General features: G+C 65.1%; 53 protein-coding genes (2 of these 53 running past the window's edge). 26 read left to right on the top strand and 27 right to left on the bottom strand.

The window, feature by feature from the left end; all coding sequences use genetic code 11:
* The 3 genes in view from R4P57_RS24395 to R4P57_RS24385 are tightly spaced (at most 54 nt apart) and all read right to left on the bottom strand, a layout consistent with a single transcriptional unit that may run on beyond the window.
* Nucleotides 1-1,249, bottom strand: partial view of an NAD(P)/FAD-dependent oxidoreductase gene (locus R4P57_RS24395; protein ID WP_317805450.1) — the 5' portion only. The gene continues 281 nt to the left of window position 1, outside the view; only the first 1,249 of its 1,530 coding nucleotides appear in the window; it begins with the start codon at nt 1,247-1,249; its stop codon lies beyond the left edge, outside the window.
* Complete coding sequence (locus R4P57_RS24390) at nt 1,246-1,851, bottom strand: TetR/AcrR family transcriptional regulator (RefSeq protein ID WP_411742432.1); 606 nt, start codon at nt 1,849-1,851, stop codon at nt 1,246-1,248. The genes R4P57_RS24395 and R4P57_RS24390 overlap by 4 nt, the downstream gene beginning before the upstream one ends.
* A 54-nt stretch (nt 1,852-1,905) precedes the next feature.
* Nucleotides 1,906-3,267 carry a neutral zinc metallopeptidase gene (locus R4P57_RS24385; protein WP_317805448.1) on the bottom strand — a complete coding sequence of 454 codons (1,362 nt, stop codon included), beginning with the start codon at nt 3,265-3,267 and terminating at the stop codon, nt 1,906-1,908.
* Nucleotides 3,268-3,420: 153 nt separating this feature from the next.
* On the opposite strand from R4P57_RS24385, the gene R4P57_RS24380 reads away from it, so the two are divergent.
* On the top strand, nt 3,421-4,155 hold the full coding sequence (locus R4P57_RS24380; protein ID WP_317805447.1) for an LpqN/LpqT family lipoprotein: 735 nt from the start codon (nt 3,421-3,423) through the stop codon (nt 4,153-4,155).
* Nucleotides 4,156-4,218: 63 nt separating this feature from the next.
* On the top strand, nt 4,219-4,530 hold the full coding sequence (locus R4P57_RS24375) for a hypothetical protein (RefSeq protein ID WP_317805446.1): 312 nt from the start codon (nt 4,219-4,221) through the stop codon (nt 4,528-4,530).
* 44 nt (nt 4,531-4,574) lie between these two features.
* Here the strand turns inward: R4P57_RS24375 and R4P57_RS24370 are convergent, their stop codons facing one another.
* On the bottom strand, nt 4,575-5,747 hold the full coding sequence (locus R4P57_RS24370; RefSeq protein WP_317805445.1) for an epoxide hydrolase family protein: 1,173 nt from the start codon (nt 5,745-5,747) through the stop codon (nt 4,575-4,577).
* A 78-nt stretch (nt 5,748-5,825) separates the two neighbouring features.
* On the opposite strand from R4P57_RS24370, the gene R4P57_RS24365 reads away from it, so the two are divergent.
* Nucleotides 5,826-6,392 (top strand): CGNR zinc finger domain-containing protein, encoded by a 567-nt coding sequence (locus R4P57_RS24365; protein WP_317805444.1) that lies wholly within the window; start codon nt 5,826-5,828, stop codon nt 6,390-6,392.
* 54 nt (nt 6,393-6,446) lie between these two features.
* Entirely contained in the window at nt 6,447-7,349 is a 903-nt protein-coding gene (locus R4P57_RS24360; RefSeq protein WP_317805443.1) for a polysaccharide deacetylase family protein, read from the top strand.
* A 190-nt stretch (nt 7,350-7,539) separates the two neighbouring features.
* Here R4P57_RS24360 and R4P57_RS24355 read toward each other — a convergent pair whose 3' ends face one another.
* From R4P57_RS24355 to R4P57_RS24345, 3 genes are all read right to left on the bottom strand, one after another.
* Nucleotides 7,540-9,429: an HNH endonuclease signature motif containing protein gene (locus tag R4P57_RS24355; RefSeq protein WP_317805442.1), complete on the bottom strand. Its 1,890-nt coding sequence runs from the start codon at nt 9,427-9,429 to the stop codon at nt 7,540-7,542.
* A gap of 47 nt (nt 9,430-9,476) precedes the next feature.
* Entirely contained in the window at nt 9,477-9,881 is a 405-nt protein-coding gene (locus R4P57_RS24350) for a DUF6855 family protein (RefSeq protein ID WP_317805441.1), read from the bottom strand.
* A 122-nt stretch (nt 9,882-10,003) separates the two neighbouring features.
* Nucleotides 10,004-11,827 carry a multicopper oxidase family protein gene (locus R4P57_RS24345; protein ID WP_317805440.1) on the bottom strand — a complete coding sequence of 608 codons (1,824 nt, stop codon included), beginning with the start codon at nt 11,825-11,827 and terminating at the stop codon, nt 10,004-10,006.
* A gap of 116 nt (nt 11,828-11,943) precedes the next feature.
* On the opposite strand from R4P57_RS24345, the gene R4P57_RS24340 reads away from it, so the two are divergent.
* Nucleotides 11,944-13,014 carry a sn-glycerol-3-phosphate ABC transporter ATP-binding protein UgpC gene (locus R4P57_RS24340; protein WP_317805439.1) on the top strand — a complete coding sequence of 357 codons (1,071 nt, stop codon included), beginning with the start codon at nt 11,944-11,946 and terminating at the stop codon, nt 13,012-13,014.
* Nucleotides 13,015-13,070: 56 nt separating this feature from the next.
* On the opposite strand, the gene R4P57_RS24335 is transcribed toward R4P57_RS24340, so the two are convergent.
* A complete protein-coding gene (locus R4P57_RS24335) occupies nt 13,071-14,093 on the bottom strand; it encodes an aspartate-semialdehyde dehydrogenase (RefSeq protein ID WP_317805438.1) in 1,023 nt (340 codons plus the stop codon).
* A gap of 3 nt (nt 14,094-14,096) precedes the next feature.
* Entirely contained in the window at nt 14,097-15,362 is a 1,266-nt protein-coding gene (locus R4P57_RS24330) for an aspartate kinase (protein ID WP_032379997.1), read from the bottom strand.
* 149 nt (nt 15,363-15,511) lie between these two features.
* Between R4P57_RS24330 and R4P57_RS24325 the strand changes: the two genes are divergently transcribed.
* From R4P57_RS24325 to R4P57_RS24315, 3 genes are all read left to right on the top strand, one after another.
* Nucleotides 15,512-17,188, top strand: a complete 1,677-nt coding sequence (locus R4P57_RS24325) for an FUSC family protein (RefSeq protein WP_317805437.1) — start codon at nt 15,512-15,514, stop codon at nt 17,186-17,188.
* Nucleotides 17,189-17,339: 151 nt separating this feature from the next.
* A complete protein-coding gene (gene leuA / locus R4P57_RS24320) occupies nt 17,340-19,151 on the top strand; it encodes a 2-isopropylmalate synthase (protein ID WP_037187819.1) in 1,812 nt (603 codons plus the stop codon).
* Nucleotides 19,152-19,283: 132 nt separating this feature from the next.
* Nucleotides 19,284-19,661: an SHOCT domain-containing protein gene (locus tag R4P57_RS24315; RefSeq protein ID WP_317805436.1), complete on the top strand. Its 378-nt coding sequence runs from the start codon at nt 19,284-19,286 to the stop codon at nt 19,659-19,661.
* Here R4P57_RS24315 and R4P57_RS24310 read toward each other — a convergent pair.
* Nucleotides 19,630-20,541, bottom strand: a complete 912-nt coding sequence (locus R4P57_RS24310) for a LysR family transcriptional regulator (RefSeq protein ID WP_317805435.1) — start codon at nt 20,539-20,541, stop codon at nt 19,630-19,632. The two genes, R4P57_RS24315 and R4P57_RS24310, sit on opposite strands and share 32 nt — an antisense overlap.
* Nucleotides 20,542-20,613: 72 nt before the next feature.
* On the opposite strand from R4P57_RS24310, the gene R4P57_RS24305 reads away from it, so the two are divergent.
* The 3 genes from R4P57_RS24305 to R4P57_RS24295 all read left to right on the top strand — a co-directional run bounded on the left by R4P57_RS24305 (nt 20,614) and on the right by R4P57_RS24295 (nt 23,595).
* Nucleotides 20,614-21,510, top strand: coding sequence for an EamA family transporter (locus tag R4P57_RS24305; protein WP_317805434.1), 897 nt, complete (start codon nt 20,614-20,616; stop codon nt 21,508-21,510).
* Between the two features lie 119 nt (nt 21,511-21,629).
* A complete protein-coding gene (locus R4P57_RS24300; protein ID WP_317805433.1) occupies nt 21,630-22,892 on the top strand; it encodes a Mur ligase family protein in 1,263 nt (420 codons plus the stop codon).
* On the top strand, nt 22,885-23,595 hold the full coding sequence (locus R4P57_RS24295) for a glutamine amidotransferase (protein WP_317805432.1): 711 nt from the start codon (nt 22,885-22,887) through the stop codon (nt 23,593-23,595). Before R4P57_RS24300 ends, R4P57_RS24295 begins: the two co-directional genes overlap by 8 nt.
* Before the next feature lie 32 nt (nt 23,596-23,627).
* On the opposite strand, the gene R4P57_RS24290 is transcribed toward R4P57_RS24295, so the two are convergent.
* The 3 genes from R4P57_RS24290 to R4P57_RS24280 all read right to left on the bottom strand — a co-directional run bounded on the left by R4P57_RS24290 (nt 23,628) and on the right by R4P57_RS24280 (nt 25,718).
* Nucleotides 23,628-24,635 (bottom strand): hypothetical protein, encoded by a 1,008-nt coding sequence (locus tag R4P57_RS24290; protein ID WP_317805431.1) that lies wholly within the window; start codon nt 24,633-24,635, stop codon nt 23,628-23,630.
* A gap of 126 nt (nt 24,636-24,761) precedes the next feature.
* Nucleotides 24,762-25,370 (bottom strand): recombination mediator RecR, encoded by a 609-nt coding sequence (recR, locus tag R4P57_RS24285; RefSeq protein WP_032379989.1) that lies wholly within the window; start codon nt 25,368-25,370, stop codon nt 24,762-24,764.
* Between the two features lie 9 nt (nt 25,371-25,379).
* Complete coding sequence (locus R4P57_RS24280) at nt 25,380-25,718, bottom strand: YbaB/EbfC family nucleoid-associated protein (RefSeq protein WP_317805430.1); 339 nt, start codon at nt 25,716-25,718, stop codon at nt 25,380-25,382.
* Between the two features lie 124 nt (nt 25,719-25,842).
* On the opposite strand from R4P57_RS24280, the gene R4P57_RS24275 reads away from it, so the two are divergent.
* The gene (locus R4P57_RS24275) at nt 25,843-26,505 is read left to right on the top strand and encodes a hypothetical protein (protein WP_317805429.1); all 663 of its coding nucleotides are present in this window, start codon (nt 25,843-25,845) and stop codon (nt 26,503-26,505) included.
* Here R4P57_RS24275 and R4P57_RS24270 read toward each other — a convergent pair.
* Nucleotides 26,502-26,936: an SRPBCC family protein gene (locus tag R4P57_RS24270; protein WP_037188877.1), complete on the bottom strand. Its 435-nt coding sequence runs from the start codon at nt 26,934-26,936 to the stop codon at nt 26,502-26,504. The two genes, R4P57_RS24275 and R4P57_RS24270, sit on opposite strands and share 4 nt — an antisense overlap.
* 266 nt (nt 26,937-27,202) lie before the next feature.
* Here R4P57_RS24270 and R4P57_RS24265 point away from each other — a divergent pair, with 266 nt between their 5' ends.
* Nucleotides 27,203-28,639 (top strand): FAD-binding oxidoreductase, encoded by a 1,437-nt coding sequence (locus R4P57_RS24265; RefSeq protein WP_411742435.1) that lies wholly within the window; start codon nt 27,203-27,205, stop codon nt 28,637-28,639.
* A complete protein-coding gene (locus R4P57_RS24260) occupies nt 28,636-29,952 on the top strand; it encodes a class I SAM-dependent methyltransferase (RefSeq protein ID WP_317805427.1) in 1,317 nt (438 codons plus the stop codon). Before R4P57_RS24265 ends, R4P57_RS24260 begins: the two co-directional genes overlap by 4 nt.
* Nucleotides 29,953-30,006: 54 nt before the next feature.
* On the opposite strand, the gene R4P57_RS24255 is transcribed toward R4P57_RS24260, so the two are convergent.
* Together R4P57_RS24255 and R4P57_RS24250 are read right to left on the bottom strand one after the other, a co-directional pair.
* Nucleotides 30,007-30,789, bottom strand: coding sequence for an alpha/beta fold hydrolase (locus R4P57_RS24255; RefSeq protein ID WP_317805426.1), 783 nt, complete (start codon nt 30,787-30,789; stop codon nt 30,007-30,009).
* A gap of 29 nt (nt 30,790-30,818) precedes the next feature.
* Nucleotides 30,819-31,751, bottom strand: a complete 933-nt coding sequence (locus tag R4P57_RS24250; RefSeq protein WP_317805425.1) for an oxygenase MpaB family protein — start codon at nt 31,749-31,751, stop codon at nt 30,819-30,821.
* 23 nt (nt 31,752-31,774) lie between these two features.
* On the opposite strand from R4P57_RS24250, the gene R4P57_RS24245 reads away from it, so the two are divergent.
* Genes R4P57_RS24245 through R4P57_RS24235 form a run of 3 tightly spaced genes read left to right on the top strand, consistent with a single transcriptional unit; the run spans nt 31,775 to nt 35,051 of the window.
* On the top strand, nt 31,775-32,347 hold the full coding sequence (locus R4P57_RS24245) for a TetR/AcrR family transcriptional regulator (RefSeq protein WP_317805424.1): 573 nt from the start codon (nt 31,775-31,777) through the stop codon (nt 32,345-32,347).
* Nucleotides 32,348-32,375: 28 nt separating this feature from the next.
* Nucleotides 32,376-32,636: an acyl-CoA-binding protein gene (locus R4P57_RS24240; RefSeq protein WP_032379982.1), complete on the top strand. Its 261-nt coding sequence runs from the start codon at nt 32,376-32,378 to the stop codon at nt 32,634-32,636.
* Between the two features lie 48 nt (nt 32,637-32,684).
* The gene (locus tag R4P57_RS24235) at nt 32,685-35,051 is read left to right on the top strand and encodes an FdhF/YdeP family oxidoreductase (RefSeq protein WP_317805423.1); all 2,367 of its coding nucleotides are present in this window, start codon (nt 32,685-32,687) and stop codon (nt 35,049-35,051) included.
* Between the two features lie 30 nt (nt 35,052-35,081).
* On the opposite strand, the gene R4P57_RS24230 is transcribed toward R4P57_RS24235, so the two are convergent.
* Complete coding sequence (locus tag R4P57_RS24230) at nt 35,082-35,738, bottom strand: GntR family transcriptional regulator (protein ID WP_317805422.1); 657 nt, start codon at nt 35,736-35,738, stop codon at nt 35,082-35,084.
* Nucleotides 35,739-35,852: 114 nt separating this feature from the next.
* On the opposite strand from R4P57_RS24230, the gene R4P57_RS24225 reads away from it, so the two are divergent.
* Nucleotides 35,853-37,370, top strand: coding sequence for an aldehyde dehydrogenase family protein (locus R4P57_RS24225; RefSeq protein WP_411742434.1), 1,518 nt, complete (start codon nt 35,853-35,855; stop codon nt 37,368-37,370).
* A gap of 2 nt (nt 37,371-37,372) precedes the next feature.
* Nucleotides 37,373-38,293, top strand: coding sequence for an oxygenase MpaB family protein (locus R4P57_RS24220; protein ID WP_317805420.1), 921 nt, complete (start codon nt 37,373-37,375; stop codon nt 38,291-38,293).
* 77 nt (nt 38,294-38,370) lie between these two features.
* Here the strand turns inward: R4P57_RS24220 and R4P57_RS24215 are convergent, their stop codons facing one another.
* Nucleotides 38,371-39,558 carry a TetR/AcrR family transcriptional regulator gene (locus R4P57_RS24215; protein ID WP_317805419.1) on the bottom strand — a complete coding sequence of 396 codons (1,188 nt, stop codon included), beginning with the start codon at nt 39,556-39,558 and terminating at the stop codon, nt 38,371-38,373.
* A 189-nt stretch (nt 39,559-39,747) separates the two neighbouring features.
* Here R4P57_RS24215 and fadD5 point away from each other — a divergent pair, with 189 nt between their 5' ends.
* From fadD5 to R4P57_RS24190, 5 genes are all read left to right on the top strand, one after another.
* Nucleotides 39,748-41,304: a fatty-acid--CoA ligase FadD5 gene (gene fadD5, locus R4P57_RS24210; RefSeq protein WP_317805418.1), complete on the top strand. Its 1,557-nt coding sequence runs from the start codon at nt 39,748-39,750 to the stop codon at nt 41,302-41,304.
* Nucleotides 41,305-41,538: 234 nt separating this feature from the next.
* A complete protein-coding gene (gene mihF, locus R4P57_RS24205; protein WP_008712632.1) occupies nt 41,539-41,853 on the top strand; it encodes an integration host factor, actinobacterial type in 315 nt (104 codons plus the stop codon).
* Between the two features lie 47 nt (nt 41,854-41,900).
* A complete protein-coding gene (locus R4P57_RS24200; protein WP_317805417.1) occupies nt 41,901-42,383 on the top strand; it encodes a cation:proton antiporter regulatory subunit in 483 nt (160 codons plus the stop codon).
* A gap of 19 nt (nt 42,384-42,402) precedes the next feature.
* A complete protein-coding gene (locus R4P57_RS24195; protein WP_317805416.1) occupies nt 42,403-43,575 on the top strand; it encodes a cation:proton antiporter in 1,173 nt (390 codons plus the stop codon).
* A 13-nt stretch (nt 43,576-43,588) separates the two neighbouring features.
* A complete protein-coding gene (locus R4P57_RS24190) occupies nt 43,589-44,251 on the top strand; it encodes a GntR family transcriptional regulator (RefSeq protein WP_317805415.1) in 663 nt (220 codons plus the stop codon).
* A gap of 59 nt (nt 44,252-44,310) precedes the next feature.
* On the opposite strand, the gene R4P57_RS24185 is transcribed toward R4P57_RS24190, so the two are convergent.
* Together R4P57_RS24185 and R4P57_RS24180 are read right to left on the bottom strand one after the other, a co-directional pair.
* Nucleotides 44,311-46,446 carry a 3-hydroxyacyl-CoA dehydrogenase NAD-binding domain-containing protein gene (locus R4P57_RS24185; RefSeq protein WP_317805414.1) on the bottom strand — a complete coding sequence of 712 codons (2,136 nt, stop codon included), beginning with the start codon at nt 46,444-46,446 and terminating at the stop codon, nt 44,311-44,313.
* 9 nt (nt 46,447-46,455) lie between these two features.
* The gene (locus R4P57_RS24180) at nt 46,456-47,667 is read right to left on the bottom strand and encodes an acetyl-CoA C-acetyltransferase (RefSeq protein ID WP_317805413.1); all 1,212 of its coding nucleotides are present in this window, start codon (nt 47,665-47,667) and stop codon (nt 46,456-46,458) included.
* Nucleotides 47,668-47,812: 145 nt separating this feature from the next.
* Between R4P57_RS24180 and R4P57_RS24175 the strand changes: the two genes are divergently transcribed.
* Entirely contained in the window at nt 47,813-48,136 is a 324-nt protein-coding gene (locus tag R4P57_RS24175; RefSeq protein ID WP_317805412.1) for a hypothetical protein, read from the top strand.
* Between the two features lie 12 nt (nt 48,137-48,148).
* Here the strand turns inward: R4P57_RS24175 and R4P57_RS24170 are convergent, their stop codons facing one another.
* From R4P57_RS24170 to phoU, 5 genes are read right to left on the bottom strand one after another with little or no spacing between them, the layout of a single operon-like run.
* On the bottom strand, nt 48,149-50,527 hold the full coding sequence (locus tag R4P57_RS24170) for a DNA polymerase III subunit gamma and tau (RefSeq protein WP_317805411.1): 2,379 nt from the start codon (nt 50,525-50,527) through the stop codon (nt 48,149-48,151).
* A 44-nt stretch (nt 50,528-50,571) separates the two neighbouring features.
* The gene (locus R4P57_RS24165; RefSeq protein WP_317805410.1) at nt 50,572-52,965 is read right to left on the bottom strand and encodes a helicase-associated domain-containing protein; all 2,394 of its coding nucleotides are present in this window, start codon (nt 52,963-52,965) and stop codon (nt 50,572-50,574) included.
* Nucleotides 52,966-53,017: 52 nt separating this feature from the next.
* On the bottom strand, nt 53,018-53,593 hold the full coding sequence (locus R4P57_RS24160) for an HhH-GPD-type base excision DNA repair protein (RefSeq protein WP_317805409.1): 576 nt from the start codon (nt 53,591-53,593) through the stop codon (nt 53,018-53,020).
* Nucleotides 53,594-53,630: 37 nt separating this feature from the next.
* On the bottom strand, nt 53,631-54,434 hold the full coding sequence (locus tag R4P57_RS24155) for a transglutaminase family protein (protein ID WP_317805408.1): 804 nt from the start codon (nt 54,432-54,434) through the stop codon (nt 53,631-53,633).
* Between the two features lie 37 nt (nt 54,435-54,471).
* A complete protein-coding gene (gene phoU / locus R4P57_RS24150) occupies nt 54,472-55,125 on the bottom strand; it encodes a phosphate signaling complex protein PhoU (RefSeq protein WP_317805407.1) in 654 nt (217 codons plus the stop codon).
* Between the two features lie 105 nt (nt 55,126-55,230).
* Between phoU and R4P57_RS24145 the strand changes: the two genes are divergently transcribed.
* Nucleotides 55,231-55,560, top strand: coding sequence for a YnfA family protein (locus R4P57_RS24145; RefSeq protein ID WP_317805406.1), 330 nt, complete (start codon nt 55,231-55,233; stop codon nt 55,558-55,560).
* A gap of 25 nt (nt 55,561-55,585) precedes the next feature.
* Here R4P57_RS24145 and R4P57_RS24140 read toward each other — a convergent pair whose 3' ends face one another.
* Nucleotides 55,586-56,881, bottom strand: coding sequence for a lipase family protein (locus tag R4P57_RS24140; protein ID WP_317805405.1), 1,296 nt, complete (start codon nt 56,879-56,881; stop codon nt 55,586-55,588).
* 122 nt (nt 56,882-57,003) lie between these two features.
* Nucleotides 57,004-57,311, bottom strand: the final stretch of a protein-coding gene (locus tag R4P57_RS24135; protein ID WP_317805404.1) for a TetR/AcrR family transcriptional regulator. It continues 364 nt past the right edge of the window; the window shows 308 of its 672 coding nt (coding positions 365-672); its start codon lies off the right edge, out of view; it ends in the stop codon at nt 57,004-57,006.

The raw sequence follows: 57,311 nt of genomic DNA, 5'->3' as shown, positions 1-57,311 counted from the left end.
CCACGTAGTTGGCCTGCGACTCGAGCATGTAGACGATGGAACTGTGCCCGAGGTTGGTGTTGGGGCCGTACATCAGGAACAGGTTCGGGAAGCCGGCGACGGTGGTCCCGAGATGCGCCTGCGGGCTGCCGCCCCAGTGCTCCGCGAGCGTCCGACCGTCGTTGCCGCGCAGCAGATGCGACACCGGCGGTTCGGTGGGGGTGAACCCCGTCGCGAAGATGATCGTATCCACCTCGTGGTTGCGGCCCGAGGCGTCGACGACGCCGTTCTCGGTCACCGACGTCAGCCCCGACGTCACGAGATCGACATCCGACCGGTCGAGCGTCGGCAGCCAATCGTTGGACAGCAGAAGCCTTTTGCAGCCGGGTGCGTAGTCGGGAGTCAGCGCCGCACGCTTCACGGGGTTCTTGACCTGACGCTTCAGATTCGACTTCGCGAACACCTTCACCGCGGGCAGCATCCACGGGTTGTCCGCCAACACGGTCACGTAGGCCTCGCGGTAGCCGTAGATGACACCACGAACTGCGCGGTGCGCCAACGGGATTCGCTCGTACAGCGTGCGCTCGAGCCGGCCGATGGTGCGGTCGAGGCGGGGAATGACCCACGCGGGGGTGCGCTGGAAGACAGTGAGCCGTTCGGCGCGGTCGGCGATCTCGGGCACGAACTGCACCGCCGAGGCCCCGGTGCCGATGACGGCGACGCGCTCGCCGGTGAGGTCGTGCTCGTGATTCCAGGTGGCGGAGTGGAACACGGTGCCGGCGAACGTATCGATGCCGGGGACGTCCGGGATCTTCGGAGTGGACAGCGCCCCGGTGGCAGCGACCAACACCCGGGCGCTCGCCGACCCCTGCGACGTCTGCACCGACCACCGCTTGTTCACCTCGTCCCAGGTGGCGGACCGAAGTTCACAGTTCGTGACGATGCGATCCTTCAGGCCGAGACGATCCACCACCGAACGCAGGTAGTCGAACAGCTCCGGCTGACGCGCGAAGGTGTGACTCCACTTGGGACTCGGGGCGAACGAGAACGAGTACAGCGAGGTCGGCACGTCGCACGCACACCCCGGGTAGGTGTTGTCTCGCCACGTGCCACCCACGTCGGCCGCACGTTCGATGACGGTCACGTCGGCACTCGGGTCGGCGGCGAGGATCTTCGCCACCGCGGCCAGGCCTGCGAAACCGGCTCCGACCACCAGCACGTCGAGCTGTTCGGGCAGTGTTGCGTTGCGTGCGGGCAGCGTTGCGTTCACGAATCCATCACCTTTTCGGACCAGATCGGCAGGAGCCGCCCGCGCAGTTGCGCGTCGGCTTCGGAAGTACGGAACAGCGCCGAGACGGCGAGACCGCGGGCGAGTTCGACACTGAGCTCGATGGATTCGGGGGACATCCGGCTACCCATGACGATCTGGGCACCGCCCTGAATGGCCTCGGCGACGCGCCGCTCCAGTGGGATCATCGCCTCGTGCAGCGCCGGGTCGGTACGGGCCGCCACCCAGAGCTCGAGCGCGGCGTGGAAGAGGGGGCCGGAGAACGCGTCGGCGAGGATCTCGGGCCCTCGCTCTGGGTCCGGTTCTGCTTCGAGGATCTCCGAGAGACGACGATCGACGAGGTGCTCGACGGCCGCGATCAGCAAGGATTCCTTGGTCGGAAAATGGTGCAGCTGCGCTCCCCGCGAGACACCGGCACGCCGCGCGATCTCCTGGGTGCTGGTCTTGGCGAAGCCCAGCTCGACCAGGCAATCGATCGCGGCATCGAGCAGCTTCGCCCGAGTGCCCGCGGTGCGTTCGGCCTGCGTCCGGCGCTCGGTGGGGGCCGTGTCGTCGAGCCCTGTGTCGGTAGTCACACTTTGCACAGTAGCGCTAAATCAACAAACAGTCCAGCCTGACTTTAAGTTGCCCGCGGATCGCTAGATGCAGGCCTGCGCCCCGTCCATCACTCCGTGCCGGAACGCCTCCACCCGCAGGAACCCGCTGCCCTGGCGGGACTCGTCACCGTCGCCGCGGAAGAGCAGCAACGCTGCGATCGCCTCGTCGAGATCGCCCGGCGAGAGGGTGTATCCACTGGTAGGACGGTTCTGCAGCAGTACGCTCGCCGCCCAACTCCCGGCGAAACAGTCGCCCTGTAGGGACGCACCCTGGTCGTCGGCGTCGATGCCTGCCCGCGCCATCCCCGCCAACCCGTACTGCGTCGCGATGAGCGCAGCGACCGCAAAATCCCCACCCTGCTCGTAGAACCGCGGCATCGCGTCGACGGCATCGAACCCCACGTAGTCGTCGGGCACGCAGTAGAACAGCACGTAGCCGGTCGCGGATCGGCCGCCGCAATCGGGAGCGTCGGACGGGTCGAACGCGATCACCGGATTCAACGGCTGCCACGGCCTGCCGGTCAACTCCGGAAAGAGCAGACTCCAGTAATCCTCGAGGTCTTTCGGAACGCCGTCGATGATCTGCGCGAGCGGAGCGTCGCCGCCGCGGTCCGCGTCGGACTGGCTGGTGAACGGCAACTGCAGGACGGGAGGCGAACCGTCGACGTACGGCGCGCACTCCACCGGGCCGCCGTCGAACCCGGTCTGGAACGAACTGACGCGATCGAAGCCGCTGCCGTGCGCGGAGTCGCTCTCGGCGGAACTGCCCGGCTCATCACGTAGATACAGGAAACCGGCCAGCGCACTGTCGAGTTCGGCCTGGGACGGATCGAACACGGTACCGTCGGACACTGCGTGCGCCGCCCACGCCCCGGCGAAGCAGTCCGCCTGGATCTCACTGGTGACCGTCATGCCCTCGAAGTTCACACGCGCCTGGATGGCATGCCCCCACTCGTGCGCCATCACGACGGGAATCACGAAGTCGCCGAACCGTTGTCGGAGGTCAGGAAGCAATCCCTCACTGTCCCAGGCCACTACGTCCGCACCTGGACAATAGAACGCATTGCCCGCGATGTCATCAGCCGACGACGCGCACGGCGGCACGTCACCGGACGACGGCACCACCGCGTAGAAGCCGCCACTGACGGGCGTGTATTCGCTCCCGTAGACCGCGGGAAACTGTTCGGCCCAGTACGACTGCAGATCATCGATCGCCGCGGCGGCGATCTCGTTCACCGGATCGGACGCATCACCCACGATCCCCTCCGTTGCGGGCCCGTCTGCCGCGACCGCCTGGGGTGTCGATTCCGTTGTGCTGCTGTCGGATTGCGCTGGAGTGCCACATGCGGACAATGCCAACGCAACCACCCCGACCACCGCGAACGCCTTCACTGCTGACCTCATGACTGCAGACGCTAACCAGTGAGGATTGGAAATCGATTGGACGGTGCGCACCACTTTCCAATCCATTTCCAATGTCGCGGTTCTACGATCCGGTCGGTTCAACCCCTGCTGTAGCCACATGAATGCTGTATCGGAACAGACGAAAGAGGACCGATGACAATCTCTACTATTGGTGTTCGCGGGGCCGCATGCGCGGCCGTGGCGATTCTCGCGTTCACCGCCGCCGGATGCAGCGGTGACTCCGACACAGCGACGGCCACCACCTCGGCAGCCGCAACGACCACGACGACGACAGAGGCCGCCGCGACCACGACGGTCAAGAAGCTGGCACCAGCCACCACCACCGAGGCACCCACCGGGCCCAACCCCACCATCGCCGACTACATCGTCGACGCCGGCCTGACCGAAATCCCCGTCACCCGTGATGATCTCACCGCGCCCACCATCAACCTGGCCATACCGGACGGCTGGGTGGACGCGGCCGAGCAGACCCCCGACTGGGCGTACGGAGCGATCATCTACCCCGAGGTCGCCGCCGACGAGCGCACGCCGAGCATGATCGCCATCGTCTCCAAGCTCGACGGCGACGTCGATCCGCAGGCCATCATCGACTACGCCCCAGGCGAATTGATGAACCTGCCCGGATTCACCGCGTCCGGAGAGGGCGCTGTCTCGACGCTGTCGGGCTTCCCCGCCTACCAGATCGCCGGCACTTACACGGACGAAGAGACGGGAGAGGAACTGGTATCGGCGCAGAAGACGACGATCATCACAGGGCAGGACGGATACTACATCCTGCAGATCAACGTCGACGGTAGCGTCGACCAATTCGATCTGCTGGTCGACGCCACCACCGTCGTCGACGAACAAACCGTCATCACGCCGTAAACTGTTGCCGAGCAGGGTGATCGGAGCGTCGGTGCTCCGATCACCGTGAGACGGGTTTGCCCCATGTCCGTGTCTGAACAGGGCTCTGTGTCTCCCTTGAGCATCGGCCCCGACGAGCCGTACTCCGAGCCGAAACGCTTTCTCCGCAAGCTGAGCCTGCTGCGTTGGCTGGCGCTCGCGAACAACTGTCCGGCGGGGCTGAAGCAGTTGACCCAGGTTGGACTACTGGCCGTCTGGCCGGTGTGGTTCGTGTGGGTGATCATCCGCGCCGGGTGCTTCTTCGCGTTCTGGCTGCTGCTCTCCCCCGTCCGTTCGCACCAGAAGAAAAACCACCCGGAGGACTTCGCCCGAGCGCAGGCGCGTCGCCTGCCCTGACACGGTCATCCACTCTGCCGAATATTATTGCATCGTAATCGGTTTCATCGACTACCCGCGGCCGAAAGTACAGCCGCGAAGCCCTCTTGCAGATCCCTGACGAAATGGTCGGGATCTTCCAGCGACGGAAAATGTCCCCCTGACGCCGGTGCCCTCCATCGGACGATCTGCCGAAAGCGGTGCTGAGCCCAGGCGCGAGGATTCTTCTCGATGTCGCGGGGATACGTCGTGATCGCTGCCGGAACGTCGACCCGCAGGTCCGGATCGAGCGAGTTGTGGCTCTCGTAGTAGATCCGAGCCGACGATGCACCGCTGCGCGTGAGCCAATACAGGGTGACGTTGTCGAGGATGGTGTCCCTGGAGATCGTCTCGAACGGACTGTCTTCGGTGTCCGTCCATTCGGCGAACTTGTCGAGAATCCAGGCGAGCAGCCCCACCGGGGAGTCGACGAGCGAGTATCCGATGGTCTGCGGCCTGGTTGCCTGTTGCTTCGCATACGCGCAGTGGTGTCGCCGGAAATTTTCGGTGTCCTCGGTCCACCTGCGCTCGTCGGGAGTGAGCACTTCCGTCGTCATCCCCGGTGGTGCCTGCGCGAGAGTCGTGTGGATTCCGATGACATGCTCTGGGAATCTGCCACCGAGGATCGTGGTGATCACCCCTCCCCAGTCACCTCCGTGAGCGAGAAATCTGGGGTATCCGAGGCGCTCCATCAGCTGAACCCACGCGGCGGCGATCTTTTCGGTTCCCCACCCGGTCATGGCCGGCTTGTCGCTGTAACCGAAGCCGGGCAGTGACGGGATCACCACGTGGAACGCCGGCGCGTCGGCATCGCGGGGATTCGCCAACTCGTCCGCGATATCAACGAACTCGACGCAACTGCCCGGCCAGCCATGGGTCACGATCAGCGGGGTGGCATCTGCGCGTGCGGATCGTCGGTGCAGAAAGTGAATACCGACGCCGTCGATCGTCGTACGCCACTGACCGACTCGATCGATTCGTCCCTCGAACAGTCGCCAGTCGTACTCGGTACGCCAATAGTCGACGGTCTCGACGAGGTCGGCCAGCGGAACACCTTGTTCCCATCGGCCCGCGCCGGACGACACCGTCTCCGCTTCCGGGAGGCGTGCAGCCTCCAATCGCGCGCGTAGATCGTCGAGGTCGATGTCGGACGCGCGGGACTCGAACGGTTGCACGTCGAAGTTGCTGAGTGTCGTCATGGGCTTCTCCTCCTTGGAACCAGCTAAGCCAGTTCTACATCTAGTCGCCGTCTGAGCGCAACCGGCTAAGCTGGTTCCATGGCTGCAGACTTCCCCTACTTCCGCCTCGGTAGCGTGCTGTCCACCGCGTTCACCGGGACACTGACCGAGCGACGCGGCGACGCGGTGGAACGAATCCCGGTGCCACATCGATTCCTCGACTGGTTGGCACTGAACGGACTCGCCGTGGAGAACTGCACCGCGACCCAACTGGATCTGGCTCGAGAACTACGAGAAGCGATACACCTCGCCGCGACGGCGGCAGCGGGCCACGAGGCTCTACCCACGTCGGCCATCCAGGTCGTCAACGACCACAGCATTCGGGGCCACGCGTCGGCAGTCCTGACACCCGAGGGCAAGAGACGGTGGCGGTTGGGCGCGGAGTCAGCCGTCGAAGATGCCCTGGGAGTCATCGCTGCTGACGCCATCAGCATCATCTCCGGCGAGCGGGACGGAAAGTTGGCGCTGTGCGCATCGCCCAGCTGCCGGGCCGCGTTCTTCGATACCAGTCAGAGCCGCAGCCGGAAATGGTGCGACATGAATACGTGCGGGAACCGTCAGAAGAAGGCGCGATTCGTGGCCAATCAGCGTCGTATTTCCGAGTGAGTCGATCGACCGCGCAGCAGTTTGCGCCGACAAGCCGCGGGCAACTCTGCTGCCATGCCTCTCGCCTCGCATGGACGCTTCGACTACTCCCCCATCGTCGACCGGCCGCAATTCGACTGGCCGGGTGGCGCGCGCCTCGCGGTGTACGTCGCCGTCAACTGCGAGCACTTTCCGTACGACGACGGCGAACCCGGCCTGGGATACACGCCCGCGATGGATCAGCCCGATACCTACAACTGGGGCTGGCGTGAGTACGGCAACCGCGTAGGCGGCTTCCGCATCGCAGAAGCGATGCACAAGAGCGGGATTCGACCGACACTGCTCGTCAACACCGAGGTGTACGAGCATGCCCCGCAACTGGTCGACGCCTTCCGCGGTGTGGGTGCGGAGGTCGTTGCGCACGGCCGAACCAATGCCGTTCAACCGAACGACCTGGCCGAGGACGCGGAGCGCCGCTCGATCGATGAGGTCACCTCCGCCATCGAGCGTCACGAAGGAAGGCCACCTCGCGGATGGATGAGCCCCGGTGCCGACCCCAGCCGCGTGACCGAGGACCTACTCGCCGAACGCGGCTACGAGTACACGCTGGATTGGCCCATCGACGATCAGCCCGTGTGGCTCGACACCCGGGGCGGCCCGTTGCTCAGCATCCCGTACCCGCACGAGATCAACGATCTTCCGGTGTTCGTTCACCATCACCAGACCGCAACAACGTTCGAGCGCAACATAATCGACAGTTTCGACGAGCTGAAGGAGAACTCGGAGCACCAACCCGTGGTGCTCGCGATCTCGCTGCACACCTTCCTCACCGGACAGCCCTACCGACTTCGACGGTTCCGCGCGGCGCTGAAGCACATGACCGACAACAGCGACGGCGTCTGGTTCACCACCCCGGGCGAGATCGCGACGCACTACCGAGAGCTGGTGCCCCCAGCCCCCGCTCGTGGCGACCGGTGAGGACCAACGACCGACGACCACTCCAGCCCCAGGGGGCAGGGCCGCGAACCGCCGAAAGAGTCACGACGTTGCTCGGTCAGCGGGCAGCAGGCTGTGCGACCGAGCGAAGAGCGACCGTGATGGCCGGTCGTGTATCGAGCAGCGGCTTGCCGCCCGAAGTCCGGCGGCGTAATTCGCAGCTGATTTGCACTCAGGCTGCGCGACGTTTTCGTCGGTGGTAGCTGGGGATGGGTTGTCTCATGGGGTCGATGGATTCGGGTGGGATGGCGTAGGGGTGTCCGTCGTCGCCCATGATCAGTTGCCAGTCGCCGTGGTGGACGAGGCGGTGGCATTCTCCGCAGACCAGCGCGAGGTTGTTCAAATCGGTTGCGCCGCCGTGCTCCCAGAACTTCACATGGTGGGCCTGGCACCACTGCGCGGGGCGACCGCACATCACGCAGCATCTGTCGCGGATGGTGAGGGCGATGCGTTGGTCGTCGCTGGCGAGTCTGGTGGTGCGACCGAGCGCGAGGGGGACGCCGTAGTGGTCGACGATGACGGGGGTCAGGTCGGCGTCGCAGGTGAGAAGTTCGGCGAGGTAGCGGCTCATCGGCCCGGTCCAGTCGAAGTTGAACGGCCAGTCGACATCACCCGGCCCGGGCATCGACTTCTGCTCTGTGCCAGCACTGTCGCCACCGGCGGCCGATGCTGCGGCCCTGCCGGCGTCGACGTCAGCGCCGCGGCCGCTGTCGTGACGCTCACCGGTGGGTTGACTTCCGTGGCTGCGGGCACCGCCGAACCGGGAACCACCCGACTCAGCCCGGCCTCGGCCCGCATCGACGCAACGTGCGGCATCGTCCCGGCCTGCATCGTGGTGGCGTGCGGCATCGTCTCGGCGCTCGGCACCATCATGGCGTGCGACACCATCATGGCGTGCGGCATCATCGGGCCGGGGACGATCGGCCGCATCGCTGCTCGACGCATCTATTCCCGTCAAACCTGTTGTAGCACTACTGGATTGCGGTTCAGTTCCGTGTGCGAGCAAGTCTCGCAATGGCACGATCAGATGTACGGACGCTCTCGATCCGCCCGCTGAGCCGGTGCCGCCGCGGCGGAGGTGTCGGTCGAGAATCAGATCGAGTGCATCGGCGCGACGCTTCGACGGACTGCGAGCGTCACGTTCACCGCCCGGTCCGGGCCGCGGAGCCGTCAACGGAGACAACGCGGTGAGCATCTTCTCGGCCAGCAACCGATCGACATTGCCGCCGAATTGGAAGCGACCGTTGGCGAGTGGGTGCAGATCGAATCGATTGAGATCCGAGTTCTCCGACACCGGTACCGGCCGCGGTCCCGACGGCGGTGGATCGCCGGCATCCGATCCACCGCCAGAACTAGCACCGCCATCCGCGTCACCCGCACCGCCCGCTCCAACACCACCACCACCCGCACCGGTATTGCCGGCACCCGCCGCGCCACCGACATCCGAACCACCCGCTCCGGCACCACCTGCACCTGAACCACCAGCACCGGAATTATCGGCATCCGTATCCCCGGTACCGGCACGTTCGGTGGCCCTCCGGGCCTGGTCCCGCACCTGCTCGCGTCGCTGGTTCTCCGCCTTATCGTGTCTGGCCCGGGCGTCATCGGCCGCCGAATGCGCCAGCGCCTGCGCACGAGAGCTGACCCCACCGGCAGTGCTACGACGGGCAGTATCGAGCAATTCGGCGACCACAGCCTCGCGGCGATCCTCGTCCAGCGTCCGGTCGGCCACCAGGACGCTGCTGTAACCCTCGGCGATCGCCGACGCGTGCGCAGCATGGATCTCACCACCGGCGAGGGCGTCGAGCACAGTGGGCCGGTCGGTGAGCCACTGCCCCAGCTCCATCTGACGGGCAGCGGACCCGTCGGTGATGCGCACCGATCGCGCGTACCAGCGGGTGACCGACGAGTGCCCGAGTTTCATGGCCAGACCACGTCGTTCGATCTCCGCCCGCATCGTGTATTTGGCTGCGGCGACGGTACTTTCGTGGGAGGACACCTCAGCGAGCGCGGAGACCAAGTCCTGGTCCCCGAGCCCGAACACATCCCCCCATGTCTTCACCCCACGAAAGCTATACCCACCCACCGACAGGTTTCTCGATGACTTTTCTACAACGCACGCATGCTGTTGTTGCGGGCATTGTGGGTGAGCTCGGCGAGGCCGAGCTCTTCGAGAAGTAGCGGCAGGTACATCCCGAACCGGCCGCGGTATCCGTTCCTGAGCCCGTACCAGCCGCCGACTGGGTTGTCGGGCGAGCGCCCCCACGCTTCGACCGTGTCAGGGGCAGCCGGCTTCTTCTCGTCCGCGGCACCGAGCAGCACCCACTCGGCCCGAGCGGTGAGCCAGCCGTGCAAGTCCTCGACTGCCTCGATGCGATACCTCAGTGTCGTCGAGCCCACCTGGCATACGAGGGCGGGTGGCTCGTGGTCGGGATCGCGATACATGGTGTACGTCGACGTGCCGGGGGCGGTGGTGAGAGTCCAGGGGTCGGATGTGGTTCCGCTGCTGGTCATGGACTGGGTCCGTTCCGTTGTCGAGTGCGCCGCACGGCAGGGTCAGTGTGGGCCGGTCGACCGCTGAACGCAACCAGTTCCCCGCCCTCCGACAGCACTTGCCACCCACCGACAGGTTTCTGTCACGGAGCGACGGTGCGGTACCGCAACATCATTTCGTGGTCCTCGTGATCGAGCATGTGGCAGTGCCACATGTATCCCTGCAGCTCGCTCGACCCACCCGTGTCGCCTCCACCCATGTCATGGCCCCCGTGCTCGCCGCCGTGGTGCGCAGCCGGACCGGCGAAGGTGGCATCGGGGTCGAATCCGAGTTCGTCGGCCATCGGGAATCGAACGAGGATCTGTGTGACGGTGCCCGGGTAGGTGTTGACGGTGTCTTTCCAGCCGGCTTCCCACGCCGCCGGCGGCACCGACGGACCGGTGAGGAACTTCTCCACCGGCGGAGCCCATCTGGTACCGAATGTGGGCCTGGGGAAGTCGCGTTGGTAGGCGGCGAGGTCGATCGGAATGCGTCCCAGCGTCCGAAAGTGCGCCAGGTGCAGGTGAATAGGGTGCGGCTCCACCGTCGTGTTGACGATGTTCCACATCTCCACGGTGCCCTGCTTGGGCATCTCGATGTCCGGGTCCGAGTACCTCAGGTTGTTCAGGTTCATCAGCGTCATCTCCAGGTTGAGCCCACCGGACGGCTGATTGACGGTGACCGTTCGCGTGAAGGTCGCAGTCGGCAACGGCGGCAACAGCTCCGGCTGACCCTTGCCGCCGCGCAGCAGCGTCGGCATGCCGCCCCGGAAGCCCGCTGGCGACGCGACGCGGAACTGACAGAAGAGCGGCATCGGCACCGCGCCGAGCGATGCAGCCTGAGCTGGCGGCGGCTCGTCGTTGAGTAGCTCGACGAGGGCGCCCGCCTCGACGGCACCGAAGTCGACGAGGATGTCGGCCCGCTCGGCAGGCGCGAGCCGAATGCTGGTGGCTTCCACCGGGGCGTCGAGCAATCCACCGTCGTTCCCGATGACCCAGAAGCGAAGTCTGTTGGTGAAGAACAAGTTCCACACGCTGTACGAGCCGGCGTTGACGACTCGCAGTCGGTACATCCCCCGGGCGACTTCCATCGTCGGCCAGATCTTGCCGTTGACGACGCCCACGTCTCCGGTGCCGCCGCCTTCCCATTTACCCTGCGGCACGGTGATGTTGGAGCGGATGCTCATGCTGCCGTCGGGATTCATGATCTTTTCCTGCAGCACCAGCGGCAGCTCGAACTCACCCGAGGGCAGACCCAGCGCATTGTCGGAAGTGCCGGTGTCCCACCGATCACGAACCAGGTTCATGCCGACCAGGCCTGCATAGACGTTGATGCGCGTCATCGACATCGCGTGATCGTGGTACCAGAGTCCCGCGGCGTCGTTGAGTCCCGGGAAGTTGTGCGTCATCGACTCACCCGGGCGCACCAGCATCTCGGAGTGCCCGTCGCTCGCCGGTTCGGTGATGCTGCCGTGCAGGTGCAGTGACGTCGGCGTCATTGTGCGGTCCATCTCGCTCATGCCATGCAGCGAGGTGTCGATGTCGGCGGCGAGCGGGTTCCCTGCGGTGCTGTTGGAGTACTTCAATGTCCATGGCTGGCCGGTCTGCGACTCGATGGTCGGCCCGAGGTAATCGCACTGGCCGTATCCGAAGGTGGGCCCGGGGCGCAGATCGGCGTGGAAAGAATGCATGGAGCTGTGCGCGTCCAACGTCAGTTCCGTACCGCTGATCAGCGGCAGCCGCGGCAGCTCGTCCCGGAACGGCGTCAGCGGCGGTGAGTGGAACAGCAGGGGGCTCTGGCCGCGGAGGAAGTCGTCGGCCATCGCGCGGCGCGTCGTCGACGCCACCGGGAGTGCAGCGGCACCAGCGGCTACTGCGGCGACGGCGAGCCCACGCAGGGCGGTTCGTCTGGACACAGCTCCGCTCACCGAGCCACCTCTCTCCTTGTTGTGATTGGGGCCATACTATGTGCCCGTCGGCTCCCGCCGTCACCCCACACTCGGATCGTCCGGCACGTTCCTGCCGGTGGAGGGATCTATTTGTCATGGCAACGATTACTTTCGAGCGCACCACCAGGCTGTTTCCGGGCTCCGACGCCCCCGCGGTGGACGAGCTCGACCTGCACATCGAGGACGGCGAGTTCCTCGTTCTGGTCGGCCCCTCCGGCTGCGGCAAGTCGACGTCGCTGCGGATGCTCGCGGGGCTAGAAGAGGTCAATTCCGGTCGCATCCTCATCGGCGGCAAGGACGTCACCCACTCCGAGCCCAAGGATCGCGACATCGCGATGGTGTTCCAGAATTACGCGCTGTACCCGCACATGACCGTCGCCGAGAACATGGGGTTCGCCCTCAAGCTGGCGAAGGCGAACAAGGAGGACATTCGCACTCGCGTCGAGGAGGCCGCGAAGTTGCTCGACCTCGAGCCGTACCTGGATCGCAAGCCGAAGGCGCTCTCGGGCGGCCAACGTCAACGAGTTGCCATGGGGCGCGCCATAGTCCGGCAACCGCAGGTGTTCCTGATGGACGAGCCGCTGTCCAACCTCGACGCGAAGCTTCGTGTTCAGACCCGGACGCAGATCGCTCAGTTGCAGCGCCGGCTCGGCACGACGACCGTCTACGTCACCCACGATCAGGTCGAGGCCATGACGATGGGCGATCGCGTCGCCGTGCTCAAAGGTGGTGTGCTGCAACAGTGCGCCACACCGCGTGAGCTGTACCGGACTCCGGTCAACGCATTCGTCGCCGGGTTCATGGGCTCACCGTCGATGAATCTGTTCCGCGCCCCGGTCACCGACGGCGGCGTCCGCCTCGCCGATCAGGTGATTCCCGTACCGCGGCAGACTCTCGGGTCCGCCACCGAGGTGATGTTCGGCATCCGGCCCGAGCACATCGAGATCTCGAGCAGCGGAATCGCTCTGGAGATCGACGTCGTCGAGGAACTCGGGTCGGAGGCGTTCGTGTTCGGCCGCGCAGACATCAACGGCCACACCGAGACGATCGTCGCGCGGGCCGACTGGCGCAGCCCGCCCGAGAAGGGTGACCGCGTCCACGTCCGCATCGACGACGCTCATGCGCACATTTTCGACGCCTCCGCCGAGGGCCTGCGCCTCAATTGACGGCCCTCTCGTCGCGCGTTGTGCGTGCCTTCCGATACGCACAACGCGCGACGAGGTCAGACCAGCAGTTCGGCGATCTGAATCGTATTGAGCGCCGCGCCCTTACGCAGGTTGTCGCCCGAGACGAACAGTGCAAGTCCACGGCCCTCGGGGACGCCCGGGTCCTGACGGATGCGGCCGACCAAGGAGTCGTCCGCGCCTGCGGCTTGCAAAGGCGTCGGCACATCGACCAGTGAGACACCGGGTGCCGAGGCCAGCAGTTCGCGGGCTCGTTCGACCGAGAGCGGACGATCGAACTCTGCGTTGATCGACAGCGAGTGACCGGTGAACACCGGCACGCGCACGCACGTTCCGCTGACCAGCAGGTCCGGCAGGCCCAGGATCTTGCGCGATTCGTTGCGGAGCTTCTGGTCCTCGTCGGTCTCGCCCGATCCGTCGTCGACCAACGCGCCGGCCAACGGCAGGACGTTGAAGGCGATGGGCGCGACGTACTTGTTCGGGGCCGGGAAATCCACCGACGAACCGTCGTGCACAAGCTTTTCGACGTCACCGATGACGGCGCGCGCCTGAGTGGCGAGTTCCTCGACGCCGGCGAGCCCGCTACCGGAGACCGCCTGGTAGCTCGAGATGATGAGTCGCTGCAGGCCTGCCTCGTCGTGCAGCACCTTGAGCACCGGCATGGCGGCCATGGTGGTGCAGTTGGGGTTGGCGATGATGCCGCGGGGCGGGTTCTTCGCTGCCTCGGGGTTGACCTCGCTGACCACGAGCGGCACGTCGGAGTCCTTGCGGAATGCCGACGAGTTGTCGATGACGGTGGCACCTGCCGCCGCGAAGCGCGGTGCCTGTTCACGCGAGAGCGTGGCTCCGGCCGAGAACAGTGCGATGTCGATTCCGGTGAGGTCCGCGGTGGAGGCGTCCTCGACGATGATCTCTTCGCCGCGGAACGGCAGCTTCTTGCCCGCCGAGCGAGCGGAGGCGAAGAATCGAACCGTGTCGGCGGGGAAGTTGCGCTCCTCCAACAGGGTTCGCATGACGGCACCGACCTGGCCGGTGGCTCCTACGACTGCAACTGTGGTCATCTTCTATCGTCCTGTCCCTGCGTGTACGACGGCTTCTTCGTCGCCGCCCAGATCGAAGGCCGCGTGCAGTGCACGTACTGCTTCGTCGAGCTGAGTGTCGCTGCACAGCACCGAGATACGGATCTCCGAGGTGCTGATGAGGTCGATGTTGATGCCGGCGTCGGCGAGGGCCTCACAGAACGTCGCGGTGACGCCGGGGTGGCTCTTCATGCCGGCACCGACGAGGGAGACCTTGCCGATGTGATCGTCGTAGAGCACCTGCGCGAAGCCGATCTCGGCCTGGAGCTTGGTGAGCTTCTCCACTGCCGTCGGGCCGTCGGCCTTGGGGCAGGTGAAGGTGATGTCGGTCTTGCCGGTGTCGATCTTGGACACGTTCTGCAACACCATGTCGATGTTGATCTCGGAATCCGCCACGGCGCGAAAGACTTTGGCTGCGTAGCCCGGTGTGTCGGGCAAGCCGACCACGGTGACCTTCGCCTCGCTGCGATCGTGTGCGACGCCGGTGAGAATTGCTTCTTCCACTGGAATGTCCTCCATAGATCCGGAGACGATCGTTCCGGGTTTCGTGGTGTACGACGAGCGCACGTGAACGGGAACGTTGTAGCGACGGGCATATTCGACGCAGCGCAGCATGAGCACCTTCGCGCCGCAGGCGGCCATCTCGAGCATCTCCTCGAACGAGACGGTGTCGAGCTTCTGGGCGTTGGGCACGATGCGCGGATCGGCGGTGAAGATGCCGTCGACGTCGGTGTAGATCTCGCAGACGTCGGCGTTCAGTGCTGCGGCGAGCGCAACGGCGGTGGTGTCGGAACCTCCGCGGCCGAGCGTGGTGACGTCTTTGCTGTCCTGGCTGACGCCCTGGAATCCGGCGACGAGAACGATCGAGCCCTCGTCGAGTGCGCTACGGACGCGGCCGGGGGTGACGTCGATGATCTTGGCGTTGCCGTGCACGCTGGTGGTGACGACGCCTGCCTGTGAGCCGGTGAACGACCGGGCCTCTGCACCGAGCGAGTGGATGGCCATCGCGACCAACGCATTGGAGATGCGTTCACCCGAGGTGAGCAGCATGTCCATCTCGCGGGCAGGCGGGGCCGGGCATACCTGCTGGGCCAGGTCGAGCAGTTCGTCGGTGGTATCGCCCATGGCCGACACGACCACGACGACGTCGTTGCCTGCCTTCTTGGTCTCGACGATTCGTTCAGCGACGCGTCGGATACGTTCGGCGGTTCCCACCGACGATCCACCGTACTTCTGGACGATGAGAGCCACGCCTGTTTACCTCCGCTGGATAGCCGACAATCGGGCGATTGTTCCGGGGTCACCTTACCGATCCGGCACCCCGAGCAGTGGGCCGGGTAGCTCCGAGCTGGGACTTTAGGGCGGTTCGCCTGCGGATACGCCTGACCTAACATGGTCGAGTGACCGTTCCCGAGCACCGCCCACCGCCACCCCCGCGAGGTCTGCGGGTGCTCTTCGGGCTCCCCGCCGTCGGCCGTCGCTGGCCGGGTGGATTGCGCTCGGCTCTGGCGTTCGGTGTCCCCGCGATCGCGGCGTGGCTTCTCGGGTTCCATACCGAGGCCCTGCTGGTGGTCTCGGGCAGTTTCGCCGTCATCTACGGCGAGGGCCGTCCCTACCGTTCGCGTTGGTGGGTGGTCCTGACCGCGGGCGGCGCACTGGTGGCCTCGGTGTGGCTCGGGGCGACGGCCGGGCAGATGGCGCTCGATCTGGGAAGCACCGGATGGGCGCAGATGATCCCGGTGACCCTGCTCTCGGTCCTCGCTCTCGTCGCGGTCTACGTCATCGCCGCGCTGCGATCGGGACCGCCGGGGGCGTTCTTCTTCGTGCTGGTGTGCGCGGTGTCGTCGTACATCCCCGGAGCCGGAATCAGCGCCGCTCACGGAGCGGTCTGTGCGGCGATCGGCGTCGCGTCGGCGCTCGTGGTGTCGATGTCCGGGGTGCTGTGGGATCCGCGAGGACCCGAGCGCGAGGCCGTCGGAGCCGCGGTGGGCGCGATCGAGAACTACACGAGTTCGCCGACGGCTTCTGCCGCCGATCGTCATGCGGCGGCCGCGCGTCTGCACGCGGCCTGGGCTGCCGTGTACGACGCGGGTGCCGCACGGTTGTCGTCGAGGCCGGTACTGGTTCAGAGACTGTTCGATGCCCATCGGGCGTTCGCGGCGACGACCGCCGTGCGGGCGGATCCGGATCGGGCGGTCGACTCCGTGTCCGACCAGCTGCCGCTGGCTCGGCCCAGCGTCGGGTATCGATTGCGGCGCTCGCTGCATCGGGATTCGCATGCGGCGTCCACGGCAGTGCGGGTGTTCTGCGCGGCAGCGGCCGCGGGTGGGATCAGCGTCGCGCTGGATCTGAGCCGGCCGGACTGGGCGATCCTCGGTGCCGTCCTGGTGCTGCAACAGGGTCCTGATCGGGTGCACGGCACCTACCGTGGCCTGCAGCGGCTCGGCGGAACCCTCGCCGGCGTGGCGTTGTTCTCGGCCATCTATCTCTCGCCGTTGACCGGCCTGGCCGTCATCGTGGTGTTGATGGTGTTGCAGTTCGCGATCGAGGTATCGGTGGCGCGCAACTACGGATTGGCCGTCACGTTCATCACTCCGCTCGCTCTGCTGATGGGCACACTGACGCATCCGGGGGCTGTGCTGGAGGACATCGTCGTCGACCGGATCGTGGAAACGACGGTGGGCGTAGCTTTCGCCTTCGCGGCGCTGTGGCTGCTGCTTCCCGGGGCATTTCGTCGCACTTTGCTGTGGTCCGACGGCCGAGTTCTGACGCTCGGCGCGCATCTGCTGACGGTGTTGCGGACCGAGGACGTGGCCGCGCCGACCGCTCTCGCCGTGCGGCGCGACGTCCAGTTCGAGCTCGTCGGGTCCGCGTTGGCCGGGGCCGAGGCCGCGCACAACGATCGAAGCTGGACGCATCGGGTGTGGTCGCAGCACGCCGAGGTCGATCGCCTCGGATACGAACTCCTCGCGCACTGCTGGACGATGACCGACGTCGGACGAATGGATGACATCGAACGTTGGCAGCGCCGACTCGACGTAGTGACCGCAGAATTCGACGCGTCAACCCTGGGGTAGGCCGTCGGTTGGCGGTAGTACACTCAGCCCATGCTGCGAGCTCTCCTTCTTAACAGCCGCGACGGGGTCTGAGACCAGACTGGCTTCCCGTCGCGGGGTTCGTTGCGCCGGTCGAACACATTGCTCTGATCTGTACGGAGAGACGAAGACCATGTCACCAGCCGACGCATTCACCTCGGGATCTCGCACCATCACCCCGCCCTCGCGGCCCGCTCCCAGCGACCAGCCCGCCTGGAACACCCAGAAGAACTCCTCGATGCCCACCTTCCGTTATCGGCCGTTCGCCGAGGAAGTGGAGCCCATCACCCTCCCCGACCGCACGTGGCCGGACAAGATCATCGACCGGACGCCGCAGTGGTGCGCCGTGGATCTGCGCGACGGCAACCAGGCGCTGATCGACCCGATGAGCCCGGCCCGCAAGCGCCGCATGTTCGATCTGCTGGTCCGGATGGGCTACAAGCAGATCGAGGTCGGCTTCCCGTCGGCCAGTCAGACCGACTTCGATTTCGTCCGCGAGATCATCGAGGACGGCGCGATCCCCGACGACGTCACCATCCAGGTGCTCACGCAGTGCCGTCCCGAGCTGATCGAGCGCACCTTCGTCGCGTGCGAGGGTGCCCGCAGCGTCATCGTGCACTTCTACAACTCGACATCCATCCTGCAGCGACGGGTGGTGTTCCGGGCCGAGCGTGACGTCATCAAGAAGATCGCCACCGACGGTGCCCGCAAGGTCCTCGAAGAAGCAGCCAAGTTCCCCGATACCGACTGGCGCTACGAGTACTCCCCCGAGTCCTACACCGGCACCGAACTCGCCTACGCCAAAGAGGTGTGCGACGCGGTCACCGCGATCATCGATCCCACGCCCGCAAAGCCGCTGATTCTGAACCTGCCCGCCACCGTCGAGATGGCGACTCCCAACGTCTACGCCGACTCGATCGAGTGGATGAGCCGCAACCTCGACCGCCGCGACAGCATCGTGCTGTCGCTGCACCCCCACAACGACCGCGGGACCGGTGTTGCCGCAGCAGAACTCGGCTACCAGGCCGGTGCGGACCGCATCGAGGGTTGCCTGTTCGGCAACGGCGAGCGCACCGGCAACGTCTGCCTGGTCACGCTCGGGTTGAACCTGTTCACCCGCGGTGTCGATCCGCAGATCGACTTCTCCAACATCGACGAGGTCCGTCGAACAGTGGAGTACTGCAACCAACTTCCCGTGGCCGAGCGCCACCCCTACGGCGGCGACCTGGTCTACACCGCGTTCTCCGGCAGCCACCAGGACGCCATCAACAAGGGCCTGGATGCCATGAAAGTCACTGCGGACGAACAGGGTTCGGACATAGGGGACGTCACCTGGCAGGTTCCTTACCTGCCCGTCGACCCGAAGGACGTCGGTCGCACCTACGAGGCCGTCATTCGCGTCAACTCGCAGTCCGGCAAGGGTGGCGTCGCGTACATCATGAAGTCCGATCACGGACTGAACCTGCCGCGTCGCCTCCAGATCGAGTTCTCCCAGGCCGTCCAGCGCATCACCGACGGTGAGGGCGGCGAGGTCTCGCCCAAGGAGATGTGGGACGTCTTCGCCGAGGAGTACCTGACTCCGATCCGCCCGCTCGAGCGCATCAAGCAGTCGGTCATCGCGGCCGAGCACGACGGCGGCACCGACACGATCACCGCGACGGTCAAGGTCGACGGCGTGGAGCAGGAGATCTCCGGCTCCGGCAACGGTCCACTCGCCTCGTTCGTCGACGCACTGTCCACCATCGGCTACGACGTCAGCGTCCTCGACTACTCCGAACACGCCATGTCCGCAGGCGACGACGCACAGGCTGCGGCCTACGTCGAGGCCTCGGTCACCTCGCCTGCCGGTGTCGCCACCACCGTCTGGGGCGTCGGCATCGCGACGTCGATCACCACCGCGTCACTGCGCGCCGTGGTGTCGGCCGTGAATCGTGCGCTGAAATAGATTCTCTGCTCGACGAAAAGCCGCCCGTTCATCACGAACGGGCGGCTTTTCGCTGCTTATCGGCGTCCAGCCGACACCCAGCGTGGGACAATAACTCTGCTGTCGGGGCACCTGAGGGAATGGAAGTTCGCCATGGACTCTTTCTGGGATTTTCTTTGGCTTCTGATCGTCGGATTCGCGTTCGTTGCGTACCTGATGGTGATGTTCTCGATCATCGGAGACCTCTTCCGAGACCACAAGACATCCGGGGTCCTCAAGGCCGTGTGGGTGTTCTTCCTCATCGTTGCGCCGTTCCTGACCGCGTTGGTCTACCTCATCGTGAACGGCAGCAACATGGCCAAGCGTCAGGTCGCTGCCCTGCAGCACGCCAAGGACCAGCAGGAGAACTACATCAAGGAAGTGGCCGGGCGGTCGGCATCGGAGGAGATCGCACACGCGAAAGTGTTGCTGGACAACGGAACCATCGACCAGGACGAGTTCAGGACACTGAAGGCCAAAGCCCTGTCCTGAACGTCGCTTCCGCCCGGAACGCGTCGAGCACTGCCGCGATCGCCGGCAGTCGTCCGGCGTTCGGCCTGGTCGCGAGTTCGTAGATGCGCCCTGCCCGCACCCCGGACAGTTCCCTGCGCACCAAGCCCGGGTGCACGACGGCATAGCGCGGCATCAACGCCACGCCGTGCCCTGCCGCCACCAACACCTCGGTGACGCGAAAGTCGTTCACCCGCTGGACCACTCGGGGTTCCACCCCGGTGGCCGCGGCTACCGAGAGCAGTACGTCGTCGACGGGGAATCCGCCGCGGACGCTGATCCATCGTTCGTCGGCCAGCTCTTGCAGGTCCACCGTTTCGTGCTGTGCCAGTGCGTGATCGGTAGGCAGCACCAGATCGATGGGCTCACGCATCAGGGTCGTCACTTCGATGCGCGGGCCCGCGGTCGACGGTGCTCGCTCGTCCCGGTGTGTGAGCACCACGTCGTAATCCGCCAGCAATTCGGGCACCGAGGACGCCGGCAGGTCCTCGTCTCGGGCGTCGATGTCGACGTCCGAATTCGCCAACCGCGTCAGCAACCCGGGCAGCAGGAGCGCTGCACCGGATGGGAACAGCGCAACTCGGACGCGTCCCCGCGGGGACGCCCGGTATCGATCCATTTCGGCTGTGGCGCGGGCGAGGGCAGCGAGCACGTCGTCGGTCCTGAGCACCAATGCGCGTCCCGCGTCGGTGAGTCGAAGGCGGCGGCCGTCGGGTTCGAGCAGTGTCACCCCAGACTCACGAGCCAGCAGCTTGAGCTGTTGAGACACTGCCGACGGCGTCATGGACATGGCCTCGGCGACGGCGGCGACGGTCCCGCGATCGGCAAGTTCTCCGAGGATCCTGAGCCGCTCGACATTCATGCAGAAAATCTTAACTGTTACTGCGGATATATTCGATTGTGCTGATCATTCGCTCCCGTCACGATTGACGGCATGACCACTCGCGACCGCCTGCTCGGATTGACCGTCGCCGTGCTGTGGGGACTCAACTTCCTCGCAATCCGCGTCGGGCTCGATCACTTCCCGCCCTTCTTCTTCGCCGCGCTGCGGTTCCTGGTGATCGCCGTCCCCGTCGTGTTGTTCGTCCCACGTCCGAACGTCCCACTGAAGTGGTTGCTGCTCTACGGATTCGGCTTCGGATTCCTGCAGTTCGCCTTCCTGTTCGCAGCGATGGCGGCCGGTATGCCCACGGGATTGGCATCGCTCGTGTTGCAGTCGTCCGCGCCGTTCACCGTCGTTCTCGGCGCAATCCTCCTGCGCGAACACGTCAGCCGCAGGCAAGCGATCGGTATCGCGGTCGCCGTGCTCGGGATGGTGCTGATCGGGTGGGATCGCGCCCAGAGCGCCACCCTGCTCCCAGTGATCCTCACCCTGCTCGCCGGACTCGGTTGGGCGTTCGGCAACCTGGGAAACCGACTAGCCAAGTCCGAGTCGCCGATGACGCTGATGCTGTGGATGACCGTCGTGCCGCCGGTGCCGATGCTGGCGCTGTCGGCGATCGTCGAGGGTCCGAGCACCGGATGGCAGGCACTGGCGGCCTCGTTCGGTCCGCAGGGCTGGCCCGGCCTGGTCGCGTTGGCCTACATCGTGATTCCGGCCACGATCGTCGGTAGCGGCTTGTGGAGCATCCTGATGAGCCGCAACCCCGCCGGTCTCGTCGCGCCGTTCTCGCTGCTCGTTCCCGTCGTCGGCATCGCCGGTGCCTGGATCTTCCTGGGTGAGAACCCATCGGTGCTGGCGCTGATCGGTGGCGTCGTCGTCATCGGCGGGTGTCTCGGCGGCATGGCCGTCCGGCGACCCACCGAAGTACTGGAGAAAGCGCCGGTGTGAGGGGCGGGAGTGGAGCCTGCGGAATGACCAAGTTGTAGCGGGAGTGGAGCCCGCAGGACGACCCAGGGGTAGAAACCGCCGACGTGAAATCGCACGCTCTTCTGTGCCAGACTCGGCGGATGGTTGAAGTGGGTGAGCGCAGACGTATCGGCGCACGTGGCCGCGTGGCTCTGCGCGCGGCGGAGCTGGCGACCTGGGCGTCCCGCAAAGCAGGCCGCGGCAAGGGATCGATGATCGGCGGTCTCGTCGCACTCAAGATCGACCCGGACATCCTCGGCGGACTCGGCCGCGGTCGACGCACCGTCATCGTCACCGGCACCAACGGCAAGTCCACCACCACCAGAATGACTGCTGCGGCGCTGGCCACCCTGGGTGACGTAGCCACCCAGGCCGACGGCGCGAATATGGACGCCGGCATCGTCGCCGCACTGCACGCCCACTTCGACGCCGAACTGGCCGCTCTCGAGGTCGACGAACTGCACGTCCCCCATGTGTCCGACGCCGTCGATCCCGCTGCCATCGTGTTGCTCAACCTCAGTCGCGATCAGCTCGACCGCGTGGGCGAGATCAACATGATCGAACGCAAGCTTCGCGCCGGCCTGGCCCGGCATCCCGAGACCGTCGTCATCGCCAACTGCGACGACGTCCTCGTCACCTCGGCGGCGTTCGACGCACCGAACGTGGTCTGGGTCGCAGCGGGTGGTGGGTGGGCAGGCGACTCGGTCAGCTGCCCGCGCACCGGCGAACCCATCGTGTGGGTCGGCGAGCACTGGTACAGCACCGGCAGTGACTTCAAGCGTCCGACGCCGGACTGGTGGCTCGACGACGAGAATCTCTACGGACCCGATGGACTCGTTCTGCCGATGAAGCTGTCTCTGCCCGGAAAAGCCAACCGCGGCAATGCAGCTCAAGCGGTAGCCGCGGCGGTGACGCTGGGCGCGAGCGCGGAAGATGCAGTCGCGGCCGCGTCGGGCGTCGACGAGGTGGCCGGGCGCTACTCCACCATCCAGTACGGATCGCATTCCGTCCGAATGCTTCTCGCGAAGAATCCCGCCGGCTGGCAAGAAGCGCTGTCGATGATCGACCCCACCTGCGACGGACTCGTCATCGCCGTCAACGGTCAGGTTCCCGACGGCGAAGACCTGTCGTGGCTGTGGGACGTCCGCTTCGAGCACTTCGAGAACGTGGCCGTCGTCGCCGCCGGTGAACGTGCGACCGACCTCGGAGTGCGGCTGCTCTACGCCGGTTCGCAGCACACCACCATCGCAGATCCGTTGCAGGCCATCGCGTCCTGCCCGCCGGGACGAGTCGAAGTGTTGGCCAACTACACCGCGTTCCGCGATCTCGGGCGCGCGCTGGCACGTGAGGTGAAAGATGTCTGAATCCACCGTTCGCATCGGCCTCGTCCTGCCCGACGTGATGGGCACGTACGGCGACAACGGCAACGCGCTCATTCTGCGACAGCGGCTCCGCATGCGAGACATCGATGCCGAGGTCGTCCAGATCACCCTGAACGACCCGGTTCCCGATTCACTCGACGTGTACACCCTTGGTGGAGCAGAGGATTCGGCTCAACGCCTCGCGACCCGTCACCTCACCCGATACCCGGGACTGCAGAACGCCGCGGCCCGCGGGGTGCCGGTGCTCGCCATCTGCGCCGCGATCCAGGTCCTCGGCCACTGGTACGAGACCTCCGCAGGCGAACGCGTCGACGGCATCTCGCTGTTCGACGTGACCACTGCGCCGCAGGCCACCAGGTCCATCGGTGAGGTCGTCACCGAACCCGCACTCGACGGCCTGAGCCAGAAACTCTCCGGCTTCGAGAACCACCGCGGTGGAACAACTCTCGGCCTGGACGCATCCCCATTGGCCAAGGTCACTCACGGTGTGGGCAACGGCGTCGGCGACGGACGCGAAGGCGTCGTGCAAGGTTCTGTGATCGGCACGTACATGCACGGGCCGGTACTCGCCCGAAACCCGGAGTTGGCGGACTACCTGCTGGAGCGGGCTTTGGGCACGACTCTCGCTCCGCTGGACCTGCCCGAGGTAGCTCGCTTACGCGAGGAGCGGCTTCGCCGCACGTGAGCGGAACTTCGTAGCCCACTACGAATTTCCACTCACATGGGGCACCGTTCGCACGGATACGACGCGTCGTTCCAACCCTCCCGGACCAGCACCTGACGGACCTCGCGGTACACGCCGCACGGGTCTTGGGTCACTTCATGCCAGCCGTACATCAACCGCGGCAAGTTCCGCAGCTCCGCGGCATTGTCGCGTCTGCGATCACGAAAGCGTCGTTGCTTGGCAGAGTGAAAGGCCTGGCCGTCGAGCCTGACAATGAGGTCGCAGATCTCGTAGCGGATATCTTCGAAGAGCTGCCGACCGTCGACAAGAACCGGTGCCTGGCGCTGCCCGACCGGTAGACCGTGTGCCTGCTCGACGTCGAGAACGTAGCGGTGCTCTAGTGCTGAATGGACCCCACTGCGCATCAATGCCAGGGTGTGCAGAATCGGTTTCAAGTAGCGCATCGGTCGCCGAGCTTCGATCTTCTGTGCCATTGCCGCAACGTTCACGCCACCCGACGACATCGCCGAGACCAACGTGATCGTTGCTTGCCTCGACGTCGGCTCTGCGACGACGAGGTCGAGGACTGTGTCGGCGGTGCTCGTTCGCGCCGGATCCGTCTCGACACCGATATGTCCCATGGCACGAGAACGGTGCACGATCACGCCGGGATGGATTTGCTCATTGCTCTCCGAGGTGAAGTTCTGCTTGGCGTGCCGCACCGTCGGTGGCCTGCTGATCGCCGAGCATCCATAAGGAACGGTGAGGTGCACCGGACCGTCACCGCGTCGAACAAATCCCCACTCCTCAGCAGCCGTAGTGTGGCTCAGCAATGCTCCCCGACCTGCGTACAGCAATGCCGCCGACAGCTGCATCTCACGAGTCAGCGGCCCGTTGGTCACCGATATGACTCCACGAAAGACCCTGAGCCACTGCCCGGTTTCCACGCAGTGGTTGATCGAGTCCTTGTTGACACCGATCTCGTACATCTGCTTCGTAGTGATGATTCCGTGCTGAGCGTCGAGCAGTCGCTGCCAGGTTCCCGCTGGTCTGGTCCTCATGGACCTGAGGATGCCCGGTTTGCGATGACCGCGTCAGGATCTATCCACAGGCTGTGGATAGCCGCGGGTCGTGAGTGGAAATTCGACCCCTGCTACGAGGTTCCGCGCACATGCGGCGAAGCCGCTCTACATCCGTCGGCGCCCGGTCAGAGCACGCCCGAGCGTCAGTTCATCGGCGAATTCGAGGTCTCCACCCATCGGCAGGCCCGACGCGAGGCGGGTGATCGCCAGGCCGGGGAAATCACGCATCATGCGCACCAGATACGTGGCAGTGGCTTCGCCCTCTGTGTTGGGGTCGGTGGCGATGATGACCTCGGTGACGTCGACGCCGTCGTCCTGAGTTCCTACGCGAGTCAACAACTCTCGGATGCGGAGCTGATCCGGCCCCACTCCGTTCAGTGGATCGAGTGCCCCACCGAGTACGTGGTAGCGGCCTTTGAATTCTCGCGTACGTTCCACTGCCTGAACATCTTTGGGCTCTTCGACGACGCAGATCATCGATCTGTCACGTCGCGAGTCCGCGCAGATTCGGCACAGTTCTTTGTCCGAGACCGTGCCGCACACGATGCAGAACTGCACACCGTCGCGAATGCGCTGCAGCGCGCGCATGAGCCGATCCACCTCGGGAGGTTCGACGCCGAGGAGGTGAAAAGCTATGCGCTGAGCGCTCTTCGGACCGACCCCGGGGAACTTGCCGAGTTCGTCGATCAGATCCTGTACCGGACCTTCGTACACTCTTTTCGCCTAGAAGCCGGGTAGTCCGAGCGAGCCGCCACCGAGACCACCTGCGAGGGGTCCGAGCTTTTCGCTCGCCACGTTCTGCGCTGCCTTCGAAGCATCAGCGATCGCACCGATCACCAGGTCCTGCAACGTTTCGATGTCGTCCGGGTCGACGACCTTGGGGTCGATGGTCAGTCCGACCACCTCACCGGTTCCCTTGACGGTGGCGACGACGAGTCCGCCGCCCGCCTGGCCGGTCACTTCGGTTTCCGCGATCTCGGCCTGTGCCGCCATCAGTTGCTGCTGCATCTGTTGGGCCTGCTGCAGGATCGATGCCATGTCGGGCTGTTCACCGGGTTGCACTGTGCCGTCCTCTCGCGTGGGTCGAAGCGAGCACCAGCGTAGTCGCACAGTCATCGGTGACTCGCGCCCGCACGCATCCCGTATCTGAACATCTGTCAGGACTGACCGCACGTAGTCTCGTGGCATGAATCAGCCGGCGACCCCCGAGGGACACAAGACCCCTCGTAAGCGCCGGGTGACACCCGAGACCATGGCCGAGGCGGGAATTGCACTGACCTTGCCGAAGGTGACGGTCAAGTCGGTCGCCGAGAGCCTGGGTGTTTCGATCGTCGCGATCTACAACAACATCGACGACCTCTGCGCGCTCAAAGCTCTGGTCGCAGAGGAGATTTTGCGCAGGTGGTCGCCTCCGCTGCCCGGTGACGACGAATCGATGGACAACGCTCTGCTGACCCTGGCCTCCGCGATGCGCGAGCTGGTTCACTCCAACCCGGGGATCGCTGAGTATCTGATCGGTCTGACTCCCAGTTCCATCGACGGCCTTCGGATGGCCGACGCCGTGCAGACGCGTTACCGAGTGCGCTACGACCTCACCCCCAAGCAGGCAACGTGGGCCGTGATCACCGTCGTCGAGCACGCCGTGGCACTAGCAGAGATCGTCTACAACAATGCCCGACGCGACCGTGAATACGACGCCGCCATCGCCGCGCGCACCGACCTCGAGACCTTGCCCGGGGCCTACGACAACATCGACCGCGGACCCGACGGAATGTTTCTGTGGTCGATGCGCACCGTGGTGGTCGGAACCCTGGCGATGATCGCAGCCCCGGATTTCGAGCAGGCCTAGATCAACTCGCGGCGCAGGTTGTCCAGCGTCGCGGCCTGGATCTTCTTCAGGCCGAGGGGCGCGAAGGTCTTCTCGAAGAACCCGCCGATTCCGCCTGCACCCTTCCATTCCGTCGTCGTGGTGACCGTGGTGCCTGCGCCGTCCGGAGCGACCGACCAGGTGGTGACCATGGAGGAATTGGCGTCGCGTTCGGTGATGGTCGATCCGGCGACGGTGACGGTCGCGGCGACGTTGCGCACTCGCTTCTCGGTGGCCTGCAGGGTCCACGTGGCCACGGTTCCGTCTCCTTGCCCGCCCTGGACCACCTCGTAATCGCGGTACTGCTCGGGCAGGATGCGTGGGCGCACCGTCTCGTAGTCGGCGAGCGCGGCGAGCACCCGATCCGGTGTGGCAGCGATGGTGGCGGAACTGGATGCACTGACCTGAGCCACGGAAACGTTCTCCTTCTCTAGCGGACGGGATGTGCGTCCATCCTGCCTCGCCGGACGCTCGCGTCCGGCATCCCGCAGAGCACCATGTGATGTGCTTCACAAGAAAAATTCGATGCCCGTAAAACACATGCATGACCCAACCATTTGTCCGATTTACTCCGATTCCCGACCGGGATTCGGCAACAGTTGCGTGAAGTTTCACCGGTCGGACGCCAATCCCGGTGGATACCAGGCGGTACGAGATATAGCGTCTGTATGTGGCTTCAGTGAATGCTTTTCTCGGACGGCGACCAGAACCGAGGGAGAGCGGTTACGCAGCGCACGAGTCGGGTGTCGAGCAGTTGCTTCGCAGCTATCGAGCGATTCCCGCCGATGCGACTGTGCGTCTGGCGAAGAAGACGTCCAACCTGTTCCGGGCCAGGACGACCACCACCACACCCGGGCTCGACGTCTCGGGTCTGAGCAAGGTCATCTCCGTCGATCCCGCCTCGCGCACAGCCGATGTCGCCGGTATGTGCACGTACGAGGACCTGGTCGACGCGACGCTTCCCTACGGTCTTGCCCCCCTCGTCGTCCCGCAGCTCAAGACGATCACCCTCGGTGGAGCCGTCACCGGACTCGGTATCGAGTCGACGTCGTTTCGTAGTGGACTCCCACACGAATCGGTGCTCGAGATCGATGTCCTCACCGGCAGCGGCGAGATCGTCACCGCGACACCGGAGGGCGAACGCGCAGATCTCTACTGGGGCTTCCCCAACTCGTACGGAACCCTGGGCTACTCCACTCGACTGCGGATTCAGCTCGAACCCGTGCTGCCGTATGTTGCGTTGCGCCACCTACGATTTCACGATCTCGACACTCTCCAGTCCACGATGGGCACCATCGTCGAACAGCGCGAGTACGACGGCATCGAGGTTCAGTACCTCGACGGTGTGGTCTTCGGCACCGACGAAAGCTACCTCACCCTCGGCGTCCAGACCGACGAACCGGGGCCGGTCAGCGACTACACCGGTGCCGACATCTTCTACTGCTCGATCCAGCATGCGTCGGACACACCGAAGACCGACCGCCTCACCATTCACGACTACCTGTGGCGCTGGGACACCGATTGGTTCTGGTGCTCCCGCGCATTCGGCACGCAGAACCCGAGAATCCGACGCTTCTGGCCGCGCAAGTACCGGCGCAGTAGTTTCTACTGGAAGCTGATCGGCCTCGATCGCAAGTACGACATTGCCGATCGACTCGAGAAGCGCAAGGGAAATCCGCCGCGCGAACGCGTCGTGCAGGATGTCGAGGTTCCGATCGAACACACCGCCGGCTTCGTGGCGTGGTTCCTCGACAACATCCCGATCGAGCCGTTGTGGTTGTGCCCGTTGCGACTTCGCGAGCCCGCAGCGCCGGGAGCGAATCCGGTGCGGCCGTGGCCGCTGTACCCGCTCGAACCCGAACGCACCTACGTCAACATCGGCTTCTGGTCGTCGGTCCCGATCGTCGACGGCGAACCCGAGGGTGCCGCGAACCGCGCCATCGAGAAGAAAGTGACCGAGTTCGACGGGCATAAATCGCTGTACTCGGATGCTTATTACACCGAGGATGAATTTGCCGTGCTGTACGGCGGCGAGAGATACATCCAGCTGAAGAAGAAATACGATCCCGAATCCCGATTGTTGGATTTGTACTCGAAGGCGGTGCAACGCAGATGACGACGTTCAAGGACTCCGGCAATCGCACGGTGAACGGTGCCCAGAAGCTCAAGATCTCCGAGATTCTGGAACTGATCTCCGACGGCAACATCCCACTGCGCTTCACCGCATACGACGGCAGCACCGCAGGACCGGAAGATGCGAAGATCGGACTCAACCTCAAGAGCCAACGCGGAACCACTTATCTCGCAACCGCTCCCGGCGATCTCGGCATAGCGCGCGCCTACGTCTCGGGTGACCTCGAAGCCACCGGCGTCCATCCGGGCGACCCGTACGAGTTGATCGCGCTGATGGGCGACGAGATGCACTTCCGTCGACCTTCGGCGATGACGCTGACATCGATCGCCCGTTCGCTGGGATGGGATGTGTTGCGGCCCATCGCTCCCCCGCCCCAGGAAGCGATTCCGCGGTGGCGTCGCATCGCAGAAGGTCTGCGGCACTCCAAGACTCGCGATGCAGAAGCGATCCACCACCACTACGACGTGTCCAACGCCTTCTACGAGATGGTGCTCGGACCCTCGATGACGTACACGTGTGCGGCGTTCGAGGCCGCCGATCAGTCCCTGGAAGCCGCGCAGGACAACAAGTATCGGCTGGTGTTCGACAAGCTCGGCCTGCAACCGGGTGACCGTCTGCTCGACATCGGCTGTGGGTGGGGCTCGATGGTGCGGTACGCCGCCCGCCGGGGTGTGAAGGTGATCGGGGTGACGCTCTCCCAGGAGCAGGCGTCGTGGGCACAGAAGGCCATCGCCGACGAGGGCCTCTCCGATCTCGCCGAGGTGCGCTTCTCCGATTACCGCGACGTACCCGAGACCAACTTCGACGCCATCTCGTCGATCGGACTGACCGAGCACATCGGCGTGCACAACTACCCGGCGTACTTCACGTTCATCCAGTCCAAGCTTCGTGACGGCGGCAGACTACTGAACCACTCGATCACCCGACCGGACAATCGCGCACACGCCAAAGCAGGCAGCTTCATCGACCGCTACGTTTTCCCGGACGGGGAACTCACCGGCTCGGGCCGCATCATCACCGAAATCCAGGACGTCGGACTGGAGGTTCGTCACGAGGAGAACCTGCGCGAGCACTATGCGCTGACACTCGCCGGGTGGTGCCAGAACCTCGTCGACAACTGGGATGAATGTGTCGCCGAGGCCGGCGAGGGAACCGCTCGGGTGTGGGGCCTGTACATGGCCGGGTCCCGTCTGGGATTCGAGCGCAATGTGGTTCAGCTGCACCAGGTTCTGGCGGTCAAACTCGGACCGAAGGGGCAGGCGGACGTCCCCCTGCGGCCCTGGTGGAACGGCTGACGCATGTGAGCGGAACCTCTCCCCCTGCTACGAAGTTCCACGCACATGGGAGCGTCAGCGACCTGTCCCGCGCAGGATGACCCGCGCGGTCTCGGTCGGCTGATCCCAGTGCGGGAAGTGTCCGCATTTGTCGAACCAGTGCAGGGTGGCGTCGGGGAATCGCTCCAGCGCCACCTTCGCCTGGCTGGGCGTCGTCACCTTGTCCTGACGGCCCCAGCCGATGAGTAGTGAGCCCTGCAGTGAACCCTTCGTCGCACCCAACTGCTTCGGTCCGTGAATCAGGGCCTTGCGCGCGGCGTCGAGCGACGGTGAGGTCTTCGTCGAAAAGCCCTTGAGCTCCTGTTCGACCAGCCCGCTCGGAAGTTTCCAGGGAGCAGCCGAGAACTGAGCCAGCGCAGCCGTTCTGGTGACCGGGTTACCGGCCAGGAACGGCACCAGCGGCTGCACGTTCTTCATCAGCGCCAACGACGCCGTGATGGTGGCTCCGAAGATCCTGACCTGGCGGTCGTTCCAGAACCCACCGGGATCGAGCGCCACCATCGACCCGCGATGACCGCGGCGGGCCAGTTCGACGACCATCCGCGCACCCATGGAACTACCGACGAGGTCGGCGTCGGACAGTCCCTCGTTGTCGAGGAATTCCCTCAGGGCGTCGGTCAACGTCGCGATGGAGACCTCGGGGAGCGGCGGAGTCTGCCCGAACCCGGGCAGGTCGAGGGCGATGACCTCTCGATGCTTGGCGAGGGCGGGGACGATCGGGACCCAGTTTCGGTGCGAGGACCCGAGCCCATGGACGAGGACGATCGGGGTTCCGGTTCCGGTTCTGACACTGTGCATACCCCGCGTGGTACCCCGAGCGCGCCGATCTACACCTTCGGGCTGTAGTGCGAGGGGTCCGATCGCCGCTCCGCGGGCGGCAGATTCCGGGCCGGTGTGTGCACCAGCGGTGCCTTTCTCGGGATTCGACCCGTGACGCGGTCCCACCCGGCGCGAGCTCGTGGATGCAGCCTGCGACGCGGTGGCATCAGTCCGAACATCAGGTTCACCGCCCTACCGAACAACGTGAAACGCTTCTCGTCCCGCGCAGACCAGCTGTAGCCGAGGAGCTCGCGCACAGGCGGTTCGTAGAGCCCGACGGTGATCCACACGAACAATGCCGCCACCGGACGCCTCGGCACCGCCCACACTCGTTCCGGCAGCCAGGATGCGTACGGGGGCGGTCCCAGCTTCGACAGGTCCAGCACTCCACGCACGGCCATGTTGTCCTCCAACACGTTTCGGCACATGTGATCCCAATATGCCTGAAACTCGGGCCAGGTCGCCGGCACCGGCCGCATACTCATGCCGTACAGGCGGTACCACTGCACGTGCTCGTCGAACAGTTGCACTTTCTGCGCCTCGGTCAGCCCGCCCATGAAGTGGTCGGCAGTGAGCACGGTGCCCATGAAGAAGGTGGCGTGGGCCCAGTAGAACGTGTCGGGATCGAGCGCGTGGTACTTGCGGCCCTTGGCGTCGATTCCCTTGATGTTCGCGTGATATCCGCGGACCTGCAGTGCGGTCTCCTCGGCGCGATCGCCGTCGAACACGACCCCACCGATGGGGTACAACGATCGATACAGGCGCTGCCAACGCTCGTCGAAGAACGTGGAGTGGTGCTCCACCCCGGCTCCGAGCCCCGGGTGCATGTTCTGCATCGACCCTGCCCAGACGCCCTGCAGCATTCCCCGCCAGTCGCCGAAGTACTTCCAAGTCAGTGAATCGGGACCGAGCGGGACGGGTCGATCGTACTGACTACGCATGTTGTCAGACTAAAGTTGACAACATGCGTAGTCAACAGTTGGAGGAACGCAGATCCAAGCGGTACGACGCGTTGCTCGCGGCCGGGGTCGAGCTCCTCGGCTCTCCGGACGGACCGGCCGTCAACGTGCGCGCCGTCTGCCGTACCGCCGGACTGACCGAGCGGTATTTCTACGAGAGCTTCTCCGACCGCGACGCGTTCGTCCGCACGGTGTACGCATGGGTGGGCACGAGAGCACAGAGCGCCTTGCTCGACGCCGTGATGCAGGCGACCACTGCCGAGGACACCATCGCAGCGCCGGTGCGCGCATTCGTCGAACTCATCATCGACGAACCGCGAACGGGACGGGTGCTTCTCATCGCGCCCTTGGCCGAACCGGCGCTGAGCCGCCGCGGACTCGACCTGCTACCGGGCTTCGTCGAACTGGTGCACGCACAACTCCCCGACTCCGCCGATCGACAGCTGATCGCCGTCGGCACCGTCGGGGCGCTGACTGCCCTGTTCATCGGCTATCTCGACGGCACGGTCACCGTCACCCGCGAAGCCCTCGTGGCGCACTGCATTCGGCTGATTTCCGAAGCCTCCATGCGAGGATGACACCACCTCTACTCGAAGGAGTTCTTTCATGTCCGATCTCGACCAGTCGTTCGCCGACGCGCAGGTAGACGTCAAGAAGCTCACGTCCAAGCCGAGCAACGACGACCTACTGAGCCTGTACTCGCTCTACAAGCAGGGTTCGATCGGTGACGCCTCGGGTAAACGGCCCGGGCGACTGGACATGGTGAACCGCGCGAAGTTCGATGCCTGGGCGAAGCTCGAAGGTACGAGCCAGGATTCGGCGAAGCAGCAGTACGTGGATCTGGTGACCAAGCTCCTCGCCGGCTGAGCCTACGGCTATGGTCGAGTGCGGGGGTAACGCAACGAAGGGACCCGCATGAGACGCACCGACAGCGACGTCGACGAGGCCGAGCTCGATATCGAGAAGCCGAAGACCCACGCGGCAGGCCCCGTCGCCGTTGCAGTGTCGATGAAGCGAGCACTCGGGCACATGGGGCCGGTGCGCACCGCGCAGACGCTCCTCAAGCTGAACCAGGCCGAGGGTTTCGACTGCATGAGCTGCGCCTGGCCCGACCCGGATCCGGGCCATCGGCACGCAGCGGAATTCTGCGAGAACGGTGCGAAGGCCGTTGCAGAGGAAGCAACGACAACGAGGGCGACCCCGGAGTTCTTTGCGCAGCACAGCATTGCCGAACTCGACGGTCACACCGAGCACTGGCTGGGCCAGCAGGGCCGGATCACGCATCCGATGATCAAACTGCCCGGCGGCAGTCACTACGAGCCCATCGAGTGGGACGACGCGTTCCGCCTGATCGGCGACGAGCTGAAGTCCCTCGCCAGTCCGGACGAGGCCATCTTCTACACCTCCGGCCGCGCCTCGAACGAGTCTGCGTTCACCTACCAACTCTTCGCCAGGTCGTTCGGCACCAACAACATGCCCGACTGCTCCAACATGTGTCACGAGTCGACGTCCATCGCTCTGCAGGAGTCGATCGGCATCGGCAAGGCCAGCGTCACGCTCGACGATGTCCATAATGCCGAACTGATCACCCTGGCCGGCCAGAATCCCGGCACCAATCACCCCCGTATGCTCTCGGCCCTCGAGCTGGCCAAGCAGAACGGCGCGAAGATCCTCTCCATCAACCCACTTCGCGAAGCGGGTCTGCTCAACTTCAAGAACCCGCAGACCCCGCGCGGAATGGTGGGGCCGGGAACGGACCTGTCGGATCTGCACCTGTCGATCAAGATCAACGGCGACCTCGCCCTGTTCCAGGCGATCGGCTCGCTGCTGGTGAAGTGGGATGCACTCGATCACGAGTTCCTCGACAACTACACCGTCGGCTTCGACGCGTGGAAGTCCCACGTCGCGGACGTCGACTGGGATCTCGTCACCGAGGTCACCGGATTGTCGGTAGCGCAGATCACCGAGGCCGCCGAGATGCTGCGCGACTCCAAGGCCACCGTCTTCTGCTGGGCCATGGGCCTGACACAGCACCGCAATGCCGTTGCGACCATCAAGGAAGTCACCAATCTCGCCCTGGCGCAAGGAAACATCGGCAAGGCCGGTGCCGGTCTGCTCCCGGTTCGCGGTCACTCGAACGTGCAGGGCGACCGGACCATGGGCATCTGGGAGCGCCCGCCGGTGAAGTTCCTCGACGCCATGGCCGCGGAATTCGACTTCGAACCGCCGCGCGAAAATGGATTGGACACCGTCGATTCCATCCGAGCCATGCGCGACGGCAAGGCGCATTTCTTCCTCGGACTCGGCGGCAACTTCGTTCAGGCGACGCCGGACAGCGACGTGACGTTCGAGGCGCTGCGCAAGATGCGAATGACGGTGCAGATCTCCACGAAGATCAACCGCTCCCATCTCGTCTGTGGAGAGACGTCGATCATCCTGCCGACTCTGGGACGCACGGAGAAGGACGTGCAAGCCAGTGGTGAGCAGTGGATTTCGGTCGAGGATTCCACCTGCTCGGTGCATTCCTCGCGCGGACCGCTCAAGCCTGCGAGCGAGTTCCTTCGGTCCGAGGTCGCGATCGTCAGCGGTATCGCCGAGGCAACCCTGGGCGACCGTTACGGTCTCGATTGGAAGGGTTTCCGCGACGACTACCGCAACATCCGCAAGCACATCTCACGCGTCGTCGCTGGCTGCGAGGGCTACGAGGTCAATGTTCGACGCCCGGGCGGCTTCGTCCTCCCACACCCGCCGCGCGACAGTCGGACGTTCGAAACCGAAAGCGGCCGTGGCGAATTCGCGGTGTCTCCGATCGACGTGCTGCAGGTTCCGCCGAACCATCTGATCCTGCAGACGCTGCGCAGTCACGATCAGTTCAACACCACCATCTACGGCCTCAGTGATCGCTACCGCGGTATCGAGAACGGCCGACGGGTCATCTTCGTGCACCGAGAGGACATCTCGGCTCTCGGTTTCCGCAACGGCGACATGGTCGACCTCGTCACCAAGTGGGACGACGACGACGTGGAACGGTGCGCTCCGTCGTTCCGGATCGTCGAGTACGACACCCCGCGTGGGTCAGCCGCTGCGTACTACCCGGAGACCAATCCGCTGATCCCGCTGGATTCGACTGCGCTGCACAGCAACACCCCCACCTCGAAGTCGGTGATCATCTCGATGGTTCCCGCAGGAACGGGTGTGCAGGGAACGGCGAACGGTCATCAGGACAACGAGGGCTCCGACGAGGGGCACAAGTCACACCCTCAGCCGCATCATCTGAGCTGACGGGAAGCCGGTCTCCGGGAGCGGGTGGTTCTAGCGAATGTCCCACTTCCGGAACTGGCGACGCATCACATCGGCTGCCGCCTCGACGTCTCGCCGCCCGAAGGCCTCGATCAACTGCTCGTGGCTGCGCACCGCGTCGTCACCCCACTGCCTGTCGGTCGCGTACACCCGCGGGGTGTACCTGACCGCGCCGAGCAGAAACCACGCCAGCTTGGTTCCGCCGGCAATCTTGTTGACGAATCGATGGAACTCGAACTCAAAGTACTCCACCGATTCGGTGTCGGAGCGAGCCACGGCACCACGAAGCCCGTCGTTGAGCGCGGTCAACTGTTCCAGGTGCTCGCCGGTGATGACGCTCGCCGCACGGCCGGCGAGCGTGCCCGCGATGGTCCCCTGCAGCCAGAAGATGTCGTCGACGTCCTGCGGCGACAATTCGTTCACGCGGTAGCCGCGGTGCGGCACTTGTTCCACCAGTCCCTCACCGCGCAATGCGACGAGCGCCTCTCGGACCGGAGTGGCACTGACACCGAGCTCGACTGCCGCTTCTTCGATCCGCACGAACGAGCCCGGCTGCAGCACTCCCGAGACGATCTGCTGACGAATGCTCCCGGCGACGTCCTCGGATAGTTGCGGCCGACGCGGAATCGGGTGCTTCGGCGATGCGGCGCGGGTGAGATCGATGCTCATGGAACTACTCCTGCACTGGCTCCTACGCGGCCGGACGGTGGGGGTTGTAGCAACCCGAGGTGGCGCATAGTGTGTCCTGGACAACATTGAATCACATCAAATATATGTGATGCGATCCGCTGGAGGATAGAGCCCGTGACGGACCAGATCGAACGAACGAACGAGAGCACCTTCGAAAGCCTCGACCCCAGAACAGGTGTCGCACTCGCCACGTATCCGATCGCGGGCACAGCAGAGGTCGACGTTGCCGTCGCTCGCGCCCGGTCGGCCGCGCGATGGTGGGATGTGCAGGGCTTCGCCGGACGCAAACGGTGGCTTCTCGAATTCAAGTCCGCCATCGCCAGGGATGCCGCGAGCCTCGCTGCCGTCATCGCTGCCGAAACCGGCAAGCCCGACGAGGATTCCCTGCTCGAGGTCATGCTCGGTGTCGAGCACATCGACTGGGCGGCCCGCAACGCCGAGAAGACTCTGCGGCAGCGCAAGGTCGGATCAGGCCTGCTCGCCGTGAACCAGAAGGCCTACGTCGGATACCGACCGTTCGGCGTCGTCGGAGTCATCGGCCCCTGGAACTACCCGCTCTACACACCGATGGGTTCCATCGCGTACGCCCTCGCGGCAGGCAACACCGTCGTGTTCAAACCGAGCGAACTGACGCCGGGCGTCGGCACCTGGCTGGCCGAGAAGTGGCAGTCACTGGCCGCTCCGCACCCGGTGTTCCAGACGATCACCGGCGACGGATCCACCGGCACCGCCCTCGTCGAATCCGGCGTCGACAAGATAGCGTTCACCGGCTCCACCGCCACGGCCAAGAAGGTGATGGCCACCTGCGCGAAGTCGCTGACCCCACTGGTCGCCGAGTGCGGGGGCAAGGACGCGATGCTCGTCGACGCAGACGCGGACATCACTGCCGCAGTGGAATTCGCGACGTTCGGAGCGATGGGCAACGCCGGGCAGACCTGCGCGGGCGTCGAACGCATCTACGTCGCGGCTCCGGTGTACGACCGATTCATCGGCGAATTCACCGCCGCGGTGAAGGCGCTGAAGCCCGGCGGAACGAAGACCTCGTCCTACGGTCCGATGACACTGGGCAAGCAGAGCGAGATCGTGCGCGGCCAGATCGAGGACGCTCTGGCCAAGGGCGGCAAGGCAGTCGTCGGCGGACTCGACTCGCTGCACGGGCCGTACATCGACCCGGTCGTTCTCACCGACGTACCCGAGGATTCGACTGCGATCACCGAGGAGACGTTCGGCCCCACCGTCGTGGTCAACAAGGTACGCGATCTGGACGAGGCCATCGAACGCGCCAACGCGTCCAAGTACGGACTCGGCACATCGGTGTTCACCCAGGATGGAGCAGTGGGCAGACGAGCCGCCGAGAAGCTCGATTGTGGTGTCGTGACGGTCAATTCGGTGCTCGGATTCGCCGGCGTTCCGGCGCTGCCGTTCGGCGGCACGGGCGACTCGGGATTCGGCCGTATCCACGGGGCCGACGGACTGCGCGAGTTCAGCACCGTCAAATCGTTGACCGTGCAGAGTTTTGCAGCTCCGGTCAACCTGCTGACGATGAAGCGCAAGGCGCGAAACATGAAGCTCTCTGTGCTGGCATTGAAGCTTCGTCACGGACGGGGCTGAGCATGGACATCACGCCGAAGAAGGGGCGCTTCGGCTGGCTCCGGCGCATCGAGGAACTCGACCCGGTGCGGGATTGTCACGCGATCCACCGCATCACCGCCGGCTACGAGTTTCCGTGGGACTATCAGCGTGCACTCGAGTTCGCGTTGTTCTGTACCTATTGCGTGCCGACCATCTCGGCGCTGTTGGCCGAGACCGGCGAATTCGAGAAACGACCGCAGAAGCGCTACGACGACACCTCGCTGCTGATGGCCGAACTACTCGAGCACGGATACGACTCCGAGCGGGGGCGTGAGTCGCTTCGGATGGTCAACCGAATGCACGGACAGTACGACATCTCGAACGACGACATGCTCTACGTGTTGACGACGTTCATCTACGAACCGATCGAGTGGATCGACACCTACGGATGGCGTCGCCTGCATCCGAAGGAACGACTCGCAACGTTCCACTTCTACTGCGAGGTGGGAAAACGGATGGGTATCAAGCACATTCCGGAGTCGTACACCGAGCTCGCGCAGTTCAAGCTCGACTACGAGGAGCGGACGTTCCGCTTCACCGAGGACAATCGTCGGATCGGCACGTACACCCTCGAGCTGTACTGCTCCTGGTACCCCGCTGCGCTGACCCCCGCCGTGAAGCAGGGAGTCTTCGCACTGTTGGACGACCGGATGGCCGGTGCCTTCGGCTTCCCCGCAGGCTCGGCGACGGTCGAGCGGGCCGCCGTGCGGGCTCTGCGCGCCAGGGCCCGCGTCGAGCGGTTCCTACCCAAGCGGACGCAATCGCGGGCCACCGCCGACGCGTCGAACAAGACCTACCCCGGTTATCCCGTCGGCTACCGCCCTCGGGATCTTGGCGCTGCTGCGTGCCCGTACACCGCCGATTCGGCAGCACCGATCACGGCCACTCCGGCACCGGCTTGACGGTGTCTCCGCGGCGGTGGTCACCGAGAGCGTCCGGTTCTCGAACATCGTTGTTCTCCGGTTCACGTCGAGTGGATTCATCCCAGAAGTACCGCTGTCATCGTCTGTTGCACCCTGGCCATGGTTCGGTCGGATCGCTCGAACCGCACCGTGCGACCGACGTCGAAGACCAACCCGAGAGCGGCGTGGATCAGAAATCGTGACACCACCACGCTCGTGTTCGGCCGCGCCTGCCGCAGTAGTTGCGCCCAGCCGTCGATGTTGTGGCGCTGTATCCGGCGCAGTGTGGTCCGCCGATCGGCCTGTAGATTTCCGATCTCGGCGAAGTACACGGCCACGAGTTCGCCCTGCCGGAAGGTCAATTCGGTGTACAGCCTGGCGAAAGTACGCACCGCGTCGACCGGGGAGTTCGATTGCTCGAGCGCACCGGCGAGGGTGTCGGTGAGCTGGGCGTTGGCGCGATGCAACGCGGCCTCGAGCAGCTCGGCCTTGCTGGGGAAGTAGCGGTACACACTGGAGGCGGTGATCGACGCTGCTGCGCCGATGTCGTCCAGGCACACCTCGTGGTAGCCGTGCAGATAGAACAGCCGAATCGAATGATGCAGCAGCTCTTCGCGTTTCGATACATGCTCCAGCACGGAGTCGCCGTGTGGAGATTCGCTGCCTTGCTGCGGAAGTTCGGTCCGCAGGACCGACCGTGCGGCAGCGAGCATCGACTCCTCGATCTGCTTGGACGACAACGCCGATCGATGCGCGGTGATGCTGGCGACCACACTGATCGACGCCGTGGCCAGCAGTGCGGCGTCTGCCTCGGACAGATCGGGGCGAACCTGTCGCAACGGGACAGTCACCCGCTCGTGCACCGTTCGCAGCGCTCGGCGTAGGTATTCACGGTCCGAACCGACGAGATAGCGCCCCTCCCATCGATACAACCCACCGGTGCGGCGATTGTCGATGGTGGTGGCGATGATGGCACCGATGACCGCGTCGATTCGGGCCTGCGGATCCTCCACCTCGATGACGGCGGGATCGGTTGCAGCGACCAAGGAGTCGGTCATCCGCATGACGGTGTCGACGAACAGGGAGTACTTGGTCGGGAAGTGCCGGTACAGCGCGGGTCCGGAAATGCCGACGGTGGCGGCGATATCCTCGATTCCGACGGGGTGATAGCCGCGCTCGCTGAAGGCCTCGGCTGCGGCCACCAGAATCTGCGCCTTTCGATTCCGTGGCCGACGCCGCTGCGCCGTCGTACCTGTCTCGCTCATCGCCTGTCCTTGCCCCGCCGGTTGTCTCGATCCCCTCACAGTAGCGGCATCGACGCGAATGATCGCAAACTTACTACGGCATTGACCTGCAGAAATGGAGTGTACAAAGTTCCGGACACAGCGGCGCACATTCTGTAGGCTGCATCACATTCGATCCCCTGCTCATACGGCCGACGAGAGGAACCGGCGATGCCCGCTCACCCGAACGAACCAGGATTGTCCAACCGAAACAACTGGAACAATCACGTTCGACGGCACGCCCTCATGCAGCCCGAAGCAGTGGCGCTTCGATTTCAGGGGCGATCGATCAGCTGGCGTGAACTCGACGACCGCGTGTCCAGGTTCGCGGGCGCGCTGCACAGCCGCGGAATCGGATTCGGTGACCGGGTATTGATCGTGATGCTCAACCGCCCCGAATACCTCGAGGCGGTACTGGCTATCAACGCGCTCGGCGCACTCGCCGTCCCGGTGAACTTCCGGATGACTCCGCCCGAGGTCGCGTTTCTCGCGCAGAACAGCGGCTCCACCCTGGTGATCACCGACGAGACCCTCGCTCCGCTGGCCGAAGCAGTTGTAGCGCAGAGCGATTCACTGACCGGAATCATCACTGTCGGAGACGCCTACGAGGCGCTGCTGTCCACCGTCGAGCCGGCGGACACCGTCGACGTTCCGGACGACGCCCCGGCATTGATCATGTACACCTCGGGCACCACCGGAAGACCCAAGGGCGCAGTGCTCACGCACGCGAACATGCAGGCCCAGGCATTCACCTGCATCCGGGCACTGCAGATGAGCGCCACCGACGAGGTCGGCTTCTGTGCCTCACCGATGTTCCACATCGCCGCACTCGGCAGCCTCGCGCCGAGCCTGCTGCTCGGCATTCCCACCGTCGTCCACCCGGTCGGAGCATTCGATCCGGGCACCCTGCTCGACGTACTCGCCGCCGAGGGTGTCACCAACCTCTTCCTCGTCCCCGTGCAGTGGCAGGCGATGTGCGCCGAGCAGGCCGCCAACCCGAGAGAACTTGCCCTGCGGGTCATTTCCTGGGGTGCTGCCCCGGCATCCGACACCGTCCTGCGCGCGATGTCGGAAACGTTCCCGGGTGCGATGAACGTCGCGGTCTTCGGGCAAACCGAGATGTCCCCCATCACCTGTGTGCTCGACGGCGTCGACGCCCTCCGCAAACTCGGCTCCGTCGGACGCGTAATCCCGACCATCGCAGCACGCGTCGTCGACGACGAGATGAACGACGTGGCGCAGGGCGAGATCGGCGAAATCGTCTATCGAGGGCCCACATTGATGCGCGAATACTGGGAGAACCCCGACGCGACGGCAGACGCATTCCACGGCGGCTGGTTCCACTCCGGCGACCTCGTACGCCAGGACGAGGAAGGCTTCGTGTTCGTCGTCGACCGCAAGAAGGACATGATCATCTCCGGCGGCGAGAACATCTACTGCGCCGAAGTCGAGAACGTCCTGTTCTCCCACCCCCGAATCCTCGAAGCCGCAGTGATCGGCCGCCCCGACGACAGATGGGGCGAGGTGCCCGTCGCGGTGGTCGCACTGCACGATTCGCCGGGCACCCCGGACCTGACACTCGACGAGCTTCTCGTGTGGCTCGGCGACCATCTCGCGCGGTTCAAACACCCCAAGGAATTGGTCGTCGTCGACGCCCTCCCGCGCAACGCGAGCGGCAAGGTGGTCAAGGTCGCACTCAGGAAGACCTACTCGCCGGCACCTGCCTGAAAGACAGGCAGGGAGGCGTCGGACATGGCCGATACACCAGGCCTCGGAGGGCCGAAGTGCTGGTCGGGGCACACCCCGAATCGGATAGGACGTAGCCTGGCTGGGAAGGTTCGGTGGCTCGACCGGAATGACACCCGTGTTGTTCGGTTAGATTGGGAGAGCCACCAGGCACGATGCAAGAGGGTCGAGACCTGTCAACGAGCGACGGGTCACCACAATCGAGGAGAACAGGCCATGGCTTTACCAGTATTGACACCGGAACAGCGCACCGCGGCGCTGGCCAAGGCGGCCGAGGCACGCACTGCGCGGTCGAAGCTGCTCGCATCCGTCAAGTCCGGCGAACTCAGCGTCGCTGACGTTCTCGCCAAGGCGGAGAACGACGAGATCGTCAAGAAGACCAAGGTGTCCGCCCTGATCAAGGCCCTGCCGGGTGTTGGATCCGTGCGCGCCGCACAGCTGCTCGAGCAGCTGTCCATCGCCGATACCCGCCGTATCGGTGGCCTCGGTGCAAACCAGCGCGAAGCACTGCTGGCTGCCGTCGCATCCTGATTCACAACTTGCGATAACGCGCTGCCTGCGGGGCTAGCATTTCGACCATGAACGTCGAAGTGACCCTGCTGCCCGGAATCGGGGTGCGGAAGGATTTCGCCCTCGCTTCCGGGCGCCGCATAGGCGTCATCACCCGCAAGGACGGCGCGAACGAGCTGATCGTCTCGCGCAAGGATGACCCCGATGCGACGCAGGAATCCATCACGTTGAGCAATGAGGAAGCGGCGGCCCTGGGCAATCTGCTCGGGTCGCCGCAACTCATCGCTCAGCTCGGGGAAGAGCATCGTGACCTCCCCGGAATCAACACTCGCCAACTTCCCATTCGCGCCAACTCACGGTTCGTCAGCCGCACACTCGGCGACACCACCATGCGCACCAAAACCGGGGTATCGGTCGTCGCTGTGATGCGCGCCGGTCAGGTACAACCGTCACCCACCCCCGACTTCACGCTGGCCGCAGGTGACCTGCTGGTCGCAGTCGGTACCGCGGACGGACTGGACGCAGCGGCCAAGTTGCTCGGCAATGCCTGAGATCAGTCGGGGCTGAACAATGGCCGAGAGCGCACTTGCCCTCACCGAGCTGGGCGCAGTGTTCTTCGTTCTCGGACTACTCGCTAGGCTGGCCGGCCGAATCGGCGTCTCCCCCATCCCGTTCTATCTGCTCGGTGGCCTCGCCTTCGGCAACGGCGGCATCGTCAACCTCGGTGGCATCGACGAGTTCAGTGAGATAGCCAGCGAGATCGGCGTGATCCTGCTGTTGCTTCTACTCGGACTCGAGTACACCGCCACCGAGCTCGTCACCGGACTGCGCCGATCGTGGATGGCCGGACTGGTCGACATCGTCCTGAACTTCGCTCCAGGCGCGGTGGTCGCTTTGCTGCTCGGCTGGGGCGGAGTCGGAGCACTGGTGATGGGCGGCGTCACGTACATCTCGTCCTCGGGCATCATCGCCAAGGTCCTCACCGATCTGGGCCGACTCGGCAACCGCGAAACGCCCGTCGTGCTGTCCATCCTGGTGTTCGAGGACCTCGCGATGGCCATCTACCTGCCCATCCTCACCGCAGTACTGAGCGGGGTGAGCTTCCTCGGCGGACTCGAGGCCCTGGGCATCTCACTGCTCGTCATCACCTTCGTTCTGGTCGTGGCGCTGCGGTACGGCCGAATCGTCTCCGCCATCGTCGACAGTCCCGACCGCGAAGTAGTACTGCTCAAAGTCCTCGGCTCGGCACTGTTGGTCGCCGGTATCGCGTCGGAACTACAGGTCTCGGCCGCCGTCGGCGCGTTCCTGCTCGGCATCGCGATCTCCGGGTCGACGGCCGACAACGCCACCCGCATCCTCGAACCACTCCGCGACCTGTTCGCGGCGATGTTCTTCGTCGTGTTCGGACTCGCCACCGACCCCGCGACCATCCCACCGGTGCTGGGCTGGGCCATCGTGCTTGCGGTGACCACCGCGGCCACGAAGATCGCGACGGGCTGGTGGGCGGCGGGGCGTCAGGGAATCGGACGACCCGGCCGGCTGCGTGCCGGTGCCGCACTGGTGGCGCGCGGTGAGTTCTCCATCGTCATCGCCGGGTTGGCGGTGGCCGCAGGCGCCGTGGAGGGTGAGCTGGCAGCGCTGGCAACGGCCTACGTGCTGCTGATGGCCATCCTGGGGCCCATCGCCGCGCGCGTCGTGGAACCGGTGGCTCGGGTAGTACTACGCACCAAGCCCGCGGTGTGATTGGCTGGCCGCCATGGTGGAGAAGCGTCGAGCATCCGTTCTGCGCCGACGGCCTCAGCTGTCGGAGGAGGTGGCCAACCACGTCCGGCACCTCGTCATGTCCGGCGAAGTGAGTCCGGGAGACTTCATCCGACTCGACGAGACCGCCGCCGAACTCGGGGTGAGCGTCACTCCCGTCCGCGAGGCGCTGCTGACACTGCGGGGTGAGGGCATCGTCGAACTCGTCCCGCATCGCGGTTACAAGGTCTCGCCACTGACGCCGAGCGACATCGTCGACATCTTCTGGCTGCAGGGGCGGATCGCCGTCGAGCTGGTTCGCCGCGCTGCGCCGAAGATCACCGAGGCCGAGCTCGACCGGCTCGCCGAACTCACCGCCGCACTGTCGACCGCCGTCGAGAACGGCAAGCCCGAGGACGTCGAGAACTGCGAGTTCGAGTTCCACCGAGTCCTCAACCGACTCGCCGAATCCGCAAAACTGGCGTGGTTTCTCAACAACGCCACCCGCTACACCCCCACCCGCCTCTATGCCACCGACCGCGACTGGGGCCGCGCAACGGTGCGCAACCACGAGCAACTCATCGAGGCACTCGTTCGAAACGACATCGACGCCGCCTGCGAATTGATGAAGCAACAATTCACCGACGGCGCCGAGAGGTTGATCGCGCATCGCGGCTGAGCGCTACGCGCAGGTGCGCGGAACTTCGTAGCCTGCTACGAAGTTCCGCTCACATGGGGTCAGCGCAGCGAGGCGGGAACCTGGAAGCGATCGCCGTACTTCTTCGCCAACTCGTCTGCACGAGTGACGAATCCGGCCTGGCCTCCCGGGTAGCCGACGACGTACTGGTGCACGCCTCCGGTCCAGGCGGGGAAGCCGATGCCGAAGATCGAGCCGATGTTGGCGTCGGCGGTGGTGTTCAGCACACCCTCGTCGAAGCACTTCTGCGTCTCGATGGCCTCGATGAACAGCATGCGTTCCTTGAGGTCCTCGAACGGGATGTCCGCGGAACCCGACTTGAACGCATCACGCAGTCCGGGCCACAGTCCGGTGCGCTTGCCGTCCTCGTACTCGTAGAAGCCCGCGCCCTTGGCCTTCGACGGACGCTCGAACTCGTCGACCATCTTGTCGATGACGGCACCGGCCGGATCCTCGGGAGGAGTCTGACCCGCGGCGATGAGCGCGTCGTAGGTCTCCTTGCGGATCTTCTGCATCAGGTTGAGCGTGAGCTCGTCCGAGAGCTGCAGCGGCGCAGCCGGGTAACCGGCCTGCAGACCTGCCTGCTCGATGGTCGACGGCTCGACGCCCTCGCCCAGCATCGCGATGGCCTCGTTGATGAACGTGCCGATGACACGCGAGGTGAAGAAGCCGCGACTGTCGTTGACGACGATCGGGGTCTTCTTGATGAGCTGCACCAGGTCGAATGCCTTGGCCAAGGCCGCATCCGACGTCTTCTCGCCGCGAATGATCTCCACCAGCGGCATCTTGTCCACAGGGGAGAAGAAGTGGATTCCGATGAAGTCTTCCTGACGCTTGATGCCCTGAGCGAGGCTCGTGATGGGCAGCGTCGAGGTGTTGGAACCGAGCAGCGCCGTCGGATCGACGAGGTCCTCGATCTCCTGGAACACCTTCTGCTTCAACTCTTCCGACTCGAACACGGCCTCGATGACGAGGTCAGCGCCCTCGACGTCCTTGGCATCGGCCGTCGGGTGGATACGCGCGAGCAGAGCGTCGGACTTCTCCTGGGTGGTCTTGCCGCGCGAGAGTGCCTTGGCCTCGATGGCCTCCGAGTACGCCTTGCCCTTCTGCGCCGACTCGAGGGCAACGTCCTTGAGTACCACGTCGATTCCGGCCTTGGCGCACACGTACGCGATGCCCGCGCCCATCATGCCTGCGCCGAGAACCGCGACCTTGGTGAAGGTGGTCTTCTCGATGCCGTCTGGACGGGACTTGCCGGCGTTGATCGCCTGCAGATCGAAGAAGAACGCCTGAATCATGTTCTTGGACACCAGGCCGGTGACCAGCTCGGTGAAGTAACGCGACTCGATGGTGCACGCATTGTCGAAATCGACCTGCGCACCTTCGACGGCGGCGGCGAGAATCGCACGCGGAGCGGGCATCGGTGCGCCCTTGATCTGCTTGCGCAGGTTGGACGGGAATGCAGGCAGGATCTGCGCGAGCTTCGGATTCGACGGCGTGCCGCCGGGGATCTTGTAGCCCTTGACGTCCCACGGTGCGACGCCACCCTCGGGGTTGGCCTTGATCCAGGCCTTGGCGGTGGGCACCAATTCGTCGATGCTGCCGACCAATTCGTGAATCAGACCGATCTCGAGAGCCTTCGCCGGACGGAACCGGGTGCCCTGGGCGAGGACGGTCATGAAGCCGGTCTGGATACCGAGAAGTCGCGTGACACGGGCAACGCCGCCGCCACCGGGCAGCAGTCCCAGCGAGACCTCGGGCAGACCGATCTGGACACCGGGAACATCGGCCGCGATGCGGTGATGCGTCGCTAGGGCGATCTCGAGTCCGCCGCCGAGTGCTGCGCCGTTGATGGCGGACACGACGGGCTTGCCGAGCTTTTCGATGCGACGCAGCTGTCCCTTGACTTCCTGCACCTCGTCGAACACCCGCTGAGCGTCCTCGGGCTGAGCGGCGATGAGGGTGTGCAGATCTCCGCCGGCGAAGAACGTCTTCTTGGCGGAGGTGAGCACGACGCCGGTGATGGAGTCGACCTCGGCCTCGAGGCGGTCGACGGTCGCTCCCATCGAATCCTTGTACAGCTGGTTCATCGTGTTGGCGCCCTGGTTGGGGTCGTCCATCGTCAGAACGACGATACCGTCGGCGTCCTGGTCCCACTGAATCATGTTGTCAGACATCGTAATACCTCAGACTCGCTCGATGATGGTGGCGACGCCCATGCCGCCGCCGATGCACAGGGTGATCAACGCGTATCGACCGCCGCGGCGCTCGAGCTCGTCGAGCACGGTGCCGGTGATCATCGCTCCGGTTGCTCCCAACGGGTGGCCCATGGCGATGGCACCGCCGTTGACGTTGAGCTTCTCGTTCGGGATGTTCAGATCCTTCTGGAAGCGCAACACGACGGAGGCGAAGGCCTCGTTGAGCTCGAAGAGATCGATGTCGTCGACGGTCAGGCCCGCGGTCGCGAGAACCTTCTTCGACGCCGGGGTGGGCCCGGTCAGCATGATGGTCGTGTCGGCACCACTGGTGGCGGTCGCGACGATGCGCGCCCTCGGCACCAGGTTCAGGTCCTTACCGGCCTGCTCGCTGCCGACGAGGACGAGTGCTGCGCCGTCGACGATGCCGGAGCTGTTGCCGCCGGTGTGGACGTGCTCGATCTTCTCGATCCAGTGGTACTTCTGCAGTGCGACGTCGTCGAACCCGCCCATGGCCGCGATACCGGTGAAGGCCGGGTTCAGCTTGCCGAGCGATTCGACGGTGCTGCCCGGACGCATGTGCTCGTCCTGATCGAGGATGAGAAGGCCGTTCTGATCCGTCACCGGAACGACGGACTTGGCGAAGTAGCCACCGGACCACGCCGCTGCGGCGCGCTCCTGGGACTGCACGGCATACGCGTCGACGTCTTCGCGGCTGAACCCCTCGATCGTCGCGATGAGATCGGCACCGATGCCCTGCGGGGCGAAGTAGGTGTCGTAGTTGGTGACGGGGTCCATGGCCCACGCGCCGCCGTCACTGCCCATCGGCACGCGCGACATCGACTCGACGCCACCGGCGATGACGAGCTCGTCCCAGCCCGAGCGCACTTTCTGTGCAGCCAGGTTGACGGCCTCGAGACCGGACGCGCAGAAGCGGTTGAGCTGGAAGCCGCCGACGGTGTCGGGCATCTTCGCTGCGAGCACTGCCGTGCGCGCGATATCGGCACCCTGATCTCCGACGGGTGAGACCACTCCGAGGATGAGATCGGAGATCCGGTTCTCGTCCATGTCGGGGAAACGTCGACGAAGCTCGTCGATCAGGCCGGTCACCAGGGAGATCGGCTTCACCGAATGCAGGGAGCCGTTCTTTCCCTTGCCTCGGGGAGTCCTGATGGCTTCATAAATGAATGCCTCTGTAGTCACAGCGCGCAGTTCCTTCCAGATACTCGATCTTCTCGCGGTCGCCGTCGCGGCCGACCGCATCGGTGCGAGGCCACAACAGACCTCAGCTCATGCCACAGTAGGGCCGCGGGTGGATCCGATATAAGGACCGAAACGAGCGTCCTCCATGACCGACGCGGAGATTCAGGTTTGGACGAAGTCGGCATGGGACACTCCGATAGATCAGATCTACCGAGCGCGGAAGAAGACCTCCATGGAAACCGACAACGAACTGACCGTGGGCGCTCGCGTCAAAGTACGCATTCAGTCCACCGGCACCGACGACGAAGCCGGTCAGGACGCCTACCAGACCGGAGCGATCGTCGAGGACTTCGGTGTCCAGACACCCGACACCACCTCACGGGACTGGGCGGTGGCACGGCGTTGGGCCGTGGCACTCGACAGTGGCCGCCTGGTGTTCGCCGACAACGAGGATCTCACCGTCGGCTGAAACACCGGCCGATCAGGTCTCCTTGAGCGGTACCGCTCCGAGTTCGCTGACCAACAGCTCCATCGCGACGGTTTCCGGGTCCCGGCGAACCGTCGGATCGGCAGGCTCGGCCGCGGCCTTGAGCAGCTCTTCCTCGTCCTCCGGGGTCTCTGGTGGCGGTGGACCTACCGGCTCGGGCTCGTCGGGATAGTCCGGCGCTTCGGGCATCGGAATGTCGTCCGCCCCGATGCCAGCCGAGGATCCGTCGCCCGCTGATCCGAACCCGTCCGACGTGGGACGGGGAACCCCTGCCTGGCTCGGCCTCGAGAACTTCGGCAGCGACGCGGGTTTCGCTGCCGGTTCATCTTTTTTTGCTGATGACTGTTCCGGTGGTGCCGCGGCACCGACCAGACACACCACCGACCATTCGACGCCGAAGACGTCACGCAGAGCGTCGCGAATGACGTCGGCGTTGCGGGGCTCCTCCAGCCGCTTGGCGAGCGGTGCCGAGTCGTGGCCGAGCGTGATGGTGCCGTTCTCGACGGTGCGCACCGATGCACCGGAGAGCATCACCTCGACGGTCCGGCTCCGGTCTCGTACCTTCGTGCGCACCTCGGACCACACCGCGCGAACCGCGGCTGCGTCGGGCTCGCTCGACGCGGCGGCCGGGGCCGCCACGGGTTCCGGTTCCGACTCGAACACGGGATCCGGTTCGGGGCCGTAATCGTCCTCGGGCTCCGGCGGAAAATCCTCGTGCGCCACCGAGGCGGCGGGGACCGAGTCCTGTTGCGCAGGAACAGCTTCCGAATCGGGCACGGGTGTCGGGGCCGGCTCGGGTTCCGGGGCAGGCTCGGGTGTCGGGGTCGGCTCGGGTTCCGGGGCAGGCTCGGGTGTCGGGGTCGGCTCGGGTTCCGGGGCAGGCTCGGGTGCTGGCGTCGGGTCGGGTTTCGGGGCGGGCTCGGGTGTCGGAGCGGCCTCGGGTGTCGGAGCGGGCTCGGGTGTCGGAGCCGGCTCGGGTGCCGGGGTCGGCTCGGTCCGCGCAGGCTCCGGTGCCGGAATCGAGGCAGCGGGTGTGGGCGCTACGGGAGCTGGTGCGGGCGCTGCCGGCTCTGCGGCAGGTGGGCGTTGCGACGGTCGCTGGAACTTGCTCACCGGTGCCGGACCCGAGGGCGCGGGCTCCTCGGTGGGTTGCAACTGCGGTCGCGTCGGATCCGCGGCTGCCTGAGCGACGGCTGCTTGCTCCCCCGCCGGGAGCGTGACGTCCAAGCGACGTTCGACGCGTTCGAGTCGTTGCAGCACCGCCGATTCCGCATCGGAGGCCGAGGGCAGCAGCATGCGGGCGCACATCACTTCGAGCAGCAGACGCGGGGCCGTGGCACCGCGCATCTCGCCGAGTCCCGAGTGCACGATCTCGGCGTAGCGAGTCAGCGTCGCCGACCCGAGCAGATCGGCCTCGTCACGCAGTCGCTCGAGTACGTCGCCCGGCACGTCGACCAGACCGCGTTCTCCGGCGTCGGGCACAGCCTTCATCAGGATCAGATCTCGCATCCGATCGAGGAGGTCGATGGCGAAGCGGCGTGGGTCGTGGCCCGCGTCCATCACCTTGTCGACGGTGCCGAACAGTGCGCCGCCATCGCCCGCGGCCAATGCGTCGACGGCTTCGTCGATCAGTGCGACGTCGGTGACGCCGAGGAGCGACAGCGCTCGCGGGTACGTGACGCCCTCGGGCCCGGCTCCGGCCAAGAGCTGATCCATGACACTGAGCGAGTCACGGGGCGAACCGCCGCCGGCGCGGATGACCAACGGGTAGACCGCATCCTCGACCGGGACCTGTTCCTGACCACAGATCTTCTCCAGCAGTACGCGCATCGTCGACGGCGCGAGCAGCCTGAACGGGTAGTGGTGGGTACGCGAGCGGATGGTGGGGAGCACCTTCTCGGGCTCGGTGGTCGCGAAGATGAAGACGAGGTGCTCGGGTGGTTCCTCGACGACCTTGAGCAGCGCGTTGAAGCCTGCCGGGGTCACCATGTGTGCCTCGTCGATGATGAAGATGACGTAGCGCGATTCGGCCGGGGCGTACACGGCCTTGTCTCGCAGATCACGGGCGTCGTCGACGCCACCGTGGCTGGCCGCGTCCATCTCGACGACGTCGAAGTTGCCGGGTCCGCCGGGGGCGAGGGCGACGCAGGAGTTGCACACGCCGCAGGGCGTCGACGTCGGACCTTCGGCGCAGTTCAGCGATCGGGCGAGGATGCGCGCCGAGGAGGTCTTTCCGCAGCCGCGCGGCCCGGAGAAGAGGTAGGCGTGATTGATTCTGTTGCTGTCCAACGCCACGCTGATCGGCTCGGTGACGTGCTCCTGACCGACGACCTCGGCGAACGTCGCAGGACGGTACTTCCGGTAGAGGGCCACGCCCGAAAGGGTACCGGCGACCACGGACACAGTTGCATCGCCGGTCATTGTGGGCCGGTGGATACCGCTCTGATGTTCATGATGGCGAAGCTCTCGCGGCTGCCGGTCGATTCCGAGAGCGCGTACAGCCAATGACCGTCCTGCAGCGCATCCGAGATCGCGTGCCGCACGATGGCTCCCCTGGAGTTCTGGTAGTCGATCGAGACGGGTGTGCCGCGCGCTGCGGCGTCGGTCAACAGATCCAGCTCCCGCGGCAGCAGCCGGCTGTGTGAATCCAGTGCAGACCGCACTCGTGCCTCGTCGACGGTTCCGCTGCTACCCGCCAGCAGGAGCCGCGCGAGCTCACGTGGTTCGCGTCGATGCTGCGCCGGGCGGACGGCACGATGCGTCGGCCGGGTGTCCCCCGCGCGGATCCGAGATGCGCTGTCGAGCTCGAGTTGCCCGGAGTCGGAGTGCCGCACCGGGGAGTATCCGTTCCTGCGGAGCACGGCGATGGTGTCGATCGGCGTGGCCGAACTGATCAGGACGGTGGGAGCGAGGCGATGGAAGTGCAGCACGGCCAGGGACTCGTCGGTCTCGATGTTCGTCAGCAGGACGACGTCCTCGGAGACGATGGCGCAGGGGATTCTGCGCACGGCCAGTGCGCCGTACGTGCGCCAGCAGTCCCGGATCGTGTAGCTCAGAGCCTGAGGCAGATCGGTGTCGGCCATCGCGGTCAACGCATCGATCAACTCCTCGCCGGTGCCGCCGGCGTCGAAGAAACCCCGGATGGTCGCCGGGGTGAACCGCCAGACCGACGCGACGTCCCTCGACTCGGGTTGTGCGGCCGCGCCGAGTATCGACGCCACCTCGGTACTGGGTGGTCCGGTCACCACCGCCGTGGAATCGGGCAGTAGCCGAACGGAGAACGGAACCCACTCGGCCATGTCCTGCACCTGTGCTGCCAGAGCGGCACGGATTTCGCGAGGGTCACCGTCTCGACCCGCGGGGAACTCGGTGAGGGTGCGGCACAGATCGGTCGGTGCACCGTCGGCCAGTATCCCGAGTCGACTGGCCTCCAGCCAGAGCGCGTGCACATGACCGGGCCCGGCGCTCGTCGAGACGACCGGGATGTGCCAGTCCAGGTACCGGTCGAACTCCTCCGAATCATGCAGAACCGTCACCGGCGAGTCGGCGTCCTCGTATCGGAGCAGAGCTGTCAGCGCCGTCGCACGCAGGTCCGCCGCCGCGGGGTCGTCGAGCATCTTCTTGAGAACGGGAACTGTCTTCTGCGACGCACGGGGCACTCGGTGAGTGGGAGTGAAGGGCGAACTCCACCACGCGGTCACCAGCGTGGCCGCCTGTTCGGCTCGGGTGCTCGTCGACCATGTCTCGTAGGCCGAGGTCAACGCGATGCCGGCCTTCCCGCGTTCGGACAGCAGCCCGGCTTCGCGTGCCAGCATCAGCATCAACGCGGTGTCGTCTTCGTCGGCAAATCCAAGCCGGCTCGTCAGCGATCGAAGAGTCTTGGCACTGATTCCACCGGTCTTCATCGTCGTCAGGCCCTCGGCGTCGACGGCCGTCAGCAATGCCTGCGTGTGTTCGCAGAACTGCAGCAGGGCGATGGAACGAGTGCGCCGCACGTCGTCGTGCGCGAGCACTCGGGTGTCGAAGATCGGCGGCGTGAGCTCGATGGGCAGACGCCACCCGACCCCTCGCAGGGCGATGCTCACCTCCAACGGCATCTCGACGCGGTGCCCGTCGAGTCGATACAACAATCCCCGCTCGAACGCGGCTGCGCCCGCAGTCGGAGGAACATCGAAGATCAGTGACACCGGCTTGCCATCGACGAAGCGAGACAACATCTCTCGCATCTTCTCCGGCCCGCCGTCGAACAGTGCACGGATGCGCCCGGGCGTCATCGCAGTTGCAACGCAGTCGGCGCGCGGCCCTCGCTCGAGCGCCGGGTCGATACCGAGGATCGACAGCACGGCCAGCCGGTCCTGCTCGACGGCGCAGTGCAGGAACAGCTTTCGCTGTCTGCGGGCAAGTCCGAACGGATGCGAGAACACCCCGGACAGATCGATGGGTGAATATTCGACGGTGCCTGCGCCGGGTGAGGAGCGCGGCCAGATCAACCCGTAGGCCGTCAGCGTGGCGAGAGCTGCATCGATGTGCGGTGTCTCGTTGATCGGGCCCTCACTCGCCCAGTGCCCGATCTCGGCGCGGCTCAGATCGCCCATGAGCGCGAACAATTCGAGGAGAGCGAGCGCGCCGCTGTCGAGCCGACGCGGCATCATCGACACCCGAGACGGGGCACCGAGAAGCTGCGCGAGCAAGCCGAACGAGCGCGGTGGTGGGTCGGTGGCCACGTCCGGCCGACGGTGCAGCAGATCGGTCAACGCGTCTTCGTCGAGAGACGCCAGCCAGCCCTCGTAGGTCCCGATAGTTTCGGTCATCTCGCCCCCCCGGTGAAAGTTCTGGTCACTGTAACGACCGGCACCGACAGACTTACTTGTTCTTGGCTGCGGCTTTCGCTGCCTTCTTGAATTCACGTACCTCGAGCAGCGATTTCTCGTCCACCACGTCGGCGATGGATCGACGAGCACCGTCGTCGCCGTATGCTCCGGCGGCCTTGCGCCACCCGTCGGGCGTGACGCCCATCTGCTTGCCGAGCAGCGCGAGAAAGATGCGGGCCTTCTGATCACCGTAGCCGGGGAGGGCTTTGAGTCGCTTCAGCACTTCGGCACCGTTGGGATCGTCGCGAGTCCAGATCTCCTGCGGCTTCCCGTCGTAGTTCTCGACCAGGAACGCCGCCAGCCCTTGGATGCGCTTGGCCATCGAACCGGGGAACCGATGGACGGCCGGGGTCTGCGCGCACAGGGCCGCGAACTCATCCGGATCGGCGTCGGCGACGGTGTCGACTTTCAGGTCACCGAGACGGTCGACGAGCTTCTTCGGGCCTGCGAACGCCGATTCCATCGGCACCTGCTGATCGAGCAGCATGCCGATCAACAGCGCGAACGGATCCTCGGCGAGCAGTGCATCGGCCTCAGGATCGCCGACGAGGTGCAGTGTGCGAGACATGGCCTCGATCCTGCCATGCCATGCAGAAGCGACCAGGTCAGGTTATCGAGACCAGCTGGGTGATGTCGTCGAAGGGCAGTGGGCCGTCGACGACCGCTCCGACGACGGCGCTGTTGAGGATGATCGATCCGCCGTGGTTGTCGAGGAAGGCCGTGTCGGATGCGTCGCGTCCGGTGGCGATGCGCACCAGAGTCGATCGCGGTGCGAGGCATGTCGCGTCCACCACTCGCCACTGGCCTTCGACGAATGCTTCGGCGACCGCATGGAAGTCCATGGGATCGCAGCCCGGTGCATACACCGCGACCAAGCGAGCGGGGACGTTGACCGCACGCAACAGCGCCACCACGAGGTGGGTGTAATCGCGGCACACTCCGGCACCGGCGAGAAGGGTGTCGACCGCACCGTCGATGGGGTCGCTGCTGCCCGGTACGTAGCTCAGACGCGCTCCGACCCAGGACGAGACCTCGGCGAGCAGCTTCTCCGACGGCGGGTAGGAACCGAATTCCGTTGCTGCGAAGCCGAAGAACTTGTCGGCCTCGGAGTATCGGCTGGGCCGCAGGTACAGCGAGAGGTCGTAATCGGAGACCGGAGCAGGTTCGGTGTTGCCGTAGATGGTCGCCGAATACGACGCCTCCAGCTTGCCGACGCCAGAGTGAATCTTGTGGATGCGGGTGCCGTGAGCACCGCTGATCTCCTGTGCCTCGACCGGCTCACCGTCGAGTGTGAACGAGAGTGCTTCCCACACATCGGTTCCTGGATGCGGTGCGATTGCGATCTGGAACTCGAGGGTGCTGGCCTCGGTCACGTCGACATCGAGGTACGCAGAGACGTCACGTTTCATCGTGCCGATCCTGCCATCTTCGAGCCGTTCGCGCAGACTATGACTCGTCGGTGGTGCGATCGCCGGTCACCAGGAAGATGACTCGTTTGGCGACCTCGACAGTGTGGTCGGAGTATCGCTCGTAGAAGCGCCCGAGCAGCGTGATGTCCACTGCGGCCGGCACGCCGTGCGGCCAGTCGGGTGCAGAGGTCAGCATGAACAGGCTGCGGTGCAGTGCGTCCATTTCCTGATCCTGGATTCGCAGGTCGGCGGCGAGTTCGGCGTCTCGGGTTTTCAGGACGCGTTGCGTCGCCTCGGCCTGCGCGACGGCAACTCGACCCATCTGCTCGAACACGCCCTCGACCTCGGGCGGCAGTACGTGCGCGGGATGGCGACGACGAGCCAGTTCGGCGATGTGCACGGCGAGGCCGCCCATTCGCTGCAGATCGGCGACGATGTTGATTCCGGAGACGACGCGTCGTAGATCGTGAGCAACGGGTGCCTGCAGGGCCAGGAAGCCGAAGGCTCCGTGTTCCCATTCGACCGCGAGTGCGTCGATCTCTTCGCGGTACTCGATGGTCTGCTCGGCCAGGACGATATCGGCGGTCAGCAATGCCCGGGTGGCGTCGACCATTGCCTTTTCGGCAATTCTCGACATTTCGGACAGATCCGACGCCATCGTGTCGAGCGTCTCCGTATAGCTGTCCCGCATGTACTACTCACCCCTACCGAATCGGCCCTCGACGCGGGGCCTGTAGGCCTGTACCCCCGAATGCATCCTCCTACACCAGGTCGGGCCTGTGGGAGCCTTTGCCACATGAACATTGTGAAGTCGGTCATGCTGTTCGCGGTGGCAGCCGTGTTCGAGATCGGTGGGGCATGGCTGGTGTGGCAGGGAATCCGAGAGCATCGCGGGTGGCTCTGGGCGGGAGCGGGCGTGATCGCCCTCGGTGCCTACGGCTTCGTCGCCACCCTCCAGCCCGACGCGAACTTCGGTCGCATCCTCGCCGCATACGGTGGGGTGTTCGTCGCGGGATCACTGGCGTGGGCGATGGTGCTCGACGGTTTCCGACCCGACCGGTGGGATATCACCGGAGCGTCGATCGCACTGATCGGCGTCGCGATGATCATGTACGGCCCGCGCTGACTCGCGCGGGCCGTACTTCGACAGATCAGCAGTTGGACGGTGCGGGCACTCCGTAGAAGCGGTCCTTGATCCAGTTCTGCGCCTCGCCGAGTCCGAGGATGTCCGGAATCAGATGTCCGGCACCGGAACCCGGGACGATAGCCGGAATCTGCGCGGCGCTCAGCTGCACGGTGGCACCCTTGCCGCACCAGTCACCGGCCAGTCCGACGGCCTGTCCATGAGGCACGATGTCGTCCGAGGTGCCGGACTGAATCAGCACCGGAGCGTTGGGCGTCCGCTCGCCGATCTTGTTCTTGGCCAGGATCTCCTGAGCGATGGGCAGCCTGTCGAGTACCACCGAGAGCGGCTCACCGGTCTTCGTGTATTCGTTCGTGCGGTGCAGCCCGACGTTCAGAATCGTTTCTCCGACACACTGGTTCGCCACCAGGTTCAGCATGGCCTTACCTGCGTCGTTGATGTTCTCGTCGATGATGGGCTGCAAACCGGGGTCGGAGTTGAGCAGACCGTTGAGGGTGTACCCGATGACGCCGGTCAGGATGGTGCCGTCGACCTGCCCGAGGGTCGCCTTCAGATCCGCGGGCGGTGCGCCTGCGTAGGTGCCGACCAGGTCCAGCTCCGGCGCGTACTCACGTGCGAGTTCTGCAGCGGCAGCGGCAGCTCCGCCGCCCTGCGAGTAGCCGTACGCGGCGACCGGACCGTCCGCGGAGATCTTCGTGCCCTGCAGGTTCTGCGCTGCGCGGGCCGCGTCGAGCACAGCGTGAGCTTCCGACGCGCGGTTGACGTACGTGTGCGCACCCGGGGTACCGAGGCCCTCGTAGTCGGTGATGACGACGCCGAATCCCTGCGAGAGCAGGGCGTATGCAGCGAGCACCTCGTACTCGACCATGAAGCCGAGCGGCGGGGTGTAGGTGATGACGTTGTTGAGCATCTTCGACGGCGCGCACTGATCGCCCTGGCCCTGGGTTCCCGGGGCGAGGACGACGAGCGGACGCGGGCCGGGCCCGGTCCACGGCGCGGCAGGATCGATGTAGGTTCCCGTGACGGCATTGGCTGCGCCATTGGAATCGTTGCTGCGGTACATAATTCGGGTTGCTGCACCGGGCAGAGGACCGCCGATTCCGGGGACCGACAGAGCGAGATTCGACGGCTCGGAACGGAGAACATCACCCGGGGAGCCTGCGGGCAGCGGACTCGGTGGAACGTAGAAATCGGATTCGACGGTCGAACCCGTGGACGGAGCAGCCGACACAGCCGGTGCCGTCACCCCGATGAATACTGCCGCTACTGCGACGGCCGAACCGAACACGCGCTTGTACCGCACCCTGGAAACCCCCAATGTCGATCACTTGTCTTCAAGTGAGCGCTACCCCGTGTAGCACTTATCGTGACGCACCTTACGTGATGCACCACACAACGCATAGGGCTAGTTCGGACTCCTCACGATCAGCGCCGTCGGCGATGCATTGCCGTCTTGGCCGCGTCGACCTCGTCGCTGGTGAAGGGACGCCCCGGCAGAGCCGATCGGGGGACGCCGTCACCCCGTAAACCGTCGAGCAACACGGTGAAGTAGCGACGCCAGTTGGAGGCGTCGACGGCGCTGGAGAATTCGACGCTTGCGCCGATCATGCCGAGCACTGGATAGAAGTCGTTGACCGCGATGTCGGGACGCAGCTGCCCGGACGCCAGTGCTCGATCGACGATTTTCTCGAAGAACGGATCGATTCTCGAACGAACCTGAGCAATCCCGCGGC

Source organism: Rhodococcus sp. IEGM 1330 (assembly GCF_033142445.1).
GTDB lineage: Bacteria > Actinomycetota > Actinomycetes > Mycobacteriales > Mycobacteriaceae > Rhodococcoides.
Note: the sequence above shows the minus strand (reverse complement) of the source record. Positions and strands in the feature narration are given on the sequence as shown.

Bases quoted from the DNA above. Each gene is read 5' to 3' on its own strand.
- R4P57_RS24385 (WP_317805448.1), bottom strand. From the start codon at position 3,267: ATGAGGTCAGCAGTGAAGGCGTTCGCGGTGGTCGGGGTGGTTGCGTTG.
- R4P57_RS24380 (WP_317805447.1), top strand. From the start codon at position 3,421: ATGACAATCTCTACTATTGGTGTTCGCGGGGCCGCATGCGCGGCCGTG.
- R4P57_RS24375 (WP_317805446.1), top strand. From the start codon at position 4,219: ATGTCCGTGTCTGAACAGGGCTCTGTGTCTCCCTTGAGCATCGGCCCC.
- R4P57_RS24370 (WP_317805445.1), bottom strand. From the start codon at position 5,747: ATGACGACACTCAGCAACTTCGACGTGCAACCGTTCGAGTCCCGCGCG.
- R4P57_RS24365 (WP_317805444.1), top strand. From the start codon at position 5,826: ATGGCTGCAGACTTCCCCTACTTCCGCCTCGGTAGCGTGCTGTCCACC.
- R4P57_RS24360 (WP_317805443.1), top strand. From the start codon at position 6,447: ATGCCTCTCGCCTCGCATGGACGCTTCGACTACTCCCCCATCGTCGAC.
- R4P57_RS24350 (WP_317805441.1), bottom strand. From the start codon at position 9,881: ATGACCAGCAGCGGAACCACATCCGACCCCTGGACTCTCACCACCGCC.
- R4P57_RS24340 (WP_317805439.1), top strand. From the start codon at position 11,944: ATGGCAACGATTACTTTCGAGCGCACCACCAGGCTGTTTCCGGGCTCC.
- R4P57_RS24335 (WP_317805438.1), bottom strand. From the start codon at position 14,093: ATGACCACAGTTGCAGTCGTAGGAGCCACCGGCCAGGTCGGTGCCGTC.
- leuA (WP_037187819.1), top strand. From the start codon at position 17,340: ATGTCACCAGCCGACGCATTCACCTCGGGATCTCGCACCATCACCCCG.
- R4P57_RS24315 (WP_317805436.1), top strand. From the start codon at position 19,284: ATGGACTCTTTCTGGGATTTTCTTTGGCTTCTGATCGTCGGATTCGCG.
- R4P57_RS24310 (WP_317805435.1), bottom strand. From the start codon at position 20,541: ATGAATGTCGAGCGGCTCAGGATCCTCGGAGAACTTGCCGATCGCGGG.
- R4P57_RS24305 (WP_317805434.1), top strand. From the start codon at position 20,614: ATGACCACTCGCGACCGCCTGCTCGGATTGACCGTCGCCGTGCTGTGG.
- R4P57_RS24300 (WP_317805433.1), top strand. From the start codon at position 21,630: ATGGTTGAAGTGGGTGAGCGCAGACGTATCGGCGCACGTGGCCGCGTG.
- R4P57_RS24295 (WP_317805432.1), top strand. From the start codon at position 22,885: ATGTCTGAATCCACCGTTCGCATCGGCCTCGTCCTGCCCGACGTGATG.
- R4P57_RS24290 (WP_317805431.1), bottom strand. From the start codon at position 24,635: ATGAGGACCAGACCAGCGGGAACCTGGCAGCGACTGCTCGACGCTCAG.
- R4P57_RS24275 (WP_317805429.1), top strand. From the start codon at position 25,843: ATGAATCAGCCGGCGACCCCCGAGGGACACAAGACCCCTCGTAAGCGC.
- R4P57_RS24260 (WP_317805427.1), top strand. From the start codon at position 28,636: ATGACGACGTTCAAGGACTCCGGCAATCGCACGGTGAACGGTGCCCAG.
- R4P57_RS24255 (WP_317805426.1), bottom strand. From the start codon at position 30,789: ATGCACAGTGTCAGAACCGGAACCGGAACCCCGATCGTCCTCGTCCAT.
- R4P57_RS24250 (WP_317805425.1), bottom strand. From the start codon at position 31,751: ATGCGTAGTCAGTACGATCGACCCGTCCCGCTCGGTCCCGATTCACTG.
- R4P57_RS24245 (WP_317805424.1), top strand. From the start codon at position 31,775: ATGCGTAGTCAACAGTTGGAGGAACGCAGATCCAAGCGGTACGACGCG.
- R4P57_RS24240 (WP_032379982.1), top strand. From the start codon at position 32,376: ATGTCCGATCTCGACCAGTCGTTCGCCGACGCGCAGGTAGACGTCAAG.
- R4P57_RS24235 (WP_317805423.1), top strand. From the start codon at position 32,685: ATGAGACGCACCGACAGCGACGTCGACGAGGCCGAGCTCGATATCGAG.
- R4P57_RS24230 (WP_317805422.1), bottom strand. From the start codon at position 35,738: ATGAGCATCGATCTCACCCGCGCCGCATCGCCGAAGCACCCGATTCCG.
- R4P57_RS24220 (WP_317805420.1), top strand. From the start codon at position 37,373: ATGGACATCACGCCGAAGAAGGGGCGCTTCGGCTGGCTCCGGCGCATC.
- R4P57_RS24215 (WP_317805419.1), bottom strand. From the start codon at position 39,558: ATGAGCGAGACAGGTACGACGGCGCAGCGGCGTCGGCCACGGAATCGA.
- fadD5 (WP_317805418.1), top strand. From the start codon at position 39,748: ATGCCCGCTCACCCGAACGAACCAGGATTGTCCAACCGAAACAACTGG.
- mihF (WP_008712632.1), top strand. From the start codon at position 41,539: ATGGCTTTACCAGTATTGACACCGGAACAGCGCACCGCGGCGCTGGCC.
- R4P57_RS24200 (WP_317805417.1), top strand. From the start codon at position 41,901: ATGAACGTCGAAGTGACCCTGCTGCCCGGAATCGGGGTGCGGAAGGAT.
- R4P57_RS24195 (WP_317805416.1), top strand. From the start codon at position 42,403: ATGGCCGAGAGCGCACTTGCCCTCACCGAGCTGGGCGCAGTGTTCTTC.
- R4P57_RS24190 (WP_317805415.1), top strand. From the start codon at position 43,589: ATGGTGGAGAAGCGTCGAGCATCCGTTCTGCGCCGACGGCCTCAGCTG.
- R4P57_RS24185 (WP_317805414.1), bottom strand. From the start codon at position 46,446: ATGTCTGACAACATGATTCAGTGGGACCAGGACGCCGACGGTATCGTC.
- R4P57_RS24175 (WP_317805412.1), top strand. From the start codon at position 47,813: ATGACCGACGCGGAGATTCAGGTTTGGACGAAGTCGGCATGGGACACT.
- R4P57_RS24165 (WP_317805410.1), bottom strand. From the start codon at position 52,965: ATGACCGAAACTATCGGGACCTACGAGGGCTGGCTGGCGTCTCTCGAC.
- R4P57_RS24160 (WP_317805409.1), bottom strand. From the start codon at position 53,593: ATGTCTCGCACACTGCACCTCGTCGGCGATCCTGAGGCCGATGCACTG.
- R4P57_RS24155 (WP_317805408.1), bottom strand. From the start codon at position 54,434: ATGAAACGTGACGTCTCTGCGTACCTCGATGTCGACGTGACCGAGGCC.
- phoU (WP_317805407.1), bottom strand. From the start codon at position 55,125: ATGCGGGACAGCTATACGGAGACGCTCGACACGATGGCGTCGGATCTG.
- R4P57_RS24145 (WP_317805406.1), top strand. From the start codon at position 55,231: ATGAACATTGTGAAGTCGGTCATGCTGTTCGCGGTGGCAGCCGTGTTC.